This is a genomic window from Verrucomicrobiia bacterium (assembly GCA_036405135.1).
In the GTDB taxonomy this organism is placed as follows: Bacteria; Verrucomicrobiota; Verrucomicrobiia; order Limisphaerales; family JAEYXS01; genus JAEYXS01.
The window spans coordinates 1-57,251 of the sequence record DASWYF010000002.1 but is presented as its reverse complement, the minus strand read 5'-3'; the positions used below and the strand labels follow the sequence as shown (position 1 = coordinate 57,251).

The window sequence follows — 57,251 nt, the reverse complement described above, 5'->3', positions numbered from 1 at the left end:
TCGAAGTTCCCAAGTCTTGGTCCCAGCTCGCCACGAAGGTCGTCGTCTCGAAGTATTTCTACGGCGAGATGAACACGCCTGAGCGCGAGACCTCCGTTCGGCAGCTCATCCATCGTGTGGCGCGCACGATCGCGGATTGGGGCATCAAGGACGGCTATTTCACCAAGGCTGACGGCGAACTCTTCTATCAGGAACTCGCTTGGCTGGGCATCAACCAATACGGCGCTTTCAACTCCCCTGTCTGGTTCAATGTCGGCTTGTATCACGAATACGGCATCGGCAAGAACTCTGCGCGTGGCAATTGGTTCTATAATCATGCCAAGGGCGAAGCCGAACGTGCCGCCACGCAGTATGAATATCCGCAAGGCAGCGCGTGCTTCATCCAGTCCGTCGAGGACAACATGGAGAGCATCATGCACCTCGCGTATGCCGAGGCCATGCTCTTCAAGTATGGTTCCGGCACCGGCTCCGATCTCTCCCCGATCCGTTCCAGCAAAGAAAAGCTGAGCGGTGGCGGTCGCCCGAGCGGTCCGATGTCCTTCCTGAAAGTTTATGACCAGGTGGCGAACGTCGTGAAGTCCGGTGGCAAGACCCGTCGTGCTGCGAAGATGAACACCTTGCGCGATTGGCACGGTGACATCGAAGAATTCATCGACGCCAAGCAGAAGGAAGAGAAGAAGGCTTGGGCGCTCATCGAGCAAGGTTACGATGGTTCCTACAATGGCGATGCCTACGGCTCCGTCATGTATCAGAACGAGAACCTTTCCGTGCGCGTGTCTGACGAATTCATGCAAGCCGCGCAGGACGGCAAGGAATGGCACACCAAGACGGTCACCGGCAAGCCGCTCCAGAAGAAGGATGCCTCCACGCTCCTGAATAAGATCGCGGAAGGCACGCATATCTGCGGCGATCCCGGCCTGCAATACGACGGTGCCATCCAGAAGTGGCACACGTGCAAAGGCACGGAGCCGATCCATTCTACGAATCCCTGCTCTGAGTACGTGTTCCTGAATAACACGGCGTGCAATCTCGCCTCGCTGAACCTCATGAAGTTCAAGCGCGAAGACGGCACATTCGATGTGACGCGCTTCAAGGCCGCTGTCCGAATCTACATCACAGCTCAAGAAATCTTAGTGGATAACGCGAGCTATCCTACGAAGGACATCGCTGAGAACTCCCATATCTTCCGCACGTTGGGTCTCGGTTACGCAAACCTCGGCTCGCTCGTGATGAGCTACGGCCTCGCTTATGATTCCGATGAAGGCCGCGCACTTGCCGGTGCCATCACCGCCATCATGACCGGTCAGGCATATGAGCAATCCGCGAATATCTCTGGTGCCAAGGGTGCCTTCAAAGGCTACCGCGATGCCCGTTGCTCGGGCGTGGCCAAGACGGTCGCCAAGGATAACGTCGAATCCATGCTCGGCGTCATCAAGCAACATCGCGATGCAGTGGAAGGCATCCAAGCGAGCAAAGACTTCGCTTATCTGAAGGATGAAGCCCGCCGCACGTGGACTCAGGCTTACGACCTCGGCAAAGCCAATGGCTATCGCAACGCCCAAGTCACCGTGCTCGCTCCGACTGGCACAATCGCGTTCTTGATGGATTGCGATACCACCGGCGTCGAACCTGACATCGCGTTGGTGAAGTACAAGCTTCTCGCCGGTGGCGGCATGCTCAAGATCGTGAACCGCACCGTCACTCAAGCGCTCAAGCGCTTGGGCTACGATGACAAGGCCATCGAAGGCATCGTCGCTCACGTGGACAAATTCGATACCATCGAAGACGTTCAGGAAAACGGCCAGACCATTCCGAGCGGTTTGAAGCCGGAACATCTCGAAGTGTTCGATTGCGCGTTCAAGGCTTATCGTGGCAAACGCAGCATCGGCTACATGGCGCATCTCAAGATGATGGGTGCCGCCCAGCCGTTCATCTCCGGCGCCATCTCCAAGACGGTGAACCTGCCGCAAGAAGCGACGGTCGCCGATATCCGCGATGCCTACGTGCAAGCGTGGAAGATGGGCCTCAAGTGCGTGGCCATCTATCGCGATGGTTCAAAGCGCTCCCAGCCGCTGAACACCAAGAAGACCAGCGAAGGTGCTGCCACGACAGAAGCCGCCACTGCGGCGAGCGAGCAAGTGGGCATTCTCGAAACGCGCATCAAGGAACTCGAAGGTCTGCTGGCCGATTTGCGCCGCGCCTCGAATCAACCGCTGCGCCGTCGCCTGCCGGAAACGCGCATGGCCATGAACCACAAGTTCGACATCGCCGGTCACGAAGGTTACCTCACCGTCGGTCTGTTCGATGACGGTCGCCCGGGCGAACTCTTCATCACCATGGCGAAGGAAGGTTCGACCATCGGTGGCCTTATGGACGCTGTCGCCACGCTCACCAGCATGTCACTCCAATACGGCGTGCCGTTGGAAGCGCTCGTGAAGAAATTCAGCCATCAACGCTTTGAACCGTCTGGCTTCACCAAGAATCCGGAAATCCGCAGCACGTCCTCCATCATCGACTACGTGTTCCGCTGGATGGCACTGCAATTCATCCCGGGTTACCGCGAAGCGGTGAACCCGAAGCAAGCTGAGTTGCCGATGCCAGACCTGATCCAGGAACTCAAAAAAAAAGTGAACAGGCCCGTGGCTGACCTGCCGCTGGCTGAGGACGACACGGTGACCGTGGACGCCTCCATCACGACCAGCAAAGGTGCTAAAGTGTTCGTGTCCCTGAGCGAGACCGTCTCGCACATGATGAAGGACGCGCCCACCTGCCCGAGCTGCGGTCACCTCGCAGTGCGCAATGGTGCCTGCTTCAAGTGCATCAACTGCGGCGAAAGTTTAGGTTGCTCGTAAGAGGAACCTCCTGAAAAGGGTGCATGAACCGGGTGATGGAAACATCGCCCGGTTTTTGTGCTTTTGGGCGTTTTTAAAAATACTCTAATGGATTTGGATATTCAGAGATATCCAATGGTTAGGCGAATGCACGAAGGAATTCCCGCCATTCTTTTGCAGCGCCAAGAGGCACGAATTCACCTTTCCTGTCCACATGTGCAATCCAAACACCCATGCGTTGCACACATTTGGCACACTGCTTCCACCTTCTCCTTGAGTTGTTGTCGGGCGCGATGATGTCGCACCCGTAGATTATTTGGTGTCACCCCCAGCGCTTTGGCCACGATTTCTGGGGTTTCTCCCTCCAAATCCAGCCGCCGCACCAGTTCGCCATACTCCGGCTTCAGCGTCGGCACTAACACTGCCACACAAGCACACGCTGTCCGCTCCTCTTCCTTATCTGGCGGCGACTTCATCTCCGCCTCAAACGACTCCATCGCCCGCTTATTCGCCGCCTTCCGCCGATACAGATCAATGATAGTCCGTCGCAGGATCCGATAAAACCACGCCGTGACATTCTCATCCTCCCGCAACTGCTCTGCCGACTTCACCGCTTTCAACAAACTCTCCTGCACCACATCCGCCGCCAGTTCCGGATCATTCACCCGCTTCCGGGCAAACGCCGTGAACATTTCCAACTGCGCCAGCAACTGTTCTTCGAGCGGTTTCATTCTCTTCATTCCCAATGCAGACGCATGAGCCAGCAAATCATTACACGAACGCCTGATGCAAAAGGAGCGCGGCTTTTAAGCCGCTTCAACTCCCATAAGCAAAACCAGGACGAAAAAGCATTTGCACTGACAAAGAACGGTTCAGCCATTCTTTTCACTGCTTGATTTGCGAATATTTAGGCGGCTTAAAAGCCGCGCTCCATCACTTACACCCGCAATCCTCCCGCAAACACGACAAAAACTCCTTCGCCGCCCGCCCCATCGTCCGTTTCTTCGGCCAAATCACCACGATCGCCCGCTCTGGTTTCGTGCCATCTAGTGAACGATACACCGGACGATTGCTCGGCCCGGATTCCAACGCCATCTGCGGCACGAGCGAAACACCCAGCCCCGTCGCCACCAATGCCTGCACCGTCTCCATCTGCGCGCTGCGGCAACTCACGTTCGGTTGAAAGTTTCGGCGATTGCAAAAGCCCAGCACTTGATCGCCGAGGCAATGCCCCTCTTTCATCAAGATGAACCGCTCATCCTCCAGATCCGTCACCTTCACCGATTTCTTTTTCGCCAACCCATGATTCACCGGCACGGCCAACAGCAATTCCTCAGAAAATAATTTCTCCACCTCAATGCCATTCTCTTCAATCGGCAGGCTCATGATGGCCAGGTCCACCTCAAATGCTGTCGTCATTTTCAGCAAACGCGCCGTCGTATCCTCCTGCACTACCACCTCGATGCCCGGGTATTTTCTCGAGAACTGAGCTATAACACCTGGCAGCAGATACGGCGCAATCGTCGGCAATGCCCCCACCGTCACCGTGCCGCGCACCAGCGCCTGCGTATCCTCCGCTTCACGCCGCGCCGCCTCCACTTCCTCCAATATCCGCAAAGCCCGCGGCAAGAAACTCTCTCCCGCTTCCGTCAGTTTCACCCCGCGCTTCAAACGATTGAACAGGCGCTGTCCCAATTCATCCTCCAGCTTCTGTATCTGCTGGCTCAACGAAGGTTGCGCCACATGGCAACGCTCCGCCGCGCGCGAGAAGTTTCCCGTCTTAGCCACCGCCACCACATATCTGAGCTGATGCAGTTCCATAGTCTGAACCTATCATAGAGTTAGCTAAGAAGTATTTCAACTATCGCGATGATTTGCGGTAGTCTGGTTGAAATCAAATCTCGGCCGACAGGTTTTTGCCCTGTCGGGAGCAAGGTCAGACTGATTCGTAAAAGTTCGGAAACAAATTTGAATATATGTGCAGGCACAAGCGTCTGCGCCCGTGAATTAACCGTGTTATATTTTTGTCGTACCCATGCCTGGCGTAAATTGGACCTCTGAAGACAAAGAAAAACTCGCTGACCTCGTCAAAGCGGGTCACGGTCCGCTGTCGATTCATCGCCTCGGCTGCTTCTCGGCGAATGGCCATGGCGTCCGCTCCGTCGATGCCATCGCCCAACAGATCCGCCGCATGCATCTCGCGAGCCCGGAAAACTCCGAACGTGCACGGAAAGCCCATCAACGCGGCGCTTCCGTACCACTGGAATCCCGCCGTCAGGCCACGGAATACCTTCGTCGCAATGGTGCCGATGTGCCGGTGCAAGTCGTCGCTGAAAAGTTCGGCGTCACCATTTCTTGGGTGCGTCGCACCTTAAAACAGTTGGGCATCCAACGCTCTTGGGCCGCGACTGCCGCCCATCCCCTCTCCCGCTTTCACAATCCTGAGTATCGTGCCGAAGTTTCCAAACGCGTCTCCGCCTGGGCCAAGGAAAAAGCCAAGGAACATGAGCAGGAACTGAAAGCGCATAAGGTGCAATTGCTCCGCGAATCCCCCAAGCACGCCAAACGCTGCTGTGAACAATGCAAAGAAACGTGGCCGCTGACGCCGGAGTTTTTCGCCGCCACGCAACACAACGGCTCCAGCAAGGTCTACTATCTCTATACCTGCCGTCTCTGCGCCGCCGCCAATCGCCATCATGAAGATAGCGGTGACCGCGCACATCCCCGCACGGAACGCTTGGCCCGCACCTTAAATGAACGCGCGGAGGACGTGCGCGCCTTAAAGCATCCGCCCAAAGAGAAACGCTGCATCGCGTGCTGGAAAGACTGGCCGCTCACCAAAGAATTCTGGCGCAGCTCGGAACTGAAATCCGGCCACACCTATTTCGAGCCTAGATGCCGCCTCTGCCAGAACACCAAACGCCGCAGTGATGAGAAGGCCCGCAAAGCTAGGTCTGGTTGGGGACGGTAAACTCCTTATTCTGTAGCCGCCGACATTAGTCGGCGCATGCTATTTCGGTAGCTGTGCCATTAGGCACAAAAGATTCATAGCAGCGGCTTTCAAGCCGCTGTATAGCCCTCTGAAACCCATCGTCGCATAGCGACGAAAGAACTTCATTACCGCTCTGGGAAATCTTGCGTCACTACGTGACGCTATTTCTTTTTGACCTCCAGCACGGGTTAACACCCGTGCCTATGAATCTCACGCTCGCTAACGCGAGCAAACTGCTTTGCCCTATCGGCTAGATTAACGACAAATCTAACTCACCTGCCCGCTCCGCGCCGCTGCCCGCATGATGTGCAGCTCGGGATAATCATATCCCTCACCCAATTTATCCTTCACCGGCCCGAGCGATTCCAAGCCGCACTGATCAAACGCCTGCAAAATAGCCGCATGCTTCTTCTTCGGCACCAGCTTCTCAATATCCACCGGCTCACCCAATTCAATCGCCTTCGCCAGATGCGTCGCCACGGTGCCCACGGCGATTTTCCGCTCCCGGGCGATCTCTTCCAAGGTGCGACCTCCGCGAAACATCTTTAGCGAAACAAAGTGCGAATCACCCAACGTTTCCGGATTCAAATCCCGCTGCATCTTGCGGATAAGTTGTCCCGTATTCCCACCGGCAAACATCTGGCGGGGATTATTCTTCAGGTGATTACGGATAGCCTCGCAGAACACCTCGCAGAACTCCGCCAACTTCTTCGCACCTACGCCGGAGATATTGGCAAACTCATCGCTGCTCACCGGATAGCTTCGCGCCATCTCACGCAACGACGTATCGCCGAAGATGATGTAACTCGGCACACCCCGTTCCTCGGCCAACTTGCGACGCAGATCGCGCAACACATCGAACAAGCCTTCATCGCACTGGATCTGGCCAGGCTTCACCTTCTTCACCACCGGCGCTTCCATCTGTCGCGTGAGTGTGATGGCTTTGCGCTCTTTGAGCGCCATCACACCTTCTGCCGCAAGATCCAAAGTCATGAATTGCCCCGTCAACTGCCGCACTAAGCCCATCCGCATCAATTCGCGGCCGATGCCCTGCCAATCTGTTCGGCTATGCTCTTTCCCGATGCCATACGTGGATAATGTATCATGCCCCCACCGCCGCACATTCTCTGTCTCCGCCCCGGTCAACACTTCCACCACCTGATTCAACCCAAAGGTGATGCCGCTTTTCTGTTTCATGCGAAACACGCACGACATGAACTTCTGCGCTGCCACCGTGCCATCGAATTTTTCACGCGGTGCCAGGCAGTTATCGCAAGCACCACAATTTTCTTCCGTGAATTTCTCGCTAAAATAACGCAACAAGACTACACGCCGACACTCGCTGCTTTCCGCGTAATGGGTCATCAGAGCGAGTTGTTCCAGTGCGACCCGCTGCTCTTCTTCACTTGGTTTCTCAGAGATGAATTTCTTTTGCTTCATCTCATCGCCCACGCTGAAAAGCAGCAGACAATCCGAGGGCAACCCATCGCGCCCCGCACGGCCCGTCTCCTGGTAATAACTCTCGATGTTCTTCGGCAGATCGTGATGCACCACGAAGCGCACGTTCGGTTTGTTGATGCCCATGCCGAAGGCGATGGTCGCGCAAATCACCCGCACCTCATCACGCAAAAACTTCTCCTGATTCTTCGCCCGCTCCTCCGCCTCCATCTGCCCGTGATAGTGCGCCGCCGGGATGCCATCAAAACGTAATTGTGCGGCCAGCTTCTCCGTCGTCGCGCGTGCCTGGCAATACACAATACCGCTCTCATCCTTCCGCGCTCGCAGGAACTCCAGCAACTGCGCATACGCTTTCGACTTCGGCACGATGCGGTAATTCAGGTTCGGTCGATTGAAACTCGCGACATACACCGCCGGATCGCGCAGGTGCAACTGATTGACGATGTCTGACCGCACCCGATCCGTGGCCGTAGCTGTGAGCGCCATCATCGGCACATCGGGCAAGCGACTACGCAAAGTCGCGAGCTGACGATACTCAGGACGAAAATCATGTCCCCATTCACTGATGCAATGCGCCTCATCCACCGCCACCAGAGCCGTCTTCCAACGCTTCAGTGAATCGATGAAGCCGGGCAGCATCAGACGTTCCGGCGCGACATACAGGAGCTTGTAATCACCATCGTTCAACTTGCGCAAACGTGCGCCACCTTCGGCATTGGTGATGGAAGAATTCAGGAACGTGGCCGGGACACCTGCCGTGGTCAGCGCATCCACCTGATCTTTCATCAAGGCGATGAGCGGCGAGATGACAACGGTGAGGCCATTGCGCGCTAGTGCAGGTAACTGGTAGCAGAGTGACTTGCCACCACCTGTCGGCAGCAGGGCAAATACATCGCGACCCGCCAACGAATCACGGATGATCCCCGCTTGCTGCGGACGAAAGGCGGTGTAACCGAAGTACTGCTTTAATAGGGAAAGCAACTCCTGCTCAGACACGCGCGCAAATTACGAACGCCACGGATGAAAGACAACTTTGAAACCAAGGGAATTTTGACAGTGATTGTCCTTAGGCTGTGAAAGTGTTAAATAAACCACATGTCGGGGATCGAAAGCATCAAGGCCTACTTCTGTGTGGATGAAAACCTCTCCACCAGCGGCATGCCGCGTCCGGAACAGTTCGCGGATATCGCCCAAGCTGGCTTCGAGGTCGTCATTAATCTCGCTTTACCGACATCTGACAATGCTTTGCCCAACGAAGGCGAACTGGTCACCCGTGCAGGCATGACTTATATCCACATACCTGTGAATTTCGAGAACCCTCCGGCGGCAGACTTCGAACGTTTCACACGACTTCTCTCTGCCAGTGCAGGACAAAAGGTTTGGGTGCATTGCGCTGCAAATATGCGCGTCTCTGCTTTCGTTTTCCTGCATCGCCTGCGTACTAATAGCGCATCCCGTGCTGATGCCGAGCGTGATCTCCGTCGTATCTGGGAGCCGGAAGATGCTTGGCGCGAGCTATTGAACGCGCAACTGGTCAAAATGGGACAGAATCCTCTGTAAAACGCCTTGCGGCTTGCTCCTGCGTCCGATTTTCGCTTAATTCTCCGCCCGTTGTGCCGGCTTAGACCACGAGCCTGAGGCAACCTTTAAGTGGTCACTCCCCCTTTTTGATTTGGACATGAAGACGTATTGTTTTGCTTTGAACTGGAAGAAATTGACGTTGTTGGCCGCGACTATGTTGCTCACGGCGATCAACGCCTCGGCGCATTCGGAAACGAATACGCCGCCGCCATTCGATGACACCAAGTGGAACACCGTCATCACCACGGGTTCCGGCGTGAACACGTATCAGACGGTGCCGAACTGGGCGCAGATCCCCACCAAGTTGCAGCTCGGCCCCACGCACGGCAGCGCCATCGTGGACAAGCAAGGGCTGGTCTATGTGAGCACGGATTCCACAAACGGTTTCTACGTCTTCTCCGCTGACGGCAAACTCGCCCGCACGATGGCCCCGGAACTTTCTGGTGTGCATGGCATGGTCATCCGCGAGGAGAACGGCAAGGAATTCATTTACGGCGGCCAAGTGGCCAAGGCTCGCGCCGTGAAGTTCACGCTGGATGGCGAGATCGTCCTTTCCCTGCCCTATCCTAAAGAAGCGAACGTGTATCCCGAAGGCAAAGGCTACAAGCCCACCAGCGTGGCTGTCGCGCCGAATGGCGATATCTTCGTGGCGGATGGTTACGGTCTCTCCTTCATCCACAAGTATGATGCCAAGGGCGCTTACGTGAAGACCTTCGGCGGTCGCGGCAAGGACGACGGGAAATTCGCCGTGTGCCACGGCATCGCGATGGATACGCGCTCGGGCAAACCGCTCTTGCTTGTCTGTGATCGCGAGAATCGCCGCCTGCAACATTACGATCTCGAAGGCAATTTCGTCGCCACGCTCGCAACGAACCTCCGCCGCCCCTGCGCTGTGTCCATCCACAACGGCAATGTGGCCATCGCAGAACTCGAAGGCCGCGTGACCATTCTCGATAAGAACAACCAGATCGCCGCGCACTTGGGCGACAATCCCGATCGCACGCTGTGGGCGAAATTCGACGTGGCTCCGAACCTCTGGGTGCCCGGCGTCTTCACCGCGCCACACGGACTCACCTATGATGCCGCTGGCAATCTCTATGTGCAGGACTGGAACAAAACCGGTCGCGTGACCAAGCTGCTCAAGGCTCCGCAAACGACCAGCACCGCGGCCAAGTAATCATTCGATCTCTCTAATGCAAAAAGGCGGCCTGCGGGCCGCCTTTTTTATTCCGGGAAGAGAAAACCCGGACAGTGACTGTCCGGGTTTTTCGTAAGATGATTTAAGAGCCGGTTACTTCTTTTCCTTATCCTTCTCCAGCTTGGCGTTCAGGCCCGCTTCGTTCAGGGAAGCGATCAGCGCCTTCGGGCTGAAGTTGCCTTTGATGGTAGCTTCCTTGCCCTTGTTCTCGGCATTGTGCTCAGTCACGCCGTCCACTTTCTTCACAGCCGCATCAAAAGCTTTCACGCATTTGCCGCAGCAGAGATGCAGGCCGGTGATCTTCAAGGAAGCCACCTTGGTGTCGTCGATCTTGTCGTTGTTGATCTTGATCTTGGCATGGTCAGACTTGCCGTAGTAACCCGCCTTGCCCACAGCGTTCACAGCCTTCTTGGCCGTATCGTCGTCCTTGGCCGTGACGGTCACCGTGCCGTCATCCTGGCTGGCAACCACGGTGGCACCTTCCACCTTGCTGACAGAGGATTCAATGCCCTTCACACAACTGCCGCAGCAGAGGTGGACATTGGTGAGTTTGACCTTGGTCTCGGCCATGGCCATGGAGGCCGGGATGAGACTGAGTGCCGCGACGATTGCGAGTGTTTTAAGCGATTTCATGATCAATAATAAATGATTTAAGCTATCTGGGCATCAAACGCTATAGGTCGGAGGTTTGGTTTCAAGAATTATTCCGCTTACGCCAGCCGAAAATGACCAGTCCGAAAAATACAACTACGCAACTCCAGCCGAACACATCACCGTAGCGCGTATAGAACGTGACCGGGAATTGCCTGATGGGTACAGTCACCACATCAAATCCTTCCCGATAAACGTCTTTCTCTCCGAACGAAGAGACCGTCATCCGCCCCCAGGCGTCCACCCAGCAGGTCAGTCCATTATTAGTACAGCGCACAAGCGGACGACGGTTCTCCACCGCCCGAAAAGCCGCATTGGCCGCATGCTGCCATTGGGCTGCGCTTTCCCCGAACCAGCCGTTGTTCGTCAGGTTAATAAGCAGATTCACATCTTCCTTCACCCCTTGCCGTACAAAATGCGGAAAGATGTCTTCAAAACAGATCAAGATGGAAGAGCGCACACCGAGCCCATCCAGAGAGAACGGAGTCTGGTCTTTGCCGGGTGTGAACCCCCCTTCGATCGGAGTAAACCATTTTAAGAACGGTAATGAATCGGAGAACGGCACGTATTCCCCGAACACCACGAGCTTTTGCTTGTCATGCTTGCTTGCCAACTCCCCCTTTGGAGAGATCAGGAAACTGCTGTTGTAGTAAATCCCGTCATTGGGATCTTCAGTGGCTGTGTTGGCCTCGGCATCGTCCGCACCCACGATCAACCAGACCTGATGCTTCCAAGCCAACCGGGTCACATCCCGGAGAAGTTTCTCATCATAACGCAGCAATCCCGGCGTGGCGGCTTCCGGCCAAAGAATCACGTCCGGTTTCACCTCCAGGGCGAGCTCTGTAAGTTTCCACACTTTGCTGAAAGCCTGTTTGTTGGCCTCGGCATCCCATTTCACCGTTTGCGGGATGCTCGGCTGGATCAGTGCAAAGCGGACCTCCCGTTGCGACGCATCGACGACCATCATCTCCATCAAACCCAAGCCGCTCAAAACCATCACCGTGCCCAATGGCAAAAAGACTTCCTTCAGCCAAGCCCATAAAGCGATCTGCCGCTGGCGGATAATATACATGGCATTAACCAGCGATGCTGAAAACCAGATGACCATGAATGACACACCATACACCCCTGTCCATGATGCGATCTGGATCAAGGGAGTGAACCGGTATTGGGAAACACCCAGTGTCAACCATGGGAAGCCCGTCAATATGCGCGCCATGCACATCTCCAGTCCTGCCCAAATGGCAGCGCAACCTAACGACCATATCACGCGCTGCGACCATGCTGATTCATCCTTCACCCCTGACGAATCCCTCTTAAACAAATCTGATGGAGCCAGACGCAAACAAAGCCAGACCCAAAACCCGTAATACAAAGCTTGCCACGCAGATAACGCAAGCCAGCCCAGTATGGGAAAAAACTTAACCGGGATGAACCACAGCCAGTAAAGTGAAGTGAGATTGAAACCCAGACCGAAGAGCCAGCCGTAGAGAAACCTCTTCTTCCCCGTCTCCCCACCAGATGCCACCCAAAGCGCCAATGAAGGTGCGATCCACGCGCACACGGCAAGATGCGCTTTCGGAAACGCCAGCGACAGCAACACACCCACCAGCAGGGCCAACGTGCTGCGCGCGCAGAATATCGCTTTGAGTTTGGACATGAACAACGCGCGGCAGCTTGCCGCACATTTGCGAAAACACAAGTGGAAGGGTTCACTTCACCGCCTGCATCCGTTGGCGAAAACGTGCCGCCTCCTCAAAACCCACCAGCCGGACCCGTGTGCGTTCCTCTCCATTTCCATCCATGAACATCACCGTCGGCAAAGCCATCACGGCATATTTCTGCCCGACCTTCGCCATCTCCCCTTCAGGACTGGTGAGATCCACATTGAAACGGACGAACCGCTGCGCTTCGGCCTGCACATCGAGATCGGTGAACGTTTCCCGGCGCAACTTATGGCAGGGCCCGCACCAGTCCGCTGAGAAATAGATCATCACCGTCTTTTTCTGCGCCAGCGCTACTTTCAAAGCTGTTTCGGAATAAACCTCCCAAGTCACGCCAGCTTTCTTGGTGTCTCCTTTGAAAATATTCAGGAACACGCTACCCAACAGCAATCCCAGCACTACCACGGCAAAGTAAGGCGCCAATTCCTGCATCCGTCTCTTCCCGCCATTATCTTTTGCCTGTTCCAAGGTCATCGCTTTTCACTTTGCTGTTTTACTTCAGACAGCTTAACTACGCACATCATTCAACGTATGCAAAGCATTCTTCTGGGTTCCAGTTCCATCCGCGTCACCCGCCTTTCTTATGGTTGCTGGCGCATCGCCGAGAACGGCGAGAAAGATTACGCCGCCGCTCGCGAGGCTGTCTTGGCCGCCGTCGATACCGGTTACACCTTCTTCGACCATGCGGACATCTATTGCGACGGACATTCGGAGATCGCCTTCAGTCGTGTGTTGAAAGAGGTGAAAGGCTTGCGCGAACGTTTGATCATTGCCACGAAATGCGGCATCCGTAAACCCGATGAAAAGCTGGGCCATCCGGTGCGTTATGATTTCAGCAAGGATTACATCCTGAACTGCTGCGATGCCTCGTTGCAACGCCTCGGCGTCGAGACGATTGATCTCTATCAATTGCATCGCCCGGATTGGCTCTGCGATCCGTTTGAAGTCGCCCATGCGTTCAGCAAGTTGCGCCAAAGCGGCAAGGTGCGTGAATTCGGTGTGAGCAATTTCAGCCCCCCACAAGTCTCCATGCTGCAAGCGGCCCTGCCCTTCCCCATCCTGAGCAATCAGGTGGAGATCAGCCTCATGCAGATCGAAAGATTCACGGATGGCACGCTGGATCAATGCCTCGAGCGTCGCATGACGCCGATGGCGTGGAGCCCGCTCGGCGGCGGCTTGCTGGGTAACGGCGCGAGCAGCCTGCTGCCCGGCCAGATGAAGTATGATCCAGCCCGCGTCACCGCCGCTCTCGACAAGCTGGCGAAGGAACTCGGCAGCACGCGCTCCACGGTGGCACTCGCTTGGCTACTCAAGCATCCAAGCAAGATTGTACCGATCGTGGGCTCACCGAATCCAGCGCACATCCGCAGTGCGGCAGAGTGCCTGAACGTAAATCTCACTCGGGAACAGTGGTATACCTTGCTGGAAGCTGCACGAGGTGAGCGATTGCCGTAAGTGGAGCGCGGCTCTCCGAGCCGCAGCAACTACCGCAAACCAAAAAGGTTTTAGACATGCTCAACGCGCTCGAAATTATGGACCTTGCTGCGACTCGGAGAGTCGCGCTCCGTAAGCCCTGCACTCTGGTCGCTGTAGCTACTGCGTGCTTTATCACCAGCTTCAGTCTTTCCGCCGCCGATGCCACCAAATCCGCCGAGCCCACCAACGCCGCTGAAGCCGCTGCCAAAAAAGCGGCGGCAGACAAGGCCTTGAATGAAACTTACCAGAAGTGGAAAGCCACTTTGCCGCCTGAACATCAGGCGTGGGAAACCGTCTTACAGCAAAATCTCGGCTCGTTCTATTTCCCCATTCACCAAAAGGAAAAGGTAAACGGCATCGCGAATGCATGGGATTACGTGAAGGATGATCCCAAGTTGCCACGCGTACTCTTGATCGGTGATTCCGTTTCACGCGGCTATACCATGGCCACGCGTGCGGCGTTGATCGGCAAGGCTAACGTGCATCGTGCCCCGGAGAATTGCGGCCCCACCGCCAACGGCTTGAAGAAGCTCGATGTGTGGCTAGGCAACGGCAAATGGGATGTCATCCACTTCAACTTCGGCATCCATGATCGTGCCACGCCATTGGCGGATTATGAAAAGCGTTTAGAGGAAATCATCACACGTTTGGCGAAAACCGGAGCCAAACTCGTCTGGGCCAGTTCCACACCCATCCCGGATGATGCCGCCAAAAAACAAACCGCTGCATCCATCGTGGAACGGAATGAGATCGCAGCCAAGCTGGCGAAGAAGCACGGCATGGTAATAGATGACCTGTTCACGTTCATCACGCCCCAGCTCCCTACATTGCAGAATCCGAATGACGTGCATTTCAACGCCAAAGGTTACGAGGCGCTAGGCAAACAGGTGGCGAAGGTGATTGAAGAGAACCTAAAGCCACGGTAGGGCGAGGCTGTGAGCGTGCTCATCTTGCCCTACTCTTTCTCCTATCACTTGCCCCCCTCTGTCCACTACTTCGGGGGAACCTCAAAGCGGGGTAAACTTCCAATGCTCAACTTTTGAATGTTCAGAGAGGGGTAATGGGATTGATAGGTCTCTAAAATAGGACTTTATCAAGGTGGCGACAGTTTCGCAGGTTGATTGGTGGTTGGTGCAAAATAGGGGTTGAAGCTGGGTATCATCACCCCGACTTCCGCCACTTTGTTCATGCCTTTGAAGGGGTTGCCGCTTTTGTGTTCATAGTCACCTAAAATGGCGCTATCGAACAAAATGCTGCCACGGGTGGCGACGCCGAGTTTCCGTACGTCCCGCTTGCCTGCTTTATCCATGATGCTGGCAGCCGAGACGTAGGCGATATTGACGAGTTCTTTTCTGGCTTCTGTCTCATAGCGTTTCATCTCCGGCACGTGGATGAGGAAGATGCAAGAATCCTGGTTCAGCTGGCAGAAGACGATGAACTCGCCTTTGGTCAGCAGCTTCATATCGATGGAATCAGGGTTGCCGCCGGTGAAGACTTCTTGCCGGGCTTGTTTCATCATTTGCGAGAGTTCTTCGGCGAGAGACTTGGCTTCCGGTGTGTTGCCGTGGGCGATGCCTTGTCGGGAGCTCATGATTAGTTTGGCGGCCTCAGAGATCGCTTCGGCCCCGGGGTCTTTGGCCAGCGAATTATTTTGCATATAAGCTCTGAACTGCACTGCGCGATAGCCGATGAAGGCGGCGAAGAGAAAGGCGATGGTGAAGAACGCGATCTGGATCTTCACCCATTTGCTCTTGGACGAAGGTGTTTTTACGGATAACGGCGGCGGTTGTGGTGAGGGCGGAAGTGGCGGTGGTGTGGGCATGTGCGTGTTCCTTGTGTCGGCCTTTGAACCGGTTACTTCTTATATACTTGCTTGCCTTCGACCCACGTTTGCAAGACTTGAGTGTCTTTCAGGTCGTTGATGGGGCACGTGAGGAGGTCGCGGTCGACTACGATGAAGTCGGCGCGTTTGCCGGGTTCGAGGGAGCCGATCTCGTCTTCCCAGAAGAGGAGGTGGGCGTTGTTGCGGGTGTAGAATTGGATGGCTTGCTCGCGGGTCAAAGCTTCTTCGGGGTGGAGCTGGCCGTCATACCACTTGGCTGAACGGGTGATGGTGGTCCACATACCGAGGAAGGGATTGTAGGGATTGATGGAGCGCAGGGAGCCGATCTTTTGCATGTGATCGGAGCCGCCACCCGCGATGACGCCCGCAGCGAAGAGGCTGCTGAGGGGTTGGAAATAGCGGAGGCGATCGTAGCCGAATTGTTTCACGAGGGTGCGGGTATCGAGGTAAAGCCAGGCGGGCTGGATATCCACGACGACGCCGAGCTGGGCGGCTTTCGCGATGGCGTCGTGGGTCATGAAGTTCGAGTGGGTGACGCAGAGGCGGAGGTCTTTGATCGTTTTCTCTTTGTTCACCTCTTCGTAAACGCTCATGAGGGTCTCGACAGCGCCATCGCCGACGGAGTGAGCGGTGAATTGCAGGCCGTGTTGCGCGGCGCGCTGGACCATCTTCAGGAGTTGATCGCGGGGGACGTTGAGCACGCCTTTATATGCGGCATCGGTGATGCCATACATCTCGCTCTTGCCCCAAGGCTGGAGCATGTAGGCGCTGCCGGTGAGCATGCCGCCATCGAGCCAAATCTTCGTGCCGATGAGGTGAACCCACGGATCGTCTTTCCGCAAGGGATGCATGCCGATCTGGTCGATGGCTGCGAGAATCTTCTCCATGGAACCGATGGTGGGGAACGTGTGCGAGAGGGCGAGTCGCACGGAGAGATCGCCCTGATCACGCATCTGTTGGTAACGATCGAGGGAGGCTTGGTTCGCGCCGCGATCGCCCACGGCGGTGATGCCGATTTCGTTGTAGCCGCGAAAGAGTTCGCGGGTGCGCGAATAGGTGTCGGCCTCGGTAGGCGATTTGCCGGAGGACTTTACCTTCGCATAACGCGTGATGCCGCGCAGGAGTCCAGTGGGTTCGCCTTGAGCATCCTTTTCAAGGTAACCGGGGCCTCCGTCCTTCACGGTGAAATCGCGATCGATGCCGCTGAGCTTGAGTGCGAGGGTGTTGAGCATGGCATCGGGACCGGTGCGGAAGTAGATGGGATGTTTCGGTGCGACGCGGTCGAGTTCCTCACGAGTGGGATAACGCTGCTCTTGCAGGCGCGTGATGAAGACTTGTTGGAGTTCGAGCCATTCGCCTGCGGGAACGATCTTCGCGCGAGCAGCGAAGTAATCGAGCACGTCCTGAATGGTCTCCATGTCCGGGATGAGGTGATCGAACTCGGTCATCGCGGCGGCGGGATGCACGTGGGAATCGATGAGGCCGGGCAGGAGCATCTTGCCGTGGAGATCGATGAGCTTGGTGCCGGGCTTGCCGAGCGGGAGGACGTCGTCGTTATCACCCACGGCGAGGATCTTGCCCTGCTTGATGGCGAGGGCTTCGGTGACGGTGAACTTCGCATCGACGGTCACGACCTTGCCGCCGTAGAAGATGATGTCGGGAACGTTGCTCTGGGCGAAGGCGCTTAGGTGCAACAGAAGTGTGGCGAGGATGAGTAAACGGGCCATGGCTCAAGTGGTTAAAGGGCTGGCGGGAGGGAGTTTCTCGCGCGGAGGTTGCGTGGCGATCTGGTGGAGGATCAAACCTAAGGCACTGCCGAGGCCGAGACCGTAAGCGAAACCCCAGAGCATTGCGCCGAGTTTGAAGCGGTCGGTTTTGGAAAGGGAAGAAAGTGTTTCAATTCCTGAAGGACTCTTGACCCAATGATACAAGCTATCACCGGCGAAGTAACCGAGGGAGTGAAGCACGATCACACCGAAGAGAAGAAGAATGCTGGCGGGATGAGTGTTCGTTTGGCGCAAAAGCAAAGCGGCGAGTGCAGCAGGGCCGATGATGGAACCAACCCATTCACCGGTTTTGCCACGCAAGATAAACCACGCGGCAGACCAGAGAATGGAGTAGGTCATGAAAGCGAGAGTGAAGGCGCTGTAAAACTTCGCCAACGTGATGCGATGTGCAACCAAACCATGAAGCAGCAAGCCGGAAAGCCCGATGAAGACGATGGCGCAAACGAGGTAAAAACCTCCTTCACCGAGGTTTTTATAAAACCAACTTCCGCCCAAAGCCCACAAACCGAAAACCACCAGGCTGGTGATGGTGAAGCGCCACGTGGCTTGAAACACGGTCATAGCTGCTGACGGAGGGTGCGACATGGGTTCATGGTGGCATGGATTTAAGAGATTGAAAAGCAGTGGAATGAGGTCGATTGGCAAAAGAATCCGCTTGCCCCGCTTTTTCCCGGGAAGCGATACTGGCGGCTCAACTGAAGCATTCGATTTTTACGATCATGAGCAAAGTTCGCGTCGGCATCATCGGCATGGGAAACATGGGCAAGTATCACGCAGACTACTTGCTGGCGGGCAAAGTGAAGCGGGCGGAACTTACCGCCGTGTGCAGCACCTCGCCCGGAAAACTCGATGCCTACAAGGCGAAGGGCGTGGAGATCTTCGGTGACGGCGAAGCGCTCATCAAGTCCGGCAAGGTAGACGCGGTGCTCATCGCCACGCCGCATTACCAGCACACGACGCTCGGCATCTCAGCCATCAACGCAGGCGTGCATGTGATGGTGGAGAAACCGATCTCGGCGCATAAGGCGGATGCGGAACGGCTCATCGCGACGGCGAAGGCGAATCCGAAAGTGAAGTTCGCCGCGATGTTCCAGATGCGCGCGGAGCCGCGTTACGCGAAGATCCGCAAGATGATCCAAGATGGCGAGATGGGCACGATCATCCGCGTGAACTGGATCATCACGGACTGGTTCCGCAGTGATGCCTACTACTCCAGCGGCGGTTGGCGCGCGACGTGGAAGGGTGAGGGTGGGGGTGTCTTGATCAATCAATGCCTGCACCAGCTCGATACGCTTTACTGGTTGCTCGGTGCACCGAAGAGCGTGCGCGGCTTCTGCCAGCTCGGTCGTTTCCACAATATCGAGGTGGAGGACAACGTGACGGTGTTCTTGGAATGGCCGAACAAAGCGACGGGCGTGTTCGTCAGTTCCACGGGTGAATTGCCGGGCACGAATCGTTTCGAGATCGCCGGCACGAAAGGCCGTCTCGTCCTGGAGGATGGTAAGCTGACCTTCACGCGCAACGAAGTTCCGGCTGACGAATGGAACAAGACGTCGAAGATCGGTTTCGCGAAGCCTGATGTGTGGAATGTGTCGATCCCGTTCGGTAACGCGGATGTGCCGCATGCCGCGCTCATGACGAATTTTGTGGAGGCCATCCTCGATGGCACGCCGCTGAACTGCGCGGGTGAAGAGGGCCTCGGCTCAATCGAGCTCGCGAACGTGATGCTCTACTCCTCGCTCATCGGCCAGACGGTGGAACTGCCGATGGACAGCGCAGCGTATGAAGCGAAGCTGAATGAACTGATCGCGAACTCGAAGTTCGAGAAGAAAGTCGTGGAAGTGGTGAACGAGGATTTCTCGCAGTCGTTCAGGAGATAGATTCCATGCGCTACTTCGTCCCGGACATCAGACTGGCCGACGAAGAATCTCGCCAGAGTGAAAAACTCGGCGGTGTGCCGTGGGGATTGCCTGCGGCAAAATGGCCTTTATGCAAGGATTGTGGGAAACCGCAATCCTTGCTCGCGCAGTTCGAGCATCATCCGCTGCGTTTGGATTTAGGTCGGGCAGGTAGAGTTCTATTTGTTTTTCAATGCGATCATGATCCCGGTGCTTGTGAAACTTGGAGTGCTATTTCCGGTGCGAATGCCTGTTTCGTATTAGAGCCTGAAGAACTTCTGCAATCTGTTACTCCACTTCCTCCTGACAGTTTTGAACCGATGCTGGAAGTACGAGTCGCAAGATGGATTGAGAAAGAGGATGACATAGATCCAAATTTAGCCGGTCATTTCTTTGAGGATAAAACTTATCTTAAACTTCCAGAGGAAGTTGTTGGCAAGTGCACTACTGGAGCACGATTGGGTGGTGTTCCATCATGGATACAGAGTCCGGATGAAGGTCCTAGAGCTCCGTGGCGGTTCGTTGGGCAATTGGATAGCACGTATAGTTTCTATCAACCGCCTGCTAAATCTCAAACTGCCACCACTAAAGGGATCGGCTGGAAAGTTTTCGGTTCTGTATTTGGGGTAACTGATAAGCCGGCCAGCCCGGTTCATGAAGATGAAAAACACTTTGAAGGAAGAACTCATTGGGCTCAGGGCCCAAATTTCGGTGATGGCGGTATCGGTTATGTTTTTCTGAAAATGACGGACGGAGTGCCCGAAGGGCTTTTCTTCTGGCAATGTGGATAATTACGTCTGCGTAGGACGAATCACATGTATCGTGGAGTTGACTGCTACTTCTCCCGCTTCCACCACTCGCCAATAAATCCCACGCCGGTTCTGATTGCGCGTTGCCTTGGCCGCCACGAATTTCAGCGCGCCATTGCCGAAGCGGGCGTTGAACTTGGCGCAGCCGTCATGTGGCATGGGCGTGACTTCGATGAGCGCTTTGCCTACGCGGATGCGGGTGCCGGTGGGCAAATTCTCCGCTGTGATATCCAGGTCCACGAACAGGCTGTCGCCGAAGAGGGTGAGCGATTGGCCGTTGGCGATGAGTTCCGCGACGTCGTGGCGCATCACGGCCAGTTGGGCATCGGGCAGGCGATCGGGATTGCGGCCCCAATTATCATCGGGCAGGCCTTCTTCGGGGGAGAGAATGGTACGCTCCAGAATCACCCGCGTTTTGTCGGCGTCGCGGCGCATGAGGAAGGTGACTCGTCCGCTTTCTTTCGGTGCAACGGGAAGGGCCAGCAGGCCGGTTTCCAAATCTTCGAGTGTGCGATGCCGTGAAGCATCGCCAGTCGGTCCGAAAGGTTTCTGAGTTGTATCAGCCATGGCCAATTTTCGCGACACTAGTGCACGAGGTGCGGTTGCGCAAGTGCCCCTGATTGGCAGGCCTCCCGACGAGCCCTGCCCTTTCCTCGCATCTACGCTACCGAATTTAGAGCGATTCAAGAAATGCTGTAGCCGATTGTCTGAGGAACGGATCGAGCGGTCTTTTTGGGTCAGGGCTTCGTTACAGCTCAGTCACTGACGGTCATTGGAACTTGCTCCTTCGCCAAAGCCTCGCCCTACCCCAAAAAATCCTCGCACCAATCAGCCACAGTATTTCTTGAATCGCGCTATGTGCAGAGACTCCAAAGTTTAAAAACACCTTCCCTTCTGACCTCGCACCTCTGTTATTGGTTCCATAAGGATGCCAAACGATTCCATTGAATCACCCAGCAGGAATTTCGGTTTCCAGCCCTCAATTCAAAACTTTAAACTGAGAATAAAACACCTATGTTCTTCCTTTACCGACAGCGAGTTGTCAGCACTGCAAACAATACCAAATCCAGACAGGAAAACCGTCAATCTTGCTAAAATTTACAATATCGATCAAATCACTTATCCTACAACCACATCCATAGAACCAACCGTAGGTAACTCGCTTTTACCCCCTTTACCGCTGGTATTTCTATTTGCTTTCCCCCATTTAAAACTAGTTCAATTCTCCCAATCAGTGTTGGAGGCCAATCAGGCGTCTGTCACCGAGCTGGTCACTCAGTTGTATCATGACATGAGGCGTTATCTCAAATCATCGCTTTGGCTGCTCATAGTCGTCATTGTGGCGTTTTACACCATTACCAGCCACGCCTTGGAAACTCCGCCCAACCTTCGCTGGCAGCACACCATCTCCACCAACGAAAACACCCTCCTGACTGACTGCAAGATTTTGCCAGATGGAAACATCGCCATCGCGGGCAAATATAAAGGAACAGAGCCCTTGTTCGGCTCCGCGCATGTGAGCGGCCATCATCCTGTCAGTGGCACTTTTATCGCCGTGAACACGCCCGCAGGTGAGCTGCTCTGGCTGCAGCGCATGGTTGGGGATGCCCTGCCAAAATTGTCCACCGATGACAACGGCAACATCTGCCTTAGCAATTACGCATTTGAATCTGTCACCCTGCTGGGTACCACCATCCCGGCGGAAACTGATGCCGCTGTCCTCTACACCCTCGTTTTGAAACCTGACGGCACGTTGGAACGGCTCTCCCGCTTAGGCCGTCTGGAATTCACCCCCGATCATCCGTTCGATAGTCTGAAAACTCTTTTCCTGCCAGAAGACGACGGGTATCTCGTCGGCCTGGAATTTCGCGGCAAGCTCAAAATCGAAGAGACGGAACTCATCAGCTCTTCCCCCGGTCAGGATGTCCTCTGGTTGAAGATTGGAAATACCGGCCAGTTCGTCTGGCACCATCAATTCCGCAGTCCTTACTACACATTCCTTGGCTCTCTCCAAAAGACACCCGCAGGCGACCTGCTCGGCTATGTGAACTGGATGGATGATGGCACCTTTAACAGCACCACCTACGACATCGATGGCATGCGCTCCCATAGTCTTCTGGTACGCCTGGCCTCTTCCGGTGCAGTTCAATCCGCCACCCATGTCAAAAGCGACATCTCCGCTGGGATAGCCGGCCTGCTGCGCAATACTTCCGGTGATCTTGTTTTACAAATCATCGGGGCAGGCACATTGAATGTTGGCGCAAACATTTCCTTTCCCCTGGCAACTCCATTGTTCAACACCGACTCCAGCATCACCATCGCCTGCGTTTCCTCAGATCTGACCGCGCGACTCTGGCAGACGGACTTCAATCCCGGCCACTTCATCTTCTCAACCACAGATCTGCGTGCCGACGCGGCTGGGAATATCTACACCGCCATGTCAACCCATTACCAAAGCGTCTTGGCGGGCCAGCTCATCCAGCAAAACCTAAAGTATCTGACACTTTATCCGACCATGCTGCTGAAATTGAGTCCGGTGGGAACGCCGCTTTGGATCCGCACCGCCTCCGCCGGCCGCTGTGCAACTTTGGACATCACCGCCACAGGCAAAAGCTACCTGTTCACTAATCCCGATTTTGCCACATCTGACAGCACCTTCACCAGCCTCGCCTCTTCTCTGCAGACATCAGCTCCGGAATTTCACGCTCGTTCGCTGACCAATCAGGTCGTCGCCACCGGCTCCACACTGCATCTGAATCCAGTCGTGAACGGCGCTGCAGACACGATATTTTACTGGTTCAAGGATGATGAGCCCCTTACCAACTCCTCCTTTAGCTCACTCATACTTACCAATGTCAGTTCCGCAGATTTAAGCTCTTATACCCTCATCGCCAGCAACCAGTTTGGTTCTATTTCTGCCGGTCCGTTCAGATTCACCCTCACGCCACCTTCACGGCTGTCAGACATCGGAACTGCCGATCATATCAATACAGAACTGCTCTATCGCATCGATGGACGATTCTCTCCCAACGGGAAAAATCACGTTGTCGCGGGTTTGTCCTACACCCCTATATTTAGAGGGCCTGAATACTACCTTCATGGCGAAACCAACATGACCTTCTGTCTGCTCCAGATCGGAGACAGCCCGTCTCGTTTCTTCATGGCCGGAACTCCCTCCACTGGAAACAACCCTAAAGCTGTCATCACGGATGCTGGCACTTGCTTCGTCGTCGATGGTATTGCCAGCACAACCAAAGGCTGGATCGCGAGCTACGATCAGAACGGCAACAAACTGTGGGAACACGTCACCACCGGAGGAGCCGTGCATTTCTCGGACATCGCTGTCAATTCGCAAGGCCAGCTCTGCGTCCTGGCTTCCAGCGAAATGAACTTTACGATCAATTCTTCCACCATCACCGGTGGCGGCATCTATCTGCTCAAATTCTCGATCGCCGGCGAGCTTATGAGCCACCAGAAACTGCTCAGTCCCTCCGCCAATCTGGTGTGGCTCGGTGTCGAAAACCTGCGTTTGGCTCCGGATGACAGCATCTTCATCTCCGGCCGCCGCTCAGACTCTCACTCACTCATTGCCGCTGACGGCACTACGGTCCCGCCCGCAGTGAACAAACCGCTCTTCCTCGCTCATTTCAATTCTTCCGGCCAGATGCGCTGGTGCAAAGTATTGCCTGAACATTTCTTCCATTTGATCACTCCCATGGATTGTGATGTCCATGGTGTCGTCTGGATTCAAAGCATCACCGGGCAAACCACCCTGCCAGACCTTCCCCCCCTCGAAGCAGATCGCGGCGGCATCGTTGTGATCCGGTGGAACAATGATGGCACACTGGCCTGGCACCGCCTGATCGACAGCCCGGGAAAGCTGGAAATAGCCCACGCCGTCACACTGGATGCTGCTGGAAACATGATATTGGGCTTGGGAACGGAAGGAATTCTCACTCTCGGCGGACAGACTTTTCCGCTGAATGACGTCTCGTCATCTCATTTGGAATCGTTGCTGGTCCGTTTTTCAAAAGATGGGGATTATCTGGACGCGTGGAGACCCGCCGCAGATGGGCTTAACGTGATCGCCAGTCTCACTCTGGACCCAAAAGGACGACTGCTGTTCACCGGCGTCTTGGGCTGGACCTCCGATCCTGTCACCACCTTGCAAATGGGTCATTCCCGTTTTACTCAGGATATCGGCTCGGGCGGATTCTATGGCATCACGGCTCCTTTGGGGCCACCGCTGTCTGTCAAATCTGAGGGCGGCAGTCTGCTCCTGAACTGGTCCCCATACCTTTCCGATTTCACCCTGGAATCCAGCCCCTCACCCAATGGCCCATGGACACCAGTAACGAACACGACCAGCTACATCTCCATCCCGACCGACACCTCCACCAGCCAGTTCTTCCGCCTGAAACAACAGTCGGAATAACGCCTGTCTCTAAGTCTTTGGAGTGCTGCGGCATGGTATGTCTTCCGCCCGAGGCGGCTTGACGCTTCAACTCCCTCCTCTCGCTGTTCGATATTCCCCTGTTTTCTTTTTGCGGCCATCCCTCTCCCTCAGGTGCGACCTTCTGCGATAGTTGACGATGTATCCTGTGGCGTTGACCGGCGTCTGATGCTATAAGCATGAAAGCCATGAAAACCGTCACTTCTTTTCTTTCACTTCTCCTGATAGCAGCTCTTATGATTTCTTCGGCCTCAGCGCAGGAAAAGAAAAAACAGGCGGAACCACCCTTCAAACCCGAGGGTGCTGTGATCAATGCTTACAAGACAGTGGGCGGAACAAAGTTGAATCTCTATGTCTTCAATCCGCCCGACTATAAGCCGGGCGACAAGCGGCCGGCTATCGTGCTCTTCTTCGGCGGCGGATGGCGGAACGGCTCTCCGAAGCAGTTCGAGCAGCAGTGCCGTTACCTCGCCTCTCGCGGCATGGTTGCCATCACTGCGGATTACCGCGTATCCAGCCGCTTTGATGTGAAAGCCAAAGATTGCGTGATTGATGCCAAGGATGCCGTGCGATGGGTGCGGGAAAACGCAAAGCAGATGGGCATTGATCCCAAACGAATCGCCGCAGGCGGCGGTTCAGCGGGAGGACACATCGCCGCTTGCACCGCTGTGGTAAAGGGCTTTGAAGACAAAGACACGAAGGTATCCTCGGTGCCGGACGCGCTGGTGCTTTTCAATCCCGCTCTGGTGCTTTCACCGTTTGAAGGTGGTGAACCATTGCCAGGAGAACGGATGGAAAGTTTGAAGGAACGCATGGGCACGGAACCCAAGGAGCTTTCGCCGCTGCATCACGTGAAAAAAGGTGCGCCACCCACGATCATCTTCCATGGCCAGGCGGATACTACGGTCCCCTACTCCACGGCGGAGGCGTTCACAAAGGCTATGAAGAAAGAAGGAAACGAATGCGAACTGAAGGGTTATGAAGGACAGCCCCACGGGTTCTTCAATTTCGGTCGCACGAAGCAGGACCACTTCAAGCAAACCCTCACCGAAACAGACAAGTTTCTCCTGAAGCTGGGTTGGTTGAAGGGTGAGCCACAGGTGAATAGCTTCAGGTTTGCCCAGTATTGACGATAGAAGAAGGTAGCAGAAATGTCATTCCTGCGTCATACTGTTGACGCATAGAGCGGACATGCTTGCGGCCGGACAATTTATGGTTGGCCGCACCGGCCTGAGCCTTTTGGCACGGGTCTTGCGTCTGCCTGAAACCAGTTGTGAATAAGGATATGAAAACAATCCTCATCGTCGATGATGATGACTTGCTGCGGGAGATGCTCGGGGAAGTTCTCCGGATGGAAGGCTATGATGTGACGGAAGCCACGGACGGCAAGACGGCGCTCAAACTCGCGAAAAAGAAAACCTTCGATGTGGTGACACTGGATGTGGCCCTCGAAAAAGAAGACGGTCGCGCACTGGTGGATCCCATCCGCGAGCTGCAACCGAAAGCAAAGATCTATCTGCTGACCGGGATGGATGAGCCTGAGTTGAAGAGCAAGGCAAAGCACCATGCCGACGGGCATTTCTCCAAGGCGCAACCGATGGAAAAACTGCTGGCGAAGATCGCAAGCGGAGGTGCCAAATGACCGGTTTCCTGGACAGGATGCGGATCAACAAGCGTCAGAAATTACTGACAAACAGCCTGCTCAGCGACAAGCCGGAAGCGATCCACGAGGTGTTCACACCGGAAGAGATCGCGGCTTACCGCGTAAGCGAGGAAGTTTACCAAAAGTATAACAAAGGCGAGGAGCGGACGGTGTTGACAGTAGCGAACAAAACAGCGCTCGCAGTGGCGCTCGATGCGATGAGTCATCGCATGGTGGATTACCTCGCCCCGGTCTATCAGGGGAATCCGGTGGTAGTCTACTACGAGACGCAGACTGTACGCGGATTAATCAGTCAGGACAAAATTCGCCAGACAAAATTCAAGAGCATCCAGAGGGCGCAAGCGACTTTGAGCCAATATCTGGAGCGCTGGAATGAAACGCATCACAAGGTGCTCTTCCTGACGGATAACAAGCATAAGAAAAAACGCGAAGCCTACGAACTGACACTCACCGCTTTGCGGGAAGAATACGGCATCCGCGGCAGTGAATTCGGCCGACACAAGTACTGACATGTTATCACAATATCTCAACCTGCTCGGCAGCAAACCGCACGAGACGATCTACAAGTTCTTCACGAACTTGCATTTCACGAACGGATTGTTCGTGGCGATCGGGTTCAATGAGGCGAAGCCGCTCAAAGGTTTCCGCGTGTATAACCGCACGTTCCGCATCGCGCTATTCGAACAGAATCCTTTCGAGGAAAAACAGATCAAGGCGCAGAACTGGCTGGCGGGAAAAGGCTTCGAGTATCACATGGTGAAGCTGAGCAAGAGCCAGAGCATCGAGACGGTGTTCGTCCCGAAAGTGGGCGGCACGCGGGTGGTTAAGGCGGCGACGACGGATGAAGAGACGTTTCATGCTTATAAAAATGCGGAAGCCAAACCAGCAGGCAGACCGGGCTTGCTGAATCAGAAGAAGGAACTGGACGAAGTGGTGGTGGAGACGCGGGTGTTCGACCACTTTAAGCTCGCAGCAGACATCATCAGCGTGGCTCCTGATCACTTCGAGCGTGAGGTGTTCGAAGGCATGACGGCTACTATCCAGAAGTATCAGCCGATCATCGTGGTGCCGAATCTTCTGCCTACGATCTTCGATGTGCATGAGATGCTCATTGAACGGAAATACAGGGCTTACTCGTACGACGCGGGCAAGAATCGCGTGATCCCTTTCGAGAACAATACGAAGGCCGAGCAACTTATCTACATCCATACGTTCATGTTTGAGACGGATGTGCCGCTGGATATGGATTGAGCAAGCATAAGGCGGGAGAGAAAATTACATCTGCCTTCGCATGATTCTCTATTGCCGATGAGCAGCGTGAACGGCACGCTGAAATCATCGCATGAAGTCTTGGTCCAATCGTGTCCTGTGTCTGCTGATGACGGTGGTTTTCACCACGGCCATCAGTGCCTTCGCAGCACCGGATTACGCAGTCATTCACGAGATTTTCCAGAAGCAATGCGTGGAATGTCACGCAGCGCAAGATCCTGAAGGCGGTTTCGTGATGGAAACTCATGAGACAGTGTTGAAGGGTGGCAAAGAGGGCGTAGTGGTGATCCCGGGCAAAGCGAGCGACAGCTTGCTCGTGAAATTCCTCGAAGGAAATTCTGGTCGCAAAGGAAAGAATCAGTTCATGCCGCCCGGCAAACGCGATCATCTACCAACCAAAGAGATCGCACTCATCCGCGAATGGATCGATGCGGGAGCCAAGCCGCCCGCACAAGCGATGGCCTCGCGGAAGGAATTGAAGGTGCCGAGCATCGCGCCGAAGAAGGAGCCAAGGCGTGCGATCAAATCGGTGGCCTGGTCGGAGGCGGCGGGGTTGATCGCCGTGGCGCGATATGGAGAGGTAGAGTTGTTTGTACCGGGCATGACTTCACCGAAATTTAAATTGGAAGGTCATGTAGGTGCGGTAAATGCCGTGGCTTTCTCTCGAGATGGCAAACATCTCTTCGCGGCGGCAGGACAAACGGGTTTGTTTGGTGAAGTTCGGCATTGGGATGTGGCCACAGGTAAGTTCGTGAAAGTGTTCGAAGGACATCTCGATGCGCTTTACGCGGTAGCGGTTTCACCGGATGGCAACTTGCTCGCGAGTGGCGGCTACGATCAGCAAATCATCCTGTGGGATGTGAAAGAAGGGAAACCCGTTCGCACGCTCAAAGGCCACAATGGTTGCGTGTATGATCTTGATTTCCGAAGCGATGGAAAAATCCTCGCCAGCGTCAGTGCAGATCGGACGGCAAAGCTATGGGACGTAGCAAGTGGTGAACGACGTGATACGCTGAGTCAGTCGCTGAAGGAGATTTACAGCGTGGCGTTCAGTCCCGATGGAAAAAGGCTAGCGGCGGCGGGCGTGGATAATCGCATCCGCGTGTGGGAAGTCAGCGAAAAGGCCACGGAGACGACCAATCCCCTGCTCTACTCGAAGTTTGGTCATGAAGGTGCGATTCTAAATCTCGCCTTCTCGCCCGATGGCAAATGGCTCGTCTCCACCGCCGAAGATCGCACGGTGAAGCTCTGGGATTTCCGACCGATGCGCGAAGTGCGTGTGTTAGAGAAACAAACGGACTGGGCTCCGGGCATCACTTTCGCGAAGCAAGGACAGCAGATTGTCGTAGGCAGATTGGATGGAACGTTGGGACTTTACCCGACAGTTTCTGGTGAGACTTCTGCTCCTGCATCGCGGCTTACCCAAACAACTCCATGAAATCATTTCGCCTCATCACAGTTGTTTGTCTGGCGTTTGCTTGCGCCATGAACGGCGTGGCCCAACCCGCTGCTGAAGCGCAAAAGAAGATGACGCCTCCGCCTCCGAAGCCGACTTTGGAAAAAGCAGCGGTGCGTGGGTTGCAGCGTGGGATGACGAATCAGGTAAGATTGATGGGGAAAGACTTGAGTGCACTGACTGAAATCAAAGCGCACACGCTTGGAATTCAAGCGACTCTGCTCTCCGAACCGAAAGCCACAGCAACTGCAGCATGGGCGAATATCTTCGTACCGGAGAAAACATCGCGTGGTCCGGTCGAAGTGTCGGCCCTTAATGCCCAAGGCGAAAGCGCACGCATCAAGCTCTACGTGGATGTGCTGCCGCAAACGAGTGAAACGACGAACACAATCACCCAGCTTGCCCAATTGCCCACCGGCGTTTGGGGAGAACTGGCGCCGCTGGGTGACACAGACACATATGAGTTCAACGCTCGCGCAGGGCAGCAGATGGTATTTGAACTAAGCGCAAAGGCAGTCGCCTCCGGCATGCCCAATCCCAGTATGCGACTCATGGATGCGCAAGGTGCTGCAATCGCTTCTGCACAACCGCTGATGACGGGTGAGGATGCGTTCCTGATCCACACCTTCAAGCAAAGTGGCACATATCGCATCGTCGTATCTGATTCCACGTTAGCCGCCACGAAAGACCAATTTTATCGGCTGTCCATTGGTGAACTGCCTTTTGTCACCTCACTTTATCCCAACACTGTGCGACTCGGCGAAAGCACCCGCATAGAAATTCAAGGTGCCAACATCAGTTCCCAATCGAGCGTGCAGATCGAGACGAAAGCCAAGGGTGAGACGGCCATTCCCCTGCCCGATGATTTCCGCAGCCGCATTCCATTGAAAGTGCTGGCCGAAGAATGGCCGACTCAATTGGAACGCGAACCGAACAATTCTCCAGGTGAATCGCAATCGGTCAGCATTCCTTCCATCACCAGCGGCCGACTTTTGAAGACTGCGACTGGAGCAGATGCAGACTTGTATCGTTTCGATGCGAAAGCAGGCGAGACACTGATGATTGAAACTATGGCCGCGCAACGTGGTTCACTTGCCGATACAAAGATCGAAGTGCTGCATGCAGACGGAAAGAAAGTCGAGCGTGTCCTCCTGCAAGCCACGCGCGATTCGTGGAACAAGTCCGTGCGCACCGTTGATCCTACCGCTGTGGAGATTCGCACAGAGTTCTGGGAGGAGATGGAGCTGAACCAGTATCTCTACATGGCGGGCGAAGTAGTGAAATTGTATCGCTGGCCGTTCGGACCCGATTCCGGTTTTCACATGTATTTCCGCAATGACAAGCGTGTGAATTACTTCGATACCACCGGCGCATCCCACGCTCTCTATGAACCTTTCTATATCGTGGAACCGCATCCTCCCGGCACCAAGCTCGTGCCCAACGGCTTGCCTGCGTTCACTCTTTATTACGAGAACGACGATGACAGCATGCGCGATATGGGCACGGATTCGCGCTTGATGTTCAAGGCTCCGAAAACCGGCACCTACCTCGTGCGTGTGACTGATAGCCGCGGGCAGAATGGTGATTTGAACAATTATCGCCTCACCGTGCGCCCTGCCCAGCCTGATTATCGCGTGCAAGTAAAAGGAGTGAATCCATCCGTGCCTCCGGGTAACGGTCGTGCGATCACCGTCGAGGTCGATCGCTTGGATGGTTTCGAAGGCGAAGTGCGTGTGGATATCAAAGATTTGCCTGAAGGATTTTACTCCTCATCCCCCATTGTCGTGCAAGCCGGACACTTCTCCGCTGAAGGCCTTCTTTTCGCGCTCCCAGATGCCAAGGCCCCTGCCATGGCCGATGCTACCAAGGCAAAAGCCGTCGCCACCGCTCAGATCAATGGCCAGTCCGTGACCCATGAGGCAAACAGCTTGGGCACATTAAAATTGGATGTGGCTCCTAAATTTTTGATCAACTTCATCGCCACTAACACGACTACTGCAACCATCGGCTCTCAGGTGATTCCTGAGATCGTCATTCACCCGGGCGAAACCATCGGAGCCATGATCAAGGTGGTGCGCAATGGCGAGACCAACCTCATCAACCTCGATATGGACAATCTCCCGCACGGCGTCATCGTGGATAACGTCGGTTTGAATGGCGTACAGATCCGCGCAGGTGAAGATGAACGCGAGATTTTCCTCATGGCTTTCAAATGGGTGCCCGAAATGGACCGTTTATGCCAAGTCGTCGTGAAGTCCGCTCGTGCCACGGCAGGCAGCCAAGGTCTGCAAACTTCTTTCCCCGTGATGCTCAAGGTGAGGCACAAGAAAGCGCCCGCTACTGCTAGCACCCGTTAGCCATCACACGCCAAATTGCTTTTCAGTCTCCATCTGGTCACGTATAGCAGGAGCCATCACTCCATGGACGACGAGAAATATTATCAAGCCGTAGCCGATGAATTGCGTGAAGGCCGCATCAATGACGGTCTTTGGACCAAGGCATTGGCGCGTTGCCAAGGAGACGAGAACAAGACCAAGGCCACCTACATCCAGTGGCGTGTAGAGCAGATCATGCAGGCGGAGAAGAAGGCTGGTTACCCAGGTACAATTTCAAGCGGTGAAGAAGAGACAGAAACAACCTCTACCCCTCCAGCCACCACGAATCCCGCCCTCACCGTCATCAAATGGATCGTCATCGCCATCCTCGTCGGTGTTATTGTCTGGGCCGTGAAGTTTTTGCTCTGGCCAAAGCTGCAAACCTACATGTAGGCCCATTCGCCTCTGGCCGTTTTTCAAGGTTGTTAGTGCCCACAAGTCACGCTAGTTTCGTCCCATGCGTATGACCGCTCTGTTCCGCTCCTTCGGGGTTGCTTTGGCGACCACCTTTCTACTTGGAAATACTTTCACTGCCACTGCCGATGACAAGACGGCCTTTGATCTGGCCAAAGACGGCAATAAATATGTCGGTGAACAAGCCAAGGACAAGGTCGTCCAGATCCGTTCGGACAAGTCCGTAGGCAGCACCACGCCCAATGTCTGGTATGTGGTCTATCGCGATGAGACCGCCACTATGAAGACGGTGGAAGTGAAGTTCGGCGCGGGCAAGATGATGGATGTGAAACGCCCCATGCGTCTGCTGGAACCCATTTCAGACAAGAACAACATCCTCGACGAAAAGAAGCTCAAGACGGATTCCGACAAGGCTTTGAAGGTCGCCCTCAAGGAACCGATCTTGGAAAACCTGAAGATCACTGCTTCTGAAATGAAGCTGGAACGCGGCGCCATCGGTGAGCCCGTCTGGAAAATCTCCCTCTGGGCCGCCAAGCTCAAGAGCAGCAAAGACGTCAAAGTCGGTGAAATCTGGCTGGATTGCGAAAATGGCAAGGTCAGCAAAATTGACATCACCCCGAAACGCGTCGATTAATTTCCCGTGAACACACCCTCTCCTGCCGCTCAGGAATACGATGTGATCGTCGTTGGTGGCGCCCTTGCCGGCGCTGCTTCCGCCTTCATTCTTAAGCAGGAGAATCCCAAACTTCGCGTGCTGGTACTGGACCGTCGCGAGGAATTGCAACGTCGTGTGGGTGAAGCGACCATTGAGATCAGCACTTACTTCCTCACGAAGGTTCTTGGCCTCACGAAGTATCTGAATGAATCGCACCTGTGCAAACACGGGTTGCGTTTCTGGTTCGCGAACGAAAAGACCAAGACCATCGCGGACTGCGCCGAGATCGGTGGTAAGTATTGGTCTCGCGTCCCGGCCTATTTGGTGGACCGCGCGACCCTCGATCAGGAAGTCCTCAATCGCGCTGTCGCTGCCGGTGCGGAACTGATCCGTCCCGCCACGGTGCATGAGATCAAACTGAAAGCTGGTGGCCAGCAACAGGTCATCGCCAAGGTGGATGGTGTCCAAAAGACTTTCTCCGCCCGCTGGGTCATTGACGCCTCCGGTGTCGCCGCTTTCCTCGCCCGTCAGGAAGGCTGGTGGCGGCGCAATGAAGCACATCCCACAGCCACCATCTGGTCCCGCTGGACGAATGTTAAGGATTGGGAAAGCGTGGAACTGCGCCGCCGTTTCCCGAAATGGTCCATGAGCTGCCATGGTCAACGTGGTGCGGCCACGAATCACCTGATGGGCCGTGGTTGGTGGGCGTGGTGGATTCCGCTGAAGGGCGGCGATGTCAGCATCGGTGCCGTGTTCGATCAACGCACGTTAGAGATTCCCGAAGGCGGTCGCCCCCATGAACGCTTGAAGAAGTTTTTGATGGAGCATCCGGTTGCTGCGGAATTGATGCGCGATGCCGAACCGACGGAAGGAGACATCCACACGCGCCGTAATCTCGCTTACTACAGCACCACGTTCGCAGGCGATGGTTTTGCGCTCGTCAGTGATGCCGCGGGTTTCCTTGATCCTTTTTACAGCCCTGGCCTCGACTGGCTTTCCTTCAGCGTTTCCGCCGCAACGAACATGGTGTTAAAAGCGAACATGGGCGAAGCCGTTACGCCAATGGTCGAGCGGATGAACAAGGATTTCAACCGCAGCTACCATCGCTGGTTCGATGCGATCTATCGCGACAAGTATCATTACATGGGCGAGTTCGATCTGATGCGCACCGCCTTCTTGCTCGATCTCGGTCTTTACTATCACGGCGTTGCCTCCCAGCCGTTCAGGCGCGGAGATATCGCTTTGCTGGAGCCCTACTATTCCACACCGCCCTCCACGCCGTTTTATCATTTCATGCGGACGTACAACCGCCGCTTCGCCGCCATGGCGCAGTCACGGTTTGAACGCGGTGTGGCTGGTCAGATGAATGATAGCCGTCGTTACATGTTCCCTGGCTACACATTTGAACTCGGCACGCTGAAGTTCATCGTGAAAGCCGCGCTCTATTGGGGCTGGCTGGAGATCACTGAAGGCTGGCGCACGTGGTTCGCCAAACCAAAGTCGGATGGTCAGATGAAGGAGAAGACCGAAGTTACGCCCGCTTCAACTCCGAAAGAAGTCGTTGCTCAAACGACGGTGCTGTAGGAGCGTGCCCGTCCTCGGGCACAGCAATGGCCATAAGCACAGTTGGCTTACGTCTTATTGGAAACACCCGAACAGAATTCTTTTCTATTATCCCTAACTTTTTCGGGAATCACCAGTAGCATTTCACCTTGCTGTGGCCGAGGACGGCCACGCTCCGCTTAAGCCGTTGCTAATTGCCGTTGCTGGCGATAATGCTCCGCCAAACCAGTCTCCGAAGGCTGCAGATTCTCCTGCTCCAACGCTTTCAAGATGCGCCCTTCCGTCATGATGAAACGGTCGCGCTTGTAGAGCACGTAGTCCTGGCGCACTTCGCTCGGCGTCATATTGATCGTAGCGAGATTCGCTCCCGTCCGCCAGCCGCGGCGATACCCCTCCACCGGGTCTGCCAAATTCATCGCGCTAACCACAGGGATAACCCAATCTGGACGCATCAAGCGCATCGCGGCCATGCTGTTCAGGACCAGTTCCACATCTGCCGTCGTCTCTTTAGCCAACGGAGTAGATTCACCTGGAATGAACGGGCTGACGCTGCAACCGGCCAAGGGAAGTGACGTCGCTAGGGCCAAATTCTCCAACACATCATCGATATTTTGCCCGGGCAGACCGGAAATAAACCCCGAACTCACGTTCCAGCCGCGTTCCGCCAAATGGCGGATGTTCTCTATGCGTTCATCAAACGTGCCAGGTGCATGACGCAGCGCGTAATTCGTGCGATTTGCAATCTCGAACTTGATGATGTAGATGCTCGCTCCCGCATCCTGCAAGGCGGTGTAAAGCTCCTGATTCAGCGTCCCCAAGCACACGCTCAAACCAAGATTCGTCTCCCGTTGAAGAATCTTGAGTAACGGCAAAACGACTTCCCGCACAGCAACCGGATCTTCACCCGTCTGGATGTTCAGATCAGTGACACTGGGAGGACGATGCTCGATCACCATCTCCGCCAATTGCTCTGCTTGGCCGCGAAAACGATGCAGCGATTTGTTATCGCGACGCATGCCGCAATACTCGCAGTTCTCCCGGCAGAAATTGGAAACCTCCACTACCGCGCGGACAAAGGCTCGACGACCAAACCGTTCATCACGCGCCTCCGTGGCCCGTTTCATCCACTGTTCCTGCTCGGCTCCGCGAGCGGTCAACATCCCGGCTGTTGGTAGGAATAATGAATCCATCTGCTTCCCAATTAAGCCATAACTATGCCAGCGGCAAAGGTTTAATTTCATCGAACATCCATTCGGCCCTGCTCCGAATAGTGGATATTCCTCTCCCCGCTATCCTTTGCTTGTTCATGCGTCCTGCACTACGATAGCCTTCGGGCCACATGAACTGGGCGCAACAATGCATCGTCATCATACCGTGCTTCAATGAGGAGCACGGCCTGAACGCATTACTGCCCAAGCTGCGCCGGTTTCTCCCAAATATCCTGATCGTAGATGACGGCTCCACGGATGGCACTGCCCTCGCCGCTGGTCGTCATGGTGCCCAAGTCCTCTCCTCCTCGGTCAATCAAGGCAAAGGCACCGCCGTGCGTCAGGCATTGGAACACGTTCGTCGTCAAGGTTACGCTTGGACCTTGGTCATGGATGGTGATGGCCAGCATAGCCCGGAAGATATCCCCAGTTTCTTCGCCCGTGCGGAATCATCCCCTGTGGACCTCGTCATCGGCAATCGCATGGATCAGTGTGAAAACATGCCATTCATCCGCCGCTGGACGAATCGCTACCTGAGCTATTGCATCTCCACCTTGGTGGATCAGTCCTTTCCCGATACCCAATGCGGCTTCCGCCTCATCCGTCTGGATGCCCTGAAAGGCGTAGACCTGAACACCACCGGCTTCGAGATCGAATCAGAAATGCTCGCGCAGATGGCCTTGGTCCAACGCCGCATTGACTTCGTGCCCATCGCCACGATTTACAAGGATGAGCAGAGCAAGATTCATCCGATCCGGGACAGCTTGCGCTGGTATCGCTGGCTCTTCGCAATGAAACGCGCCACCTCCGCTCCTCTAGCGGCTGACGCCGATGCGCTCAAGCCGTCGCAGGCTTGACCGCTTGTAGGACCACTCGCGCGACTCGGTCCACGCGCACACTCGCTTCATTGATACCCGCTTGCTTGGCCATCTCCAGCCATTCTGGCGGACGCCACCCCTTCTTCACGGAGAGTAATCCGTCATCACGAAAATCCTTTGGCGCACGAAGGCAGATCAACGTGCCCCACACCAGCAGATACATCGGCACCGTGCGATGCAGGTCATAGATCACCACCATCTTCCGTGCGACCCGATACGCCTCCCGGAAATGATCCACGACTCCCTGCGGCACATCGAGGTGATGCGTCATCTGTGCCGCGATCACGACATCGAAACTGTTATCCTTGAAAGGCAGCGCCAAGGCGGAACCCACGACCCGTCGAGGGCTTTCGCTGAGACTAAGCGCCAGCGGGCTAAGCTCCAGATGGGTCACATCCCATTGCCAATCCTTCGTTTTGGCCCACGCTTCCAAGGTGTCACCTAGTGAGCAATCCCCGGCTCCTAAATCTAGTACGCTAAGATTGCGGCAATTCTCTTCATCTACTGTAGCGGGGATAAGACGCTGGAAAGGCTCAGCAAAACGAAAGAGACGGTTCACGCGTGCAAGCTGTTCATAGCCTTCACGTACGACGTCCAACGTGCGCCCGGGAAGATCGAACTTCTCGGGTTCAGTGGCACGTTGAGCGAACAGCATGCTTCATCCCTAGAATATTCACCGCCTTCACTCAAGCCAAAGCCGCCGCAAAAATGAATCTTCTATTGTCTACCGCAGTCCAAAGGTTTAATCATCTGGGCACACGAAAGCCCCGAATCACTATGAAATGCCTCCGCAATCTTTGGCTGGCCCTTGTCATGGGCATGGCCGTCACTGCCGCTAATGCCGCTGAATGGGTCACTTACGAAGGCGGCAAAGGCCCCGGCAAGGGCAAGCACATCGTTTTCCTTTCCGGCGATGAGGAATACCGCTCGGAGGAAGGTCTGCCCATGCTCGCGCAGATTCTCTCTGTGCATCATGGCTTTAAATGCACGGTGCTGTTTTCGCTTAATGCGGCCGGTGACATTGATCCCGATGCCCAGAAAAATGTCCCAGGCATGGAAAACCTGAAGAGCGCCGATCTCGTCGTGATGCTCTTTCGTTTCCGCGAATTGCCGGATGATAAGATGAAGTATTTCGTCGATTACTACCTGAGCGGCAAACCGATCATCGCCCTCCGCACGAGCACTCATGCCTTCAATTACGGCAAGGACAGCACCAGCATCTACAAGCACTACGGCTGGAACAATTCCACCTGGAAAGGCGGCTTCGGCAAGCAAGTGCTCGGTGAAACTTGGGTCGCCCACCATGGCGCACATAAGAAGGAAGCCACCCGCGGCATCATCGTAGACTCTGCCAAGGACCACCCCATCTTGAAAGGTGTGGCCGACATCTTCGGTGATTCGGATGTTTACACCGCCACCCCGCCGGAAGACGCCAAAGTTCTCGTCCTTGGCCAGGTGCTCGCAGGCATGAATCCGACCGATGCTCCCGTGGAAGGCAAACAGAAGCCCACGGATAAATTTGAAAAGAACAATCCGCTGCAGCCGGTTGTCTGGACGCGCGAATACAAGAACGAAGCAGGCAAGACGAACAAGATTCTCACCACCACCATGGGTGCTGCGACCGATCTGCAAAACGAAGGCCTGCGACGCCTGCTTGTGAACGGTGTTTTCTGGTCTCTCGGTATGGAGAAACAGATTCCTGCCAAGGCCGATGTGACTTACGTAAGCGAGTTCAAGCCCACCATGTATGGCTTCAAAGGCGGCAAGAAAGGCACCAAGCCTTCTGACTACGAGCTGAAGAAGTGAGTGGCCGATGAAGGTTTACTCCGTCCAACTCAACACGGTCTGGGAAAATAAGCCAGCCACCTACGAGCGCGCTCGCAAGCTGGTCTTGGATGCCCAGCCAGTCGCTGGTTCGCTCATCGTCCTGCCGGAAACGTTCTCCACCGGCTTTAGCTGCAACCTTCCCGTCACAGCTCAAAGCGGTGAACGGGAGGATGAAGCCTTCCTCTCTCAGCTCGCGCAGGAGACGAAATGCACCATCACGGCAGGTATCGTCTCACGCATTAATCCACAGAAGGGATGCAATGAGTCGGTGACGTTCGGGACGGATGGCAAACTCGTCGCCCGCTATCGCAAGATTCACCCCTTCAGCATGGGCGGTGAATTGGATGTCCATCAACCCGGCACGGAGATTGTGACGTTTGAGTTGAACGGATTCACCGTCGCACCCTTCGTGTGCTACGACCTGCGTTTCCCAGAGATCTTCCGAAGTGCCTTGGATAAAGGCGTGAACCTCTTCGTGGTCATCGCGAACTGGCCGGTGAAGCGTGATCGCCACTGGACCACGCTCTTGCAGGCGCGCGCCATTGAAAATCTCGCGTATGTCGTAGGCGTGAACCGTTGCGGCACCGATCCGAATTTCTTCTACTCCGGTCGCAGCCTCGTAGTTGACCCGCACGGCATCATTATCTCCGATGCCGGCGGCGAAGAACGTGTGGTGACGACTGAGATTGATCTGGACCTCGTGCAAAACTGGCGACGCGACTTCCCTCCCCTACGCGATCGACACTGGAAGTAGTGGAGCGCCTAGCTCCAGCTCGGCTTAATTCTCATAGCTTAGAATCACTGCTTCACCCAAGGCAGCTTGTCCAAGTCCACATTCCCTCCCGAAACGATCACACCCACGCGCTTGCCCTTAAACTCTTCCGGATGCGCCAGCACCACCGCCAGCGGCACTGCTCCTGAAGGCTCTACCACGACCTTCATTCGCTCCCACATCAAGCGCATCGCCGTAACAATCCCTTCTTCACTCACGGTCAGAACCTTGGAAACGTGATGACATATCAGCGCGAACGGGATTTCGCCGAGCGACGTGCGCAATCCATCGGCGATCGTTTGTGCCTGCTGCACTGATACGATGCGACCGGATTGAAACGAGAGAAACGCGTCATTCGAGTTTGCAGGCTCTGCGCCCCACACTTCGATCTTGGGTTGCAATGACTTCACGGCAAGAGCGGTGCCGCTTAACAATCCACCACCACCGACAGGAGCCAGCACGACGTCCAAATTCTTCGCCTGCTCCAGCAATTCCAGTGCAGCCGTTCCCTGCCCAGCCACGATGTGCGGATGATCAAAAGGCGGAATATAAACCGCTCCAGTCTCCTTCAACACGCGGGCCACTGTCTCTTCCCGAGCCGACAGATTGGGCGCACAGAAAATGACCTTCCCGCCGTAACCTTCCACGGCACGGATCTTCACAGCGGAAGAATTCTCTGGCATCACCACATACGCTGGAATCTTGCGCCAAGACGCAGCCATCGCGAGGGCGGCTCCGTGATTGCCGGATGAATGCGTCGCGACACCTTTGGCCGCCTGCTCATCGATGAGTTGAAAGATCGCGTTAGTCGCTCCACGAGCTTTGAAAGCCCCAGCCTTTTGCAGATTCTCGCATTTGAAGAATAAGGATGAACCCGTCATCGCATCAAGCGATGAAGATGTCAGAACTGGCGTGTGACGCAGCCAAGGACGGATGCGCTCCGCCGCGGCTTGAACATCCGCGATAGTGGGCAGGTCCACGCGCGGCTATTCCTTCAATGAGATGGCGCTGATGAACTTGTTGTCGCGCACGTAAACGACACCATCCGCCATCGCGGGATTGGTCCAGTTCACGCCGCACACCTGAGTGCGGGAAATCTCGCGATACTCTTTGGGATCGGCGATGAATTGGATCAACGCGCCCGTATCCGTAAGCATGATGATATTCTTACCCGCCACGATCATGCCTGCATAAGCCTTGCCCGCTGCGCTGTTGATCAGTCCATCCTTAGACCAGGCAATCTCGCCGGTTTTAGCGTTCACGCAGATGATATTCTTCGTGGGCCCGACACCATAGATGTGTTCACCCACTACTACCGGGCACGCGAAATTGATGGCCGCATTCTTGTTCAGCCAGGCCTGTTCCGCTTTCAAGCCCTTGCCCTCTTTGCCGATGCGGATGCCATACACACCATGCATGTGAGAGGAGACCATCACGATGTCATCCACCACGATCGGCGCAGTGACGTGACGGGCGAACTTCGTATCGATCGGAAAACGCCAGAGCAGCTTGCCATTGTCTGGATTCAGACCGATGACACCATGTGCCGTGAAAAAGATGGCATGATTTACTCCTGCGATTTTGGTGACCAAAGCACCGGCATAACCCGCCTGATCATTCTGCGACCGCCAGTTCTCCTTGCCATCCTTCTGTGTCAACGAAACGACACTCGCTCCGTTCGTTCCTCCCGCTTGGATGATGATGTTATTGCCCAAAAGAATGGGAGAACCGTTATTTCCATGACGGCTCGCGCCATTGGCGAGCAGGTCTTTAGTCTCGCCGTAGAACAGAGCGCCGTAGTCTGTGACGAAGTTCTTTCGCCAAAGAAGTTTGCCCGTCTCCACGTCGAGACATTTGAACTCTCCACGGCAGGACGTCACATAGATGCGCTTGCCGGAAACACTGGGTGTGCTACGTGAGCCTTTGCCTTGAGTATCGGAATAAGCCTTGTCCACGTCATGCTTCCACAGGTCTTTGCCGGTAGCAGCATCGAAGGCCCGCAGGACTTCCATGTCGCCCGGTTGCTCGAGGATGAAGACACGGCCATCAGCAACTACCGGAGAACCCACGCCATCGCCCAACGCCGCTTTCCACAAAGTCTTGGGTGTGGCGGGAAGTTTTTCAGGAGCCCAATTCTTGGCCGGAAGATAGCCATTGGCCTGAGGGCCGCGCCACTGCGGCCAGTCTTCAGCGTGGGAAAGTAAAACACTGCCGGACAAGGCGACGAGGAGGGTCGCCGACTTTAAGAAGCACTGGGAAAGCATGCCTGCGAATTGACGGGATTTGTCGCGCTTGCGTCAAGCTGTAAAGCCGCTTCACGCTCACGCATCGCGCGCTTCACCAGATGAATGGCACGTTTACCCGAAACTCGCAGTTTGAAATGGCGACGCAGCAAACCATACTCCGGCCTTTGATACCGCTCATTGTCCACCTCCAGATGAGCTTCTTGGGCCGAGGTCACAGCTCCCAGACGCCGGATGAATTCCAAATCCTTGCTGAAAAATCCCCGCCACACTCGCCATACGATGCGGGCAAAAAATTGGGCATGCGGATAGAGCGTCTTCCAAAAGACATCTTCCTCGAAACTGGCGGAAGTTTCCTTATGCGTCTGCTTCCAAATCTCCAAAAAGGTCTCTGATTGCACGACAAATTGATGTTTAGCTTGGATTATGCCAGCCAAGGCCGACCGGCCCTATTTTGTTCTCATATTTTGAAGCACTTATCAATGATTGTTTAGTTACATTTTCGAAACCTTCAAATCGCGCAAATTGCACATTTTCAAGAACTAACAGATTTTCTATAGCCATATGTATTAAGGTCAATTTCAACCACCCTGCCTAAAGGTTGCTGGCAAAATCGGTACAACTCACCAAAATCTGCTACTGACATATGGCTGTCATCTGGTTATGGCATTCTTGCTCTAATTATGAATCAGCCACGCTGCCCATGGCCCACAACCGATCTTTACCTCGCCTATCATGACACTGAATGGGGCGTGCCGCTGCATGACGATCAGCGACTCCTCGAAATGCTCATCTTGGAAGGTGCCCAAGCTGGACTGAGCTGGATCACCATCCTGAACAAGCGAGAGAATTACCGGAAGGCATTCGACCAGTTCGATGCCAAGAAGATCGCAAAGTATGATGAAAAGAAAGTGATCGAGCTGCTAGGGAATCCGGGCATCGTCCGCAATCGCTTGAAAGTGGCTGCAGCTATCAAGAACGCCCAAGCCTATCTCAAGGCAAAGGAGGAGTTCTGTTCATTCGATAAATACATCTGGCAGTTCGTGGGCGGCAAACCGATTGTCAATCATTGGAGCAGTACTACAGGTGTCCCTGCCCGCACGAATGAGTCCGATGCCATGAGCAAGGACTTGCTGAAGCGAGGATTCAAATTCGTCGGCTCCACCATCTGCTACGCGTATATGCAAGCAACCGGCATGGTGAATGATCATCATGTGACGTGCTTTAGACATAAGGAATGCGCCAAACTTAAATGACGAATAACCAAGGAATAACTAATGACCAAGCCTCAATGACACTTTGCGCACCTTCCTTCGTCATTCGGATTTCGTCATTGGTCATTCCCGCAAATGAGGCTCGCTCCGTTTACGACTTTGCTTCAGAGTCGCGGGCGTTATGTCCGATTCCATTCAGGAGATCACGGCGGAGATACGGGCCTTCCGCGATGCACGCGATTGGAAGCAATTCCACTCCCCGAAAGATTTGGCGGTAGCCATCACGGCTGAAGCCGGTGAATTGCTGCAGCACTTCGTGTGGCAATCTCCCGAGCAATCCGAGCGACGCGCAGTGGAGCGCAAGGACGAGATTTCCCAGGAGATGGCTGATGTCGCCATTCTTCTCTTCGAGATGGCCGATGATATTGGTGTGGATCTCGCCCAAGCAATGCGTGCCAAGATCGCCCGCAATGAACAGCGTTATCCTTTGGAGAAAGCGCGCGGTTCCAACAAGAAATACAACGAACTGTGAGCGACGTTCCCCCGCCCTCTCCCACTCCTGCGCCAGATGAGACGCCGAAAGTGCATAAGCGGCGCGTGCGTTATTCCGGCAAGAATCCGCGTCGGTTTGAAGACAAGTATAAGGAGCACAATCCGGAGAAGTATGGCGAGACCATCGCGAAGGTGATGGCTTCGGGCAAAACTCCGGCAGGCATGCACCGCCCCATCATGGTGAATGAGATACTCGAAGTGCTCGCGCCAAAGCCGGGAAACGTCGCGGTGGATTGCACGCTTGGCTATGGCGGTCATACAAGAGAGATATTAGCACGTATCCAACCTGGTGGCCATTTACTTGGGCTAGACGCAGACCCCATTGAGTTGCCCAAGACGGAAGAACGCTTGAGGGCTTTAGGCTTTGGGCCAGAAACGTTCACGGCACATCGCAGCAACTATGCTGGTTTGCCTCAAGTGCTGGCGTCACAAAACCTCACGGGCGTCGATGTCATTCTGGCCGACTTGGGCGTTTCCTCCATGCAACTCGATGACCCTACGCGTGGATTTTCCGTGAAAAATGATGGCCCGCTGGATATGCGGATGAATCCATTACGTGGCCAGTCGGCAGCTTCGTATCTGGAAAAGATTTCGGTGGAGAAGCTAAAAGGGGTTTTGGAAGAAAATTCGGATGAGCCTTACGCAGATACGCTGTCTCAGGCTTTGGCAGGAAAGAAATTTGTTACGACTCAGTCTCTCGCCAAAGCCATCCGCGCCGCGATGATTCGTATTCCCCAAAGCGAACATGATTTGAGCATCCGACGAACTTTTCAGGCGTTGCGAATCGCAGTGAATGATGAGTTTTCTGCGCTGGATACACTGCTTCGTAACTTGCCTAATTGCCTGAATCCGGGTGGTCGGGTCGCAATTCTAACCTTTCATTCGGGTGAAGATCGCCGCGTGAAGAAGACGTTTGAGGCCGGATTGCTAAGCGGTTTGTATTCAGAGATCGCTCAAGATGTGCTGCGCCCATCCAAAGAAGAGCAATATGAAAACTCGCGCTCAAAGTCCGCGAAACTGCGCTGGGCAGTTCGTGCCAGTTGATTTTGCGCTTGCCGAGGCGATTATCCTCTCTTCAACCTCCGTACGCATTTGAATACGAACACCGAACCAGTGAAACCCGCCGATCCATTATGGCTGCGCGTTGTTAAGCGCGTGGTCATCGTGGCCATCGTGGCAACAACGTTCACACTGGTGCTGGATACATCCTCGGAAAGCGCCACGAGCGAAAAACCTGCCGGTTTTCTGAAAGGGGTTTTGCACGGAGCCATGATGCCGGGAGCCATGCCTCATCTTTTACTCGGTCATGATGTAACCATCTACGCGCCCATCAATACCGGGCGCACCTACAAGTTGGGTTACACAGCGGGCGTGAATGGTTGCGGTGCCATCTTTTTCGGCGTGATCTTTTGGCGCTTCAACAAATGGCGGAAGCAGCGGAAAGATAAAGAGCCGCCTCAGTAGTTCCAACGGTGGAACACTTCGTAAACGTCCAGTTCTCCCCCTTCGTAATAATTCGTCTCGGGAAAATTAAACTGCTTGGTCGTTGAGTTGTAGCGGATCACCACAGGAGCTTTCGGATTGTTGGAATCGTAGGCGGTGAAATCCATGCCTTCCGCTGTCTTCACATAATCGTAAATCACCACCGCATGATTGATCTTCAACTTCGGGAATGTGACCACATGCGCTACAGCGATGCCATTCATGCGAACGCTTTCCGTGAGCTTCTGCGCGTTCTTTTCGCGCTGTGAGCCATTGAGCGGCATGATCATCCGCCAGTGACCACGTTGAGTATAGCTAAGCCAGGCAGGACCGCATTCTGCTTTTAACATCGCCTCATGATCGCGGCTGAAAGATTTCAGATCGGCATAGCCGGGAATCAATACGCGCTCCAGCCCTGGGCCCTTGCGTGGATCACTGTTGCGGATGCGCTGGACCAGCGTGCGATACTCTTCATCCGATACCTTCAAATACTGCGGCTTGAATTCCGCATGCACAAAAAATTGTTTGGCAGCGCGGGCCACAACAAAGCAGTGATGCGTGTATTCCGGCACCGGGTCTTGCTTCGAGTGCAGGAATTCGCCCGAGTCCTTATCGCGGTAATAGACCCATACAAGTTCGTTCGGATAAGAAAAGGTGTCGCGGGCAAAATCAAATTTGCGTCCATTAAGGACCACGGGCTGACGACTGGCGCAACCGGAGAGCAATCCCACTACCAGCAAACTGAACAATAATCTGAACATCATGCTTGCCGTGGAAAGTAATGCTGCTTCAGCATGACCGCAATGCTGTATGAACGGTGGCAAGAAGTAGCGCAGACACACGCCCACAAGCTGGCCTTGAGCGAGTCTTGGTCCGGACGCTCATGGACCTTTACCGAATTGGCTGCGGCGGTTAAGGAGCTTCCCACCAGTCAAGATGCCGTGTGCTTCCCTTCTGGCCGCGCTCACACATTCATTCTGGATGTCTTGCGCGCATGGCGGGATGGAAAGATTTGCTGCCCATTGGAAGAAACCCAGCCCTCGCCCACCATTCCCGATCTGCCAGCAAGTTGCATGCACCTGAAACTGACCTCTGGCAGCACTGGGCAGCCACGGCTCATTGCGTTCACGGGCGCACAGTTGGCGGCAGATGCGAGGAATATCGTCTCTACGATGGGATTGAAACCCGAGTGGCCGAATCTCGGAGTCATCTCACTTGCACATTCTTACGGGTTCTCGAATCTCATTTTACCCCTGCTCTTACACGGTATTCCCCTGCTCCTTGTAGATGCTCCTTTGCCCGCCATGGTCTTGGCTGCTGCGCGTAAGGCAGAACATCTGACCATCGCCGCCGTGCCCGCTCTGTGGCGCACATGGCATGAGGCGAACAGTATCCCCACAAACGTGCGCTTAGCCATCTCTGCTGGTGCGCCCCTGCCCATCGCCTTGGAAACGGATGTCTTTGCCCAAAATGGCGTGAAGATTCATAACTTCTACGGCTCCAGCGAATGCGGTGGGATCGCTTACGATCGCAATTCAACACCGCGCATTAATGCCTCTGTGGCTGGTTCGGCGATGGATAACGTCCAGTTGTCCGTGAACAGCGAAAGTCTAGAAGTGCGTGGAGAGGCGGTCGGGCTTGGTTATTTCCCGGAAGAATCCGCTCGTTTGAGCGAAGGCCGCTTCGCCACTAGCGATCTCGTGGAGATACGCAATGGCGAAGTACATCTCTTGGGGCGCGCCAGTGATGTCATCAATGTGGCCGGGCGCAAAATCTCGCCGGAAGCTATCGAGCAAGCATTGGCAAATCATCCGGCGGTGAACTGCTGCGTGGTGTTCGGTGTCCCCAGTGAAGATGTTTCCCGTGGTGAGAACATCATTGCCATGGTGCGCCTGAATGGCGAAGCCAGTGTGGAGACGTTGCGCCAACATTTGCTCATCCGGCTGGCTGCGTGGCAATTGCCTCGCGAATGGATGTTCACTGAAGAATTGACGCCCAATGTCCGTGGGAAAATGCCCCGCACGGAGTGGCGGAAACGGTGGTTGGAGCAGAAAACGCCGTGACAGGCTGGGCATAATTCCTCCACCCGAAAAATTGACAACCCCCGCCTCGTCGCCCACTCTCATCCCATGGTGAAACCAGTATTAGGACGAGGCTTAGGTGCGTTGTTAGGTGGTGCCGGTGCGGCGAAACCCGCTCCTGCCACTCCTGCTCCAGCAACCCCTTCCCCTTTTGCTGCGCCACCTGCAGTGCCTGTAGCCACTCCGGCTCCTACACCTGCTCCTGCGCCCGTCGTGGCGGGTGAAGTTGTCCGTAAAGTGCCGCTGAGCGAGGTGCATCCGTGCGCGTTTCAGCCACGTAAAGATTTTGCACCGGAAGCCATCCAAGACCTCGCGGCTTCGATCAAGGAACAAGGCATCGTCCAGCCACTGCTCGTCCGCAAGAGAGCAGATGGTTTCGAACTCATCGCCGGTGAACGTCGTTGGCGCGCGGCGCAAGTCGTTGGCTTGAGCGAAGTGCCCGTCATCGTTCGCGAAGCCACGGATGAACAATTGATCGAGCTCGCGCTCATCGAGAATCTTCAGCGCGAAAACCTGAATCCGATCGAAGAAGCGCTGGGTTACAACCAACTCCTCGGCCAGTTCGGTCTCACACAGGAACAAGTTTCCACAAAAGTCGGCAAGAGCCGTGCCGCCGTGGCAAATGCATTGCGTCTCTTGCGCCTCAGCTCCGAGACTCAAGCTTACTTGCGTCACGGCCAGATTTCCGTGGGCCACGCGAAAGTCATTCTCGGTTTGGTTCTCGAAGCCGAACAGAAGCTCGCCGCGGAACGCATCATCAAGGAAGGCCTCAGTGTCCGGGAAACCGAGACGATGATCGCTGCCATGCAAGGCAAGTCGAGCGCATCAGAAGGCGTGCGGCATAGTGCCAAGAAAGCCCCACCGAAGGATGCCCACGTGGCCGATCTCGAGCGCAAGTTGCAGGAGCGTTTCGGCACGCGCGTGGCCTTGAAATACAAGGCCGGCAAAGGCTCGGTGGAGATTCGCTTTTTCAATGACGACGATCTGGAGCGTGTGCTGCAGGTCGCCGGCATTCCGATGGACTAACATTACGGTCGCCAATTGGTGGTCGTTTGCCTAGGACCAACCATGACACCTGAAAACACACCGGAATTGCGCGCTCGTGCGGCTACCGCTCTCCGTGCCGCCGCCACTCGTGTCCCCCAACTCACCGCCTTCGTTGGTCTCGATGGCTTCGTCGATGAAATCATCGATGTGGTGGACAAGCGGCAGGACGTGAACACCTACCAGCGCATGCCCACCATCGCGAGCTTGGGCGAGCGTATCACGGAAGCCGCAGGTCGCAGCACGAATATCGAACTGGTCACACGTCGCACCAAGCTCGGCGGCAACGGTCCTATCATGGCGAATGCCCTCGCCTCTTTCGGACTTACGACCACCTACGTGGGACCGTTGGGCCATCCGAATCTGCATTCCGTTTTCAGCGAATTCGCCCAACGCGCCAAGGTCATTTCCATCGGTGAGCCCGGTCACACGGACGCTTTGGAGTTCGAGGACGGCAAGCTGATGCTCGGCAAGATGTATCCGCTTGCCGAAGTGAACTGGGAAAACCTCAATGCCCGTGCCGGTGCGGAGAATGTCAGGAATTTCATCCATCAATCCACCTTTCTCGCCTTCGTGAACTGGACCATGCTCCCCCACATGAGCGCCATCTGGGAAAGCATGCTCTCGGAGGTTGTCCCCCACGTGAGCGGTGAGCGACGCTGGATGTTTTTTGACCTCGCCGACCCCGCCAAGCGCACGCGCGAAGATCTCCTACACGCGCTCGAACTCGTTCATCAGTTCAACACGAAGTTCAAGGTCATCCTCGGCCTCAACGAGAAGGAAGCCCTTGAAGTCGGTGAAGTGTTCGGTCTACCCATGCCCGATGGTTCGCCACAAGGACTCGCCTTTCTCGCGCAACGCATCGATGAAAAAGTGGGCGTCGAAACACTCGTGATTCATCCGGTCACCTACGCGTTAGCCGTCACCGCAGGCACCGTCTCCATGGTGTCCGGACCGCGGATCAAGAAGGCACTGATCACTACGGGCGCAGGCGATCACTTCAATGCAGGCTTCTGTCTCGGCAAGCTGCTCGGCCTGGATGACGCAGCAAGTGTATTGACCGGCGTCACCACCAGCGGTTATTACGTTAAGACGGCAACCACACCCGGCATGTTGGACTTGGCCGGTATGATTGAAAATTGGCCATCTTGAACAAACGTAAGTAAAGCAATGGTTTTAGAGATCGTAAAATTTGGGCATCCGGTCCTCCGCCAAAAAGGCGCGAAGATTGAGAAGATCACCCCGCAGATCAAGCAACTCATCGACAACATGCTCGAGACGATGAAGGACGCGCATGGCGTCGGACTTGCCGCGCAGCAAATCGGTGAAGCGCTGCAACTCGCCGTCATCGATGTGCGTGGTGTTGAGGACCGTCCTTCCACTTTGGAACTTGATGGCAAACCGGCGGATGTGGATGCCTTCATGCCGCTCATCCTCATCAATCCCGAGATCAAGCCCGTGAACGCGGCCGTGAAAGGCCCCGAAGGCTGCCTAAGTTTCCCGGAGATCTACGCGGACATCGAGCGTCCTGAATCCGTAGATGTGACGGTCATGACCGAAGATGGCAAGACCAAGACCTTCCGTTGCGGCGGCCTGCTCTCCCGTGCTGTGCAGCATGAGAACGATCACTTAAACGGCGTGCTCTTCATCGACCGCATGGATCGCAACGTGAAGCAGCAGCTCAAGCCCGAGATCGACGATCTCCAAGCCGCCACGAAGAAGAAGCTGAAGAAGTAACGGATTTATTCCTCCTTCTCCCTTCGGAGGGGAGAAGGAATGAGGATGAGGGGTGCCCCCTGTTCCCTCTTAGACCTTCCCAAACCGCCGGTGTCTGCGCGCATACTCTTCGAGTGCATCGAAGAATTCTGCCTTACGGAAATCAGGCCACAGCGTGTTCGTCACCACAAATTCCGCGTAGGAAATCTGCCACAGCAAGAAGTTGCTCACGCGCATCTCGCCGCTCGTACGGATAAGCAGATCGGGATCGGGCCAGTTGCGCGTGTAGAGATGCTGAGCGATGAGGTGTTCGTTCACCTGCTCCACATCGATGTGCCCTTGCTTCACCTGCTCCGCGATACTGCGGGTGGCTTCCACGATCTCCGTGCGTCCGCCATAGCTTAACGCGAGCACAAGCGTCAGCCCGTTATTCTTCGCAAGCGCAGCTTGAGTTTTCTTCAACTGCTCTTGGACAAACTCCGGCAAGCGATAGATCTGCCCGATGACTTCCAACCGCACATTGTTGCGCGTCAGTTCGCCAATCTCATTCTTCAAGAAACGGGCGAGATACTTCATCAGCGTATCCACCTCGTCTTTGGGGCGATTCCAGTTCTCAACGGAGAAGGCGTAAAGCGTCAGATACTTCACGCCCACCTCACCGCAAGCCCGCACTACGGCGCGAACGGATTCGACACCATTACGATGCCCCTCCACGCGTGGCAGATGGCGCTCTTTCGCCCAGCGCCCGTTGCCATCCATGATGATGGCAACATGCGTCGGCAATGTCGCTTTCGCGGCTGGGCTCAGTTGCAAGGCAGCAGCACTCATTCCTAAATCATGGTAGGGCGAGACTCCGTCGAGCCCTGACTAACCTAAAGTTCTCCCGAATGCCAGTAATGACAACTCGGGAGAGCCTGACGTTCGATAACTGTTTTCCCAATCGGCAAGGGCTCGACAGAGCCTCGCCCCTACCAGATCAGGTCAGCTCACAGAATCATCGTCTGCTCGCGGGCCGGTCCCACGGACACGATCTTCAGCTTCGCACCCGTCAGTTCGGCGATGGCCTTCAGGTAATTCTGCGCGTTCTTCGGCAGATCCTTCCAGGTCTTCGCCTTCTCCGTGGAGGTCTTCCAGCCGGGGAATTCTGCGTAAACCGGTTCCACCTTTGCGAGTGTTTCCACATCGCTTGGCACGTAATCGTAGCGCTTCTTGCCCACGCGATACGCGATGCACACCTTGATCACGTCTACCGTGTCCAGACCGTCCACGTTCGTCACGGCCAGTTCATCGATGCCGTTCACGATCGTCGCGTAACGCGTCAATACCGCATCGAACCATCCGCAACGGCGCGCCCGGCCAGTCGTCGCCCCGAATTCACGGCCCATGCCATGCAAAAGATCGCTGATCTCCTGGTTCTCCGTCGGCATCGGGCCTTCGCCCACGCGCGTCGTATAAGCCTTCAACACGCCCACCACATTATCGATGCGATTCGGTCCCACACCGGAACCCGTGCAAGCACCACCAGAAGTCGTGTTGGAAGAAGTCACATACGGATACGTGCCGTGATCGATGTCCAGGAACGTCCCCTGTGCCCCCTCGAACAACACATTCGCGCCCTTGCTGATCTCCTCGTGGAGCATCACCACCGTGTTCACCACGAAAGGCCGCAGACGATCCGCCGCCTTCTCGTAATCCGCCAGCACCTTCTTGTAAGAGAGCGCTTTGACACCGTGCGCCTTGAGCACTTCGTTGTTCTCCTTGATGCGCTCCTTGAGCTTCGCGGCGAAATGTTCCTTGTCCACGAACTCATGCATGCGGATGCCCGTGCGCGCCGCCTTGTCGCAATACGTCGGGCCGATGCCCCGCTTCGTCGTGCCGATCTTCTTCTTGCCCTTGCCGGATTCGCGGAGCGCGTCGAGTTCGCGATGATACGGCAGCACCACATGCGCCGTCTCGCTGATGAAGAGCTTGCCCTTCACCTTGATGCCCAGCTTGTCCAGACCATCCAGTTCCGTCACGAGGCCGATCGGGTCCAACACCACACCGTTGCCGATGAGGCATTTCTTCTTATCACGCAAGATGCCGGAAGGCACCAGGTGCAGCACATATTTCTTGGGACCAATGTAAACGGTATGCCCGGCGTTATTGCCGCCTTGGGAGCGGACCACCACTTCCGCATTTTCCGTCAACACGTCGATGATCTTGCCTTTGCCTTCATCGCCCCACTGGGCGCCCACGAGAATAGTATTGGCCATAGTGCTCTATAAGTCTGAACAGTAAAAAGCCCCGTCGTGGTAAAACGCGGGGCTACGCTCGGTATTTACGTAGAGAAATTAGGGACCATGAAAACCAGTGTCAATGCCTGATTCCCATGAATCCAGGCAAACGCAGCAAAAGGCGAGGAGGTGCAAGAGGCTAGAGCGGTTTGCTTTGTTGCCGCGTTTGAGAAGGTTTAAGGCCAGCCGCCGCAAGGTGGCGAGGTTTTCGCCAGCATGGCCGGTGCGGGCGAGGCTGCGGTCTTCGCCGCATTGCCCGTTCAAGCATCCACTCCACGCTCCAGTGCCAGCGCAAACGGTTGGACTCCCACCGGCAGGCTGCTCAAGCAGTAACGGCGTTCCCTCGCGGGCGGCTGGTCGCCCCCCGCTGCTGCACACTTTCCTCCACCCACACACTCCGCACCCCCGCCCATTGGCAAACCATTCATGTCCACGCTCTGCCAGTAACGCATGGCCCTGGAACTAGTTGCGCTTTGAGCGCCAGCACGTACTCGGCGTCCGCATCCACCATCACGATGCATCCGGCCAGTTCCAAGGCCCGGAAAAGATCTGGCAAGGACGTGATCTTGTTGGTCTTGTCCGGCACCGCCACCTGCTCCAACACCAGCGCGTTGCTCGCCGCCCACGCGTTGACCACCACACGGGGCGATGATCCGCCGCCCAAAACCGGCCATGTCTCCGAAGGTCTCCCCGCGCAAAAGCAGGCAGCAAAGCCCGATGCCCAGCAGATCAACAGTTCATGGTCACATCGGCCCACGACCCACGGGCCGGGTATTGCCTTCAAATGTTCGAGCCAGCCCAGCCGCTGATGCTTCCTCCGTTTTTCTTTTGATGCGTCTGCCCAGGCGCTTTAGAGGCTTGCTATTTCGGCAAGAACGGCGTTCCTTAATGTTGCAAGCACGCCATGAAGAGTCCGGAACAGCCTGAGGTTTCTCCCTATTCATCCGTGCTCTCCCGCGTCCGGGAAATTCGGGCAGCTCAGCCATTGCCCGTCACTCCGAAGAGCGATTTCATCCAGTGTTTACGAGCCAGAATCCGGCAGGCCCGCATACACCTGCAACTGCCCGATACGGCAGGATTGATCGCCAACCGCAGAAAAACCCGGTCCGCACCTGATAGCGTGGCTTTGTTTCTGTGGCTTGGATTGCCCACTGTCGTCCTCATACTTTTCGCGTTCGCCATCACGCGCGCTGAGGATGCATGGCCTTCTGTTGTAACGAAAGTGCCAACTGGCGGAATACAGACGTTTAGTTATCCAGTTCCGCCGGAACAAATGGATTTGTCTGAGAGAAGCGCCATCGCCATCACAGCACAAACTCTTTCCAAGGCGGGATATGATCTTCGCGAGTGGGAGGGCGTGGAATTTGATTCTCTCAGCGAAAACTTAACTATCCGGAAAAACCGCTTTAACCGTGTCGATAACCATAGCGGGTATTGCATCTTTGAGCAAGCGCTTGACCCTCAACCGGTCCCTGTAACAGGCCAAAGCAATCAGCCGCGGGAAGGAAAGGTCCGCCGGTTGACAGTCACTTTGATGCAAAAAGATGGCATCCTAAAAGTGATCGTATCGGATTCCGTTCGCTTAAGCCCTCGCTCTAATTAGAAACGGTTTCACTTGCCAATCCCCCTTCCCGCCCCTACGTTTTCGCCCGGTTTATGGAACAGTCGCAGTTAGAGCAGTATATCCCGGTTTTGATTTTGGGCCTGATCGCCGTTGGCTTTGCCGTCGGCATGCTCGCCACCTCCTATTTCTTCGGCGTGCGCGGCAAGCGCAATCCGACCAAGGACATCCCCTATGAGTGCGGCATGTTGCCCATCGGTGAAGGCAGCAACCGGCTCTCCGTGAAGTTCTACCTCGTGGCGATGCTCTTCATCCTGTTCGATATCGAGGTCGTGTTCCTCTATCCTTGGGCGGTGGTTTACAAACAGATGCTGGTGGAGAACGCGAGCCTCATCTTCGGTTCTATGATCTCTTTCCTCGGCATCCTCTTCATCGGCTATATCTACGCCTTGAAGAAAGGCGCTTTCGACTGGAAGAGCTAAGCCTTAATCACACATTACAAAAAAAGAAGCTGCCTCACTCAGGCAGCTTTTTTGTTTCTATCGTTTCTCGTTCAAGCCACCCGGCAAGCTGGCCGTGCCTGATTTGCCCTGTGAGCCCCAAGGTTGCGCCGAACGGTTCTTGGGATCGCTGTCCGCTTTCTTTGTCAGCATCCCGCCCGCCCGATGACACTGCCGAGACAAATAATCGCCACAATCCATTGGACTGCTTCGATGAATTTCATCATGTCCCCCTCGTTTTCTGCTTTTCACTGGAAATAAAAAAGGCCGGATTTATCCGGCCTTTTTTAATGTAAATCTACTGCCGTTTAGCGGCCTTCCGTCAGCCCTACAGGCAATCCGCCTTCCCAACCTTTCGGCGCATTCCACGGACGGGCAGAACGGTTATCAGATTCCGGCGTATTGCAACCCGCTGCCACCATCATGACTCCGGCCAGCAACATTCCCGCTACAATCTTGTTCAAAGTCAGTTTCTTCATATCCGTTACTGACATCTACTATTGCACCAGAACGGTATCGCCTTCAACTGCATCTTTTTTCTTCCAAGATTGGATGATATTGACGACAGAATAGTCCGGCTCCACTGAGGAGATGCGCACCTTGCCCACCATCTCACCACCACGGGTGATGACCATCTCACCATCCACCAAGGCCCCCTGCTTGCCACCCACATTGATGATCGCGAACTCGTAGCGTGGATCGACCGAGGTAATTTTACCGGACAAGCCAGCCGGCAAACGGACTGCTGGAGCGATGAGAGAGTTTTTATCCAGCTCGCGCATCTTGTTCTTCAACCGGTTCACTTCCACTTGGAGAACTTTGTTCTCAGCGGTGAAGACGTCGCGTTCTTTGGTCAGCACTGGAACTTTGGCGTACGTAGCTTTGATATCAGACATCGGTTTGCCAAACGCGACAAACTCTGCATTGGCAGCTTTGATATCGGCAATCTCTTTGGTCTTGGCGTTCACCGTGCCCGTCAACTCGGTCACCTTGGCGTTCGCCGCTTCAGCTTCGGTGGTCTTGGTAGCCAACGACGTCTTCGTCGTCTCCAGTTCAGACTTCGTGGTGTCCAAGACCTGCTTGGTCTCGTTCAGTTCTGTTTGGACACGTCCCTTCGCGGCTTGTTCCGCGATATATTTTTGGTTGTTGTCCTTGGCCTCCTTCTCCGCCTTCTCGATGCGCGGCTTCACCATGAAGTGGCTGACAGCAATGGATCCACCGCCGGTGAGCAGTGCCAAAATCAACAAAATTTTAATGGCCATGTGATGTGTAACGGATTACGAGCGGTAGAAATAATCAGAAGCCCTTTGCCCTGTCAACGCCTGCCTCTGCATATTACTCACTTTCGCCCAAGGTTTTAGTCACCAGTCGCTTCAATATAGCATGCCCCAACCACCCTTGGCCCCAGCCCAAGCCGTCGCCAAGCCCCAAACCGGCAGGTCATCCCGTCTCTGGACCGGTCCCAACGGCTTCCCATCCGCCCCCAATTCCAGCCAGACCACCGAACCGCCCTTCTTCCAACCCGTGCCCTCGGTCCAGATCAGCAAAGCCTTGCCATCTTTAGATTGGACCGCCACCGGGTGCTTTCGTTTCACGTCCCCGGCTGGCGAATAAGTCAGGCCACCGTCCATCCGGCTGAACTTCACCTTCCCGTCTGCCTCCCAAGCCGCCCAGCCATCCCGCAACCACGCCGAACTCATCGGGCATTGGCCGATCTTCCACGCATCCCGGTTCACCACTTGAAAGGTTTTCCCCTGATCCGCCGAACGCAACCACAGAATATCCCGGTCCAACGCCGTAAATGCCGCGCGGAACAGCAGGTTCACCTCACCCTTTTCATCCACTTGGATGCGCAATCCACAACACGCACACGCCCCGCTCTTCGGCGGATTGACTTCACGTTCCGCACTAAACGTCTTTCCGTTATCCAAGGATGTCGCCAAGTAGACACCACGATCTGTCTCCTTGCCCGGCTGCGAAGATTTGCTGGCATGCCATGCCACATAGACCGCACCGCCTGGCCCCGCTGCGATCGATCCGCCGCCATCCAGCATGAACGTCTTCGTCATCAAATTGCGCTGCTGCTCGAACTTGCCCGCACTCAGCCTCGTATAGAAAAGCGGCGAACCCCCTCCCGGCACTTGCGCGGATGCCATCGTACCGTTCCACAGCACATGCACCGTCCCATCCTTGCTCACCGCCACCTGCGCTCCCCGGATCGTCCCCGTCGCCACCGCACTGGCCGCGATGCTGTTCACCTGCACCGCTGGAGAGAACTTCGCTTCACCCGCTTTGCGATACATGTATTCGATATCCTGCCCTTGCCCCTCGCCCTTCAGATAAACCACATGCACCGTGCCTGCATCATCCACCACCGATTGCGGCTGCACACACCCCTTTGGCAATCGATCGATCGCAACCGTCTCTGCAGCCATCAACGGCCCAGCAGAAGCTCCTGTTAACAGAAGCGCAAGACACAGGGCGGATGTCCGCAGCAGGTTCATGCCTTGAATTATTTCAACCCTCTCACCAATAGATTCAACTTGTCCGCCATCTCATTCTCATCCTTGCCCGCCTGATACTTCAGCAGGAACCACGTCTCCACATGTTCCACCGCCGCGTTTGGAGCCATCTTCGTCAATGCCCCCACACTCTCCACCTCCAGCATATCCCCATTCGTATACAACTCCGTATTGCAACCGAAATCCGGATACGTCGCATTCGCATCAAACGGCAGACGTTTGAAGAACAGCACATCCTTCGCCTGATATGCCGCCCAACCCGGTGAATTGCGGATGCCGATCTTCTGCGCCTTCTTGTTCTCTGGATCGCACTGAAGCTGGATGAACTTCGAGCCCCACGTCCATCGTGGATCACGCATATCCGTGTAACCCCACAACGCCATCGGCCGCGCCGGCAACAGATCCTTCGATGGCGGCTCTTGCGGGATGATCGCTTTTCCTGGACCTTGCATCACCGAGAGCGCCCAAGGTGCCGCTTCCACCGCCCACAAGTTATTGTTCTTCAAGCGATGCTTCACCTCCACCCGTGCCTCGCTCGGATGCATCGTGATCTCAATCTCCTTCTGCAATCCCGTCTTAGGCTCTGGCTTCTGGGTCAGCTTGAGCACTCCGTTCTGCCATGACACCTCCACCGGTTCATTATCCGGCTGGTAAGAACGCACCTTATCCTCCGGTGCATGCCAGAACCGATGACCTCCATAGATTCGCCATTGGTCCCCGCCTTTAGCCCCAGCCTGGTCTGGCCAGATCTTGAAGACATTGTCTCCACCCGGCACCGCTAGGCGCAGGATACGCGGCCCCACATCCGTCGTAGCCACCATCTCGATGTTCTTGTTGCTCAAACGGATGCAATTCGGCCACCCGCCGAAATTCACCTTTTCCATCGTGACATCCGCTTGCATGGTGAAAGCTACCATCAAGCCGCCCAGAATACCTGCCAATCGTTTCATTTTAGGGATAAAGTTGGGCTAGGATAAGCCCGGCCGCCTCAGAGTTCACGCCTGAAATTTAACATTTCTCCCTGATCCCTTTTGGCAACTGGCTGCTCCGAAATGACTTTCACCCACCCCAAACACCCATCTTGGCTATCCCCGAACTGGGCATAAATGCCTATATGACAAGCGAGTGAACTATAATATTTTCGGTTCTTCGCTGTTTTCAGTGGAATGGGTTCAGTGCTGGGGCAGGCGGAGTTTGCCTGCGAGGAAGTAGAGCATGGTGATGAGGTAGGTGGAGGAGCGGTAACCACGCGCTTTGCGGCGGGTGGCGCTGAAGACGC

56 protein-coding genes and 1 pseudogene (1 of these 57 running past the window's edge) are annotated in these 57,251 nt (G+C 55.2%); 33 read left to right on the top strand and 24 right to left on the bottom strand.

Going from position 1 to position 57,251, the window contains the following annotated elements:
- Nucleotides 1-2,852: the 3' portion of a vitamin B12-dependent ribonucleotide reductase gene (locus VGH19_00300; protein HEY1169781.1), read on the top strand. It extends 247 nt beyond the left edge of the window; only the last 2,852 of its 3,099 coding nucleotides appear in the window; its start codon lies beyond the left edge, outside the window; the stop codon is at nt 2,850-2,852.
- A 176-nt stretch (nt 2,853-3,028) separates the two neighbouring features.
- Here the strand turns inward: VGH19_00300 and VGH19_00295 are convergent, their stop codons facing one another.
- The gene (locus VGH19_00295; protein HEY1169780.1) at nt 3,029-3,571 is read right to left on the bottom strand and encodes a sigma-70 family RNA polymerase sigma factor; all 543 of its coding nucleotides are present in this window, start codon (nt 3,569-3,571) and stop codon (nt 3,029-3,031) included.
- Between the two features lie 15 nt (nt 3,572-3,586).
- Here VGH19_00295 and VGH19_00290 point away from each other — a divergent pair, with 15 nt between their 5' ends.
- A complete protein-coding gene (locus VGH19_00290; protein HEY1169779.1) occupies nt 3,587-3,727 on the top strand; it encodes a hypothetical protein in 141 nt (46 codons plus the stop codon).
- Between the two features lie 37 nt (nt 3,728-3,764).
- Here VGH19_00290 and VGH19_00285 read toward each other — a convergent pair whose 3' ends face one another.
- The gene (locus VGH19_00285; GenBank protein ID HEY1169778.1) at nt 3,765-4,652 is read right to left on the bottom strand and encodes a LysR family transcriptional regulator; all 888 of its coding nucleotides are present in this window, start codon (nt 4,650-4,652) and stop codon (nt 3,765-3,767) included.
- 214 nt (nt 4,653-4,866) lie between these two features.
- Here VGH19_00285 and VGH19_00280 point away from each other — a divergent pair, with 214 nt between their 5' ends.
- Nucleotides 4,867-5,802, top strand: coding sequence for a hypothetical protein (locus VGH19_00280; GenBank protein ID HEY1169777.1), 936 nt, complete (start codon nt 4,867-4,869; stop codon nt 5,800-5,802).
- 288 nt (nt 5,803-6,090) lie between these two features.
- On the opposite strand, the gene recQ is transcribed toward VGH19_00280, so the two are convergent.
- The gene (recQ, locus tag VGH19_00275) at nt 6,091-8,277 is read right to left on the bottom strand and encodes a DNA helicase RecQ (GenBank protein HEY1169776.1); all 2,187 of its coding nucleotides are present in this window, start codon (nt 8,275-8,277) and stop codon (nt 6,091-6,093) included.
- A gap of 99 nt (nt 8,278-8,376) precedes the next feature.
- Between recQ and VGH19_00270 the strand changes: the two genes are divergently transcribed.
- Nucleotides 8,377-8,841, top strand: a complete 465-nt coding sequence (locus VGH19_00270) for a protein tyrosine phosphatase family protein (protein ID HEY1169775.1) — start codon at nt 8,377-8,379, stop codon at nt 8,839-8,841.
- 118 nt (nt 8,842-8,959) lie between these two features.
- Nucleotides 8,960-10,039, top strand: a complete 1,080-nt coding sequence (locus tag VGH19_00265) for a 6-bladed beta-propeller (protein ID HEY1169774.1) — start codon at nt 8,960-8,962, stop codon at nt 10,037-10,039.
- 114 nt (nt 10,040-10,153) lie between these two features.
- On the opposite strand, the gene VGH19_00260 is transcribed toward VGH19_00265, so the two are convergent.
- The 3 genes from VGH19_00260 to VGH19_00250 form a co-directional block, all read right to left on the bottom strand.
- Entirely contained in the window at nt 10,154-10,693 is a 540-nt protein-coding gene (locus VGH19_00260) for a cation transporter (GenBank protein ID HEY1169773.1), read from the bottom strand.
- Nucleotides 10,694-10,754: 61 nt separating this feature from the next.
- Entirely contained in the window at nt 10,755-12,371 is a 1,617-nt protein-coding gene (lnt, locus tag VGH19_00255; GenBank protein ID HEY1169772.1) for an apolipoprotein N-acyltransferase, read from the bottom strand.
- A gap of 52 nt (nt 12,372-12,423) precedes the next feature.
- A complete protein-coding gene (locus VGH19_00250) occupies nt 12,424-12,909 on the bottom strand; it encodes a thioredoxin family protein (GenBank protein HEY1169771.1) in 486 nt (161 codons plus the stop codon).
- 57 nt (nt 12,910-12,966) lie between these two features.
- Between VGH19_00250 and VGH19_00245 the strand changes: the two genes are divergently transcribed.
- Together VGH19_00245 and VGH19_00240 are read left to right on the top strand one after the other, a co-directional pair.
- Nucleotides 12,967-13,890: an aldo/keto reductase gene (locus tag VGH19_00245; protein ID HEY1169770.1), complete on the top strand. Its 924-nt coding sequence runs from the start codon at nt 12,967-12,969 to the stop codon at nt 13,888-13,890.
- 77 nt (nt 13,891-13,967) lie between these two features.
- Nucleotides 13,968-14,837: an SGNH/GDSL hydrolase family protein gene (locus VGH19_00240; protein HEY1169769.1), complete on the top strand. Its 870-nt coding sequence runs from the start codon at nt 13,968-13,970 to the stop codon at nt 14,835-14,837.
- A 167-nt stretch (nt 14,838-15,004) separates the two neighbouring features.
- Here the strand turns inward: VGH19_00240 and VGH19_00235 are convergent, their stop codons facing one another.
- From VGH19_00235 to VGH19_00225, 3 genes are all read right to left on the bottom strand, one after another.
- A complete protein-coding gene (locus VGH19_00235) occupies nt 15,005-15,652 on the bottom strand; it encodes a hypothetical protein (protein ID HEY1169768.1) in 648 nt (215 codons plus the stop codon).
- Between the two features lie 113 nt (nt 15,653-15,765).
- Complete coding sequence (locus VGH19_00230; protein ID HEY1169767.1) at nt 15,766-17,481, bottom strand: amidohydrolase; 1,716 nt, start codon at nt 17,479-17,481, stop codon at nt 15,766-15,768.
- A 3-nt stretch (nt 17,482-17,484) separates the two neighbouring features.
- Complete coding sequence (locus tag VGH19_00225) at nt 17,485-18,102, bottom strand: hypothetical protein (protein HEY1169766.1); 618 nt, start codon at nt 18,100-18,102, stop codon at nt 17,485-17,487.
- Between the two features lie 158 nt (nt 18,103-18,260).
- On the opposite strand from VGH19_00225, the gene VGH19_00220 reads away from it, so the two are divergent.
- Nucleotides 18,261-19,421, top strand: coding sequence for a Gfo/Idh/MocA family oxidoreductase (locus VGH19_00220; GenBank protein HEY1169765.1), 1,161 nt, complete (start codon nt 18,261-18,263; stop codon nt 19,419-19,421).
- 5 nt (nt 19,422-19,426) lie between these two features.
- On the top strand, nt 19,427-20,230 hold the full coding sequence (locus VGH19_00215; GenBank protein ID HEY1169764.1) for a hypothetical protein: 804 nt from the start codon (nt 19,427-19,429) through the stop codon (nt 20,228-20,230).
- On the opposite strand, the gene VGH19_00210 is transcribed toward VGH19_00215, so the two are convergent.
- Entirely contained in the window at nt 20,231-20,815 is a 585-nt protein-coding gene (locus VGH19_00210; GenBank protein ID HEY1169763.1) for an MOSC domain-containing protein, read from the bottom strand.
- A 361-nt stretch (nt 20,816-21,176) separates the two neighbouring features.
- Here VGH19_00210 and VGH19_00205 point away from each other — a divergent pair, with 361 nt between their 5' ends.
- The 10 genes from VGH19_00205 to VGH19_00160 all read left to right on the top strand — a co-directional run bounded on the left by VGH19_00205 (nt 21,177) and on the right by VGH19_00160 (nt 34,117).
- Complete coding sequence (locus VGH19_00205; GenBank protein HEY1169762.1) at nt 21,177-24,683, top strand: hypothetical protein; 3,507 nt, start codon at nt 21,177-21,179, stop codon at nt 24,681-24,683.
- 197 nt (nt 24,684-24,880) lie between these two features.
- Entirely contained in the window at nt 24,881-25,831 is a 951-nt protein-coding gene (locus VGH19_00200; protein HEY1169761.1) for an alpha/beta hydrolase, read from the top strand.
- 155 nt (nt 25,832-25,986) lie between these two features.
- Nucleotides 25,987-26,343, top strand: a complete 357-nt coding sequence (locus tag VGH19_00195) for a response regulator (protein ID HEY1169760.1) — start codon at nt 25,987-25,989, stop codon at nt 26,341-26,343.
- Entirely contained in the window at nt 26,340-26,873 is a 534-nt protein-coding gene (locus VGH19_00190; GenBank protein ID HEY1169759.1) for a hypothetical protein, read from the top strand. The genes VGH19_00195 and VGH19_00190 overlap by 4 nt, the downstream gene beginning before the upstream one ends.
- A 1-nt stretch (nt 26,874) precedes the next feature.
- Nucleotides 26,875-27,615 (top strand): hypothetical protein, encoded by a 741-nt coding sequence (locus tag VGH19_00185; protein ID HEY1169758.1) that lies wholly within the window; start codon nt 26,875-26,877, stop codon nt 27,613-27,615.
- Nucleotides 27,616-27,706: 91 nt separating this feature from the next.
- Nucleotides 27,707-29,071: a c-type cytochrome domain-containing protein gene (locus VGH19_00180; protein ID HEY1169757.1), complete on the top strand. Its 1,365-nt coding sequence runs from the start codon at nt 27,707-27,709 to the stop codon at nt 29,069-29,071.
- Entirely contained in the window at nt 29,068-31,446 is a 2,379-nt protein-coding gene (locus VGH19_00175) for a hypothetical protein (protein ID HEY1169756.1), read from the top strand. Before VGH19_00180 ends, VGH19_00175 begins: the two co-directional genes overlap by 4 nt.
- Nucleotides 31,447-31,509: 63 nt before the next feature.
- Nucleotides 31,510-31,857, top strand: coding sequence for a hypothetical protein (locus VGH19_00170; protein HEY1169755.1), 348 nt, complete (start codon nt 31,510-31,512; stop codon nt 31,855-31,857).
- Between the two features lie 64 nt (nt 31,858-31,921).
- Entirely contained in the window at nt 31,922-32,512 is a 591-nt protein-coding gene (locus VGH19_00165; protein ID HEY1169754.1) for a hypothetical protein, read from the top strand.
- A 6-nt stretch (nt 32,513-32,518) separates the two neighbouring features.
- Entirely contained in the window at nt 32,519-34,117 is a 1,599-nt protein-coding gene (locus tag VGH19_00160) for an NAD(P)/FAD-dependent oxidoreductase (protein ID HEY1169753.1), read from the top strand.
- 158 nt (nt 34,118-34,275) lie between these two features.
- Here VGH19_00160 and VGH19_00155 read toward each other — a convergent pair whose 3' ends face one another.
- Nucleotides 34,276-35,256, bottom strand: coding sequence for a radical SAM protein (locus tag VGH19_00155; GenBank protein HEY1169752.1), 981 nt, complete (start codon nt 35,254-35,256; stop codon nt 34,276-34,278).
- Nucleotides 35,257-35,435: 179 nt separating this feature from the next.
- Here VGH19_00155 and VGH19_00150 point away from each other — a divergent pair, with 179 nt between their 5' ends.
- A complete protein-coding gene (locus VGH19_00150; protein ID HEY1169751.1) occupies nt 35,436-36,161 on the top strand; it encodes a glycosyltransferase family 2 protein in 726 nt (241 codons plus the stop codon).
- Here the strand turns inward: VGH19_00150 and VGH19_00145 are convergent.
- Nucleotides 36,142-36,837 carry a methyltransferase domain-containing protein gene (locus VGH19_00145; protein HEY1169750.1) on the bottom strand — a complete coding sequence of 232 codons (696 nt, stop codon included), beginning with the start codon at nt 36,835-36,837 and terminating at the stop codon, nt 36,142-36,144. The two genes, VGH19_00150 and VGH19_00145, sit on opposite strands and share 20 nt — an antisense overlap.
- Nucleotides 36,838-36,959: 122 nt before the next feature.
- Between VGH19_00145 and VGH19_00140 the strand changes: the two genes are divergently transcribed.
- Both VGH19_00140 and VGH19_00135 read left to right on the top strand, forming a co-directional pair.
- A complete protein-coding gene (locus VGH19_00140; protein HEY1169749.1) occupies nt 36,960-37,988 on the top strand; it encodes a ThuA domain-containing protein in 1,029 nt (342 codons plus the stop codon).
- A gap of 7 nt (nt 37,989-37,995) precedes the next feature.
- A complete protein-coding gene (locus VGH19_00135; protein ID HEY1169748.1) occupies nt 37,996-38,763 on the top strand; it encodes a carbon-nitrogen family hydrolase in 768 nt (255 codons plus the stop codon).
- 44 nt (nt 38,764-38,807) lie between these two features.
- On the opposite strand, the gene VGH19_00130 is transcribed toward VGH19_00135, so the two are convergent.
- Genes VGH19_00130 through VGH19_00120 form a run of 3 tightly spaced genes read right to left on the bottom strand, consistent with a single transcriptional unit; the run spans nt 38,808 to nt 41,425 of the window.
- Nucleotides 38,808-39,761 carry a pyridoxal-phosphate dependent enzyme gene (locus VGH19_00130; protein ID HEY1169747.1) on the bottom strand — a complete coding sequence of 318 codons (954 nt, stop codon included), beginning with the start codon at nt 39,759-39,761 and terminating at the stop codon, nt 38,808-38,810.
- Between the two features lie 6 nt (nt 39,762-39,767).
- Complete coding sequence (locus tag VGH19_00125) at nt 39,768-41,045, bottom strand: PQQ-binding-like beta-propeller repeat protein (protein HEY1169746.1); 1,278 nt, start codon at nt 41,043-41,045, stop codon at nt 39,768-39,770.
- Nucleotides 41,024-41,425 (bottom strand): hypothetical protein, encoded by a 402-nt coding sequence (locus tag VGH19_00120; GenBank protein HEY1169745.1) that lies wholly within the window; start codon nt 41,423-41,425, stop codon nt 41,024-41,026. The genes VGH19_00125 and VGH19_00120 overlap by 22 nt, the downstream gene beginning before the upstream one ends.
- Before the next feature lie 282 nt (nt 41,426-41,707).
- Here VGH19_00120 and VGH19_00115 point away from each other — a divergent pair, with 282 nt between their 5' ends.
- The 4 genes from VGH19_00115 (at nt 41,708) to VGH19_00100 (ending at nt 44,254) form a co-directional block, all read left to right on the top strand.
- Complete coding sequence (locus VGH19_00115; protein HEY1169744.1) at nt 41,708-42,280, top strand: DNA-3-methyladenine glycosylase I; 573 nt, start codon at nt 41,708-41,710, stop codon at nt 42,278-42,280.
- A 139-nt stretch (nt 42,281-42,419) separates the two neighbouring features.
- Nucleotides 42,420-42,770 carry a nucleotide pyrophosphohydrolase gene (locus VGH19_00110; protein HEY1169743.1) on the top strand — a complete coding sequence of 117 codons (351 nt, stop codon included), beginning with the start codon at nt 42,420-42,422 and terminating at the stop codon, nt 42,768-42,770.
- Nucleotides 42,767-43,834, top strand: coding sequence for a 16S rRNA (cytosine(1402)-N(4))-methyltransferase RsmH (rsmH, locus tag VGH19_00105; protein ID HEY1169742.1), 1,068 nt, complete (start codon nt 42,767-42,769; stop codon nt 43,832-43,834). The genes VGH19_00110 and rsmH overlap by 4 nt, the downstream gene beginning before the upstream one ends.
- A gap of 48 nt (nt 43,835-43,882) precedes the next feature.
- Nucleotides 43,883-44,254: a hypothetical protein gene (locus VGH19_00100; GenBank protein HEY1169741.1), complete on the top strand. Its 372-nt coding sequence runs from the start codon at nt 43,883-43,885 to the stop codon at nt 44,252-44,254.
- Here the strand turns inward: VGH19_00100 and VGH19_00095 are convergent.
- Nucleotides 44,248-45,036 carry a hypothetical protein gene (locus VGH19_00095; protein ID HEY1169740.1) on the bottom strand — a complete coding sequence of 263 codons (789 nt, stop codon included), beginning with the start codon at nt 45,034-45,036 and terminating at the stop codon, nt 44,248-44,250. The two genes, VGH19_00100 and VGH19_00095, sit on opposite strands and share 7 nt — an antisense overlap.
- 30 nt (nt 45,037-45,066) lie before the next feature.
- Here VGH19_00095 and VGH19_00090 point away from each other — a divergent pair, with 30 nt between their 5' ends.
- From VGH19_00090 to def, 4 genes are all read left to right on the top strand, one after another.
- Nucleotides 45,067-46,335, top strand: a complete 1,269-nt coding sequence (locus tag VGH19_00090; protein HEY1169739.1) for a class I adenylate-forming enzyme family protein — start codon at nt 45,067-45,069, stop codon at nt 46,333-46,335.
- A 66-nt stretch (nt 46,336-46,401) separates the two neighbouring features.
- Entirely contained in the window at nt 46,402-47,379 is a 978-nt protein-coding gene (locus tag VGH19_00085; protein HEY1169738.1) for a ParB/RepB/Spo0J family partition protein, read from the top strand.
- A gap of 42 nt (nt 47,380-47,421) precedes the next feature.
- Nucleotides 47,422-48,549, top strand: a complete 1,128-nt coding sequence (locus VGH19_00080; protein ID HEY1169737.1) for a hypothetical protein — start codon at nt 47,422-47,424, stop codon at nt 48,547-48,549.
- Nucleotides 48,550-48,567: 18 nt separating this feature from the next.
- On the top strand, nt 48,568-49,134 hold the full coding sequence (gene def, locus VGH19_00075; protein ID HEY1169736.1) for a peptide deformylase: 567 nt from the start codon (nt 48,568-48,570) through the stop codon (nt 49,132-49,134).
- A 69-nt stretch (nt 49,135-49,203) separates the two neighbouring features.
- Here the strand turns inward: def and VGH19_00070 are convergent, their stop codons facing one another.
- The 4 genes and pseudogenes from VGH19_00070 to VGH19_00055 form a co-directional block, all read right to left on the bottom strand.
- Entirely contained in the window at nt 49,204-49,941 is a 738-nt protein-coding gene (locus tag VGH19_00070) for an isoprenyl transferase (GenBank protein HEY1169735.1), read from the bottom strand.
- Nucleotides 49,942-50,099: 158 nt separating this feature from the next.
- On the bottom strand, nt 50,100-51,368 hold the full coding sequence (locus VGH19_00065; GenBank protein HEY1169734.1) for an adenylosuccinate synthase: 1,269 nt from the start codon (nt 51,366-51,368) through the stop codon (nt 50,100-50,102).
- 186 nt (nt 51,369-51,554) lie between these two features.
- A pseudogene (locus VGH19_00060) lies at nt 51,555-51,684 on the bottom strand (ISAs1 family transposase).
- Nucleotides 51,650-51,841, bottom strand: coding sequence for a hypothetical protein (locus VGH19_00055; GenBank protein ID HEY1169733.1), 192 nt, complete (start codon nt 51,839-51,841; stop codon nt 51,650-51,652). Before VGH19_00055 ends, VGH19_00060 begins: the two are co-directional and overlap by 35 nt.
- Before the next feature lie 21 nt (nt 51,842-51,862).
- On the opposite strand from VGH19_00055, the gene VGH19_00050 reads away from it, so the two are divergent.
- From VGH19_00050 to ndhC, 3 genes are all read left to right on the top strand, one after another.
- The gene (locus tag VGH19_00050; GenBank protein ID HEY1169732.1) at nt 51,863-52,198 is read left to right on the top strand and encodes a hypothetical protein; all 336 of its coding nucleotides are present in this window, start codon (nt 51,863-51,865) and stop codon (nt 52,196-52,198) included.
- Between the two features lie 95 nt (nt 52,199-52,293).
- Nucleotides 52,294-52,992: a hypothetical protein gene (locus VGH19_00045; GenBank protein HEY1169731.1), complete on the top strand. Its 699-nt coding sequence runs from the start codon at nt 52,294-52,296 to the stop codon at nt 52,990-52,992.
- A gap of 53 nt (nt 52,993-53,045) precedes the next feature.
- Nucleotides 53,046-53,432, top strand: coding sequence for an NADH-quinone oxidoreductase subunit A (gene ndhC, locus VGH19_00040; GenBank protein ID HEY1169730.1), 387 nt, complete (start codon nt 53,046-53,048; stop codon nt 53,430-53,432).
- 326 nt (nt 53,433-53,758) lie between these two features.
- Here the strand turns inward: ndhC and VGH19_00035 are convergent, their stop codons facing one another.
- The 4 genes from VGH19_00035 to VGH19_00020 all read right to left on the bottom strand — a co-directional run bounded on the left by VGH19_00035 (nt 53,759) and on the right by VGH19_00020 (nt 56,922).
- Nucleotides 53,759-53,929, bottom strand: coding sequence for a hypothetical protein (locus VGH19_00035; GenBank protein HEY1169729.1), 171 nt, complete (start codon nt 53,927-53,929; stop codon nt 53,759-53,761).
- A gap of 18 nt (nt 53,930-53,947) precedes the next feature.
- Nucleotides 53,948-54,712: a hypothetical protein gene (locus VGH19_00030; protein ID HEY1169728.1), complete on the bottom strand. Its 765-nt coding sequence runs from the start codon at nt 54,710-54,712 to the stop codon at nt 53,948-53,950.
- A gap of 111 nt (nt 54,713-54,823) precedes the next feature.
- Nucleotides 54,824-55,885 carry a sialidase family protein gene (locus VGH19_00025; protein HEY1169727.1) on the bottom strand — a complete coding sequence of 354 codons (1,062 nt, stop codon included), beginning with the start codon at nt 55,883-55,885 and terminating at the stop codon, nt 54,824-54,826.
- A 77-nt stretch (nt 55,886-55,962) separates the two neighbouring features.
- Nucleotides 55,963-56,922, bottom strand: a complete 960-nt coding sequence (locus tag VGH19_00020) for a hypothetical protein (protein ID HEY1169726.1) — start codon at nt 56,920-56,922, stop codon at nt 55,963-55,965.
- Nucleotides 56,923-57,251: the final 329 nt, after the last annotated feature.

Bases quoted from the DNA above. Each gene is read 5' to 3' on its own strand.
- VGH19_00095 (HEY1169740.1), bottom strand. From the start codon at position 45,036: ATGATGTTCAGATTATTGTTCAGTTTGCTGGTAGTGGGATTGCTCTCC.
- VGH19_00240 (HEY1169769.1), top strand. From the start codon at position 13,968: ATGGACCTTGCTGCGACTCGGAGAGTCGCGCTCCGTAAGCCCTGCACT.
- VGH19_00265 (HEY1169774.1), top strand. From the start codon at position 8,960: ATGAAGACGTATTGTTTTGCTTTGAACTGGAAGAAATTGACGTTGTTG.
- VGH19_00155 (HEY1169752.1), bottom strand. From the start codon at position 35,256: ATGTTGACCGCTCGCGGAGCCGAGCAGGAACAGTGGATGAAACGGGCC.
- VGH19_00215 (HEY1169764.1), top strand. From the start codon at position 19,427: ATGCGCTACTTCGTCCCGGACATCAGACTGGCCGACGAAGAATCTCGC.
- VGH19_00055 (HEY1169733.1), bottom strand. From the start codon at position 51,841: ATGCGTTACTGGCAGAGCGTGGACATGAATGGTTTGCCAATGGGCGGG.
- VGH19_00260 (HEY1169773.1), bottom strand. From the start codon at position 10,693: ATGAAATCGCTTAAAACACTCGCAATCGTCGCGGCACTCAGTCTCATC.
- VGH19_00070 (HEY1169735.1), bottom strand. From the start codon at position 49,941: ATGAGTGCTGCTGCCTTGCAACTGAGCCCAGCCGCGAAAGCGACATTG.
- VGH19_00030 (HEY1169728.1), bottom strand. From the start codon at position 54,712: ATGGCCATTAAAATTTTGTTGATTTTGGCACTGCTCACCGGCGGTGGA.
- VGH19_00290 (HEY1169779.1), top strand. From the start codon at position 3,587: ATGAGCCAGCAAATCATTACACGAACGCCTGATGCAAAAGGAGCGCGG.
- VGH19_00285 (HEY1169778.1), bottom strand. From the start codon at position 4,652: ATGGAACTGCATCAGCTCAGATATGTGGTGGCGGTGGCTAAGACGGGA.
- VGH19_00280 (HEY1169777.1), top strand. From the start codon at position 4,867: ATGCCTGGCGTAAATTGGACCTCTGAAGACAAAGAAAAACTCGCTGAC.
- VGH19_00085 (HEY1169738.1), top strand. From the start codon at position 46,402: ATGGTGAAACCAGTATTAGGACGAGGCTTAGGTGCGTTGTTAGGTGGT.
- VGH19_00045 (HEY1169731.1), top strand. From the start codon at position 52,294: ATGAAGAGTCCGGAACAGCCTGAGGTTTCTCCCTATTCATCCGTGCTC.
- VGH19_00200 (HEY1169761.1), top strand. From the start codon at position 24,881: ATGAAAGCCATGAAAACCGTCACTTCTTTTCTTTCACTTCTCCTGATA.
- VGH19_00210 (HEY1169763.1), bottom strand. From the start codon at position 20,815: ATGGCTGATACAACTCAGAAACCTTTCGGACCGACTGGCGATGCTTCA.
- VGH19_00175 (HEY1169756.1), top strand. From the start codon at position 29,068: ATGAAATCATTTCGCCTCATCACAGTTGTTTGTCTGGCGTTTGCTTGC.
- VGH19_00110 (HEY1169743.1), top strand. From the start codon at position 42,420: ATGTCCGATTCCATTCAGGAGATCACGGCGGAGATACGGGCCTTCCGC.
- VGH19_00145 (HEY1169750.1), bottom strand. From the start codon at position 36,837: ATGCTGTTCGCTCAACGTGCCACTGAACCCGAGAAGTTCGATCTTCCC.
- VGH19_00190 (HEY1169759.1), top strand. From the start codon at position 26,340: ATGACCGGTTTCCTGGACAGGATGCGGATCAACAAGCGTCAGAAATTA.
- VGH19_00180 (HEY1169757.1), top strand. From the start codon at position 27,707: ATGAAGTCTTGGTCCAATCGTGTCCTGTGTCTGCTGATGACGGTGGTT.
- VGH19_00125 (HEY1169746.1), bottom strand. From the start codon at position 41,045: ATGCTTTCCCAGTGCTTCTTAAAGTCGGCGACCCTCCTCGTCGCCTTG.
- VGH19_00245 (HEY1169770.1), top strand. From the start codon at position 12,967: ATGCAAAGCATTCTTCTGGGTTCCAGTTCCATCCGCGTCACCCGCCTT.
- VGH19_00150 (HEY1169751.1), top strand. From the start codon at position 35,436: ATGAACTGGGCGCAACAATGCATCGTCATCATACCGTGCTTCAATGAG.
- VGH19_00205 (HEY1169762.1), top strand. From the start codon at position 21,177: ATGCCAAACGATTCCATTGAATCACCCAGCAGGAATTTCGGTTTCCAG.
- VGH19_00140 (HEY1169749.1), top strand. From the start codon at position 36,960: ATGAAATGCCTCCGCAATCTTTGGCTGGCCCTTGTCATGGGCATGGCC.
- VGH19_00185 (HEY1169758.1), top strand. From the start codon at position 26,875: ATGTTATCACAATATCTCAACCTGCTCGGCAGCAAACCGCACGAGACG.
- VGH19_00220 (HEY1169765.1), top strand. From the start codon at position 18,261: ATGAGCAAAGTTCGCGTCGGCATCATCGGCATGGGAAACATGGGCAAG.
- VGH19_00035 (HEY1169729.1), bottom strand. From the start codon at position 53,929: ATGAAGAAACTGACTTTGAACAAGATTGTAGCGGGAATGTTGCTGGCC.
- VGH19_00295 (HEY1169780.1), bottom strand. From the start codon at position 3,571: ATGAAGAGAATGAAACCGCTCGAAGAACAGTTGCTGGCGCAGTTGGAA.
- VGH19_00195 (HEY1169760.1), top strand. From the start codon at position 25,987: ATGAAAACAATCCTCATCGTCGATGATGATGACTTGCTGCGGGAGATG.
- VGH19_00065 (HEY1169734.1), bottom strand. From the start codon at position 51,368: ATGGCCAATACTATTCTCGTGGGCGCCCAGTGGGGCGATGAAGGCAAA.
- VGH19_00270 (HEY1169775.1), top strand. From the start codon at position 8,377: ATGTCGGGGATCGAAAGCATCAAGGCCTACTTCTGTGTGGATGAAAAC.
- def (HEY1169736.1), top strand. From the start codon at position 48,568: ATGGTTTTAGAGATCGTAAAATTTGGGCATCCGGTCCTCCGCCAAAAA.
- VGH19_00080 (HEY1169737.1), top strand. From the start codon at position 47,422: ATGACACCTGAAAACACACCGGAATTGCGCGCTCGTGCGGCTACCGCT.
- VGH19_00025 (HEY1169727.1), bottom strand. From the start codon at position 55,885: ATGGCTGCAGAGACGGTTGCGATCGATCGATTGCCAAAGGGGTGTGTG.
- VGH19_00135 (HEY1169748.1), top strand. From the start codon at position 37,996: ATGAAGGTTTACTCCGTCCAACTCAACACGGTCTGGGAAAATAAGCCA.
- ndhC (HEY1169730.1), top strand. From the start codon at position 53,046: ATGGAACAGTCGCAGTTAGAGCAGTATATCCCGGTTTTGATTTTGGGC.
- VGH19_00020 (HEY1169726.1), bottom strand. From the start codon at position 56,922: ATGAAACGATTGGCAGGTATTCTGGGCGGCTTGATGGTAGCTTTCACC.
- lnt (HEY1169772.1), bottom strand. From the start codon at position 12,371: ATGTCCAAACTCAAAGCGATATTCTGCGCGCGCAGCACGTTGGCCCTG.
- VGH19_00230 (HEY1169767.1), bottom strand. From the start codon at position 17,481: ATGGCCCGTTTACTCATCCTCGCCACACTTCTGTTGCACCTAAGCGCC.
- VGH19_00250 (HEY1169771.1), bottom strand. From the start codon at position 12,909: ATGACCTTGGAACAGGCAAAAGATAATGGCGGGAAGAGACGGATGCAG.
- VGH19_00225 (HEY1169766.1), bottom strand. From the start codon at position 18,102: ATGACCGTGTTTCAAGCCACGTGGCGCTTCACCATCACCAGCCTGGTG.
- VGH19_00170 (HEY1169755.1), top strand. From the start codon at position 31,510: ATGGACGACGAGAAATATTATCAAGCCGTAGCCGATGAATTGCGTGAA.
- VGH19_00115 (HEY1169744.1), top strand. From the start codon at position 41,708: ATGAATCAGCCACGCTGCCCATGGCCCACAACCGATCTTTACCTCGCC.
- VGH19_00090 (HEY1169739.1), top strand. From the start codon at position 45,067: ATGACCGCAATGCTGTATGAACGGTGGCAAGAAGTAGCGCAGACACAC.
- VGH19_00165 (HEY1169754.1), top strand. From the start codon at position 31,922: ATGCGTATGACCGCTCTGTTCCGCTCCTTCGGGGTTGCTTTGGCGACC.